Source organism: Pseudomonas sp. SWRI50 (assembly GCF_014269095.1).
Classification (GTDB): domain Bacteria; phylum Pseudomonadota; class Gammaproteobacteria; order Pseudomonadales; family Pseudomonadaceae; genus Aquipseudomonas; species Aquipseudomonas kermanshahensis.
This window is the reverse complement of the sequence record NZ_JABWRW010000011.1, coordinates 53168-110838: the sequence shown is the minus strand read 5'-3', so window position 1 is coordinate 110838 and position 57671 is coordinate 53168. Positions and strand designations below refer to the sequence as shown.

Sequence of the window (57671 nt, the reverse complement as noted above, 5' to 3'; positions counted from 1 at the left end):
GATGCCGCGGCCATCACCAACCTCACACTGTCGGTAGTGGCGCTGAGCATTGTCGTACATGGGTTAAGCGTGCAGCCTCTTCTGTCGCGTTATGAAGCAGGCCGAAAACGCCGTGACGGCTAGCGTGACTCGGGTCAAGCACACAGCGCCGGCAGTTCGCTACGCAACAGTGCCGCAGCGGCGGGCTTTAGGAGGGAGGCATTCAGTGCATCGCGCTCAATCCACTTGCAAGCGACGATCTCATTCTTCGGGACCGGTTTATCCTGATCGTCCAGCTGAAGGGTAAAAATGTAATGGAGGGTGTTACCGACTTGCAGCGTGCACAGCGCCACCAGGCGCTCACGGCAAATCCCTGTTTCCTCTTTCAGCTCTCGGCTGGCGGCGTGCAACGGTGCCTCATTCGTGCCCACACCGCCCCCCGGAAAGCCCCATTTCCCGGCCTTTCTACGCACCAGGAGTATTTTGCCACTGCGAAAGCACAGCACCGTCGCTCTGCTCCTGAGGCTGCTCCTGTCAGACATGTCTACCTCCTGCTTCCCGACACAACGCCCTGCGCTCGCAAGCGGCTAGCGTTATTCACTTGGATGCGAATATCGCGCCACTTTGAAAGCAGGCAACAAGCCTTGAGAAAGCGTGGCCTGGGCGGTAGTTCCGTTCGGCAGTAGAAGATTGTCCAGCGCTGTGGGCCAGCGCTGCACTTAGCGCTGGGTTGTGAGCACGCCGTTACGCGTCAGGGAGCGCTGCGATAATCGAAATTTCGACCAGCACGGCGGGGTCATACAATTTGGCTTGCACTGTCGCACGCGCTGGCGCACACCCGTGCGGCAACCACTGGTCCCACACCTGATTCATGCCCGCGAAGTCGGCATCGATGTCTTTGAGGTAAAGGGTTGCGGACAAAATCCGTGTCTTGTCTGTGCCGGCCTGGTCGAGCAGTCGCTCGATGTTCTGCAAGGTTTCACGGGTTTGCTGCTGCACATCGCCCGCAAAATCGTTGGCAACCTCACCGGACAGGTACACGGTGCCTTGGTGCTTGACCACAAGGCTCATGCGAGCGTCAGTGTGCAGGCGTTCGATCGTCATCTGAAATATCCTTATCTTGTTGTTATATATAAAAAAACGCTGTGAAGCATAGCGTAGGCGATTGCTGCATATGACGGGGACGATAAGTCTCGTCAGCTAGGCCCATTATCCACAATTGACGTTCAAGCTGTAGCCCGCTGGCTGACAGCGCAACAATCAGCCCACCACCGGCTTCAACAACGCCTGCGCCTCGTAGAGCGGTGGCAGGTAGCGCAGCCGTATCTCGTCAACGCTCAACCGCGAGGCGTGGGTGGTGATCGTCAGGGTCGCCTTCAGCAGGCCGCTACGGTCCAGGAGCGGTACCCCCAGCACCCGCATGCCGATTTCGTATTCCTGGTCGACGATGCAGTAGCCCTGCTGGCGCACGCGCTGCAGCTCAGCTTCCAACAGTACCCGCTCAGTCTGGGTATAGGGCGTGAGCGGACGGAGCGGGTTGCGTGAGAAGTAGTCATTGAGCGCGGCCTCTTCCAGTGCCGCCAGCCAGATTCGCCCGCCGGCGGTGCAGTACATCGGCACCCGCGACCCGGGCCTGATCGACAACGAGGCGATGTGGCTGTAGCGGCTGCGCACCAGGTGGATGATTTCATCGCCGTCACGGGTGCCGACCGAGACATGCTCCTGGGTCTGCCGCGCCACCTGCTCGACGATGGGCCGCAGCATGCGCGGCAACTGCGCCGAGTCCACGTAGGCCTGGCCGATACGCAACGTCTTGGGCGTGAGCCAGTACTGGCGGCTGTCGGTGTCGGCAAAGCCTTCGTGTACCAACGTCAACAGGAAGCGGCGCGCGGCACTGGGGGTAAGGCCCGATTGCCTGGCTGCCTGCGGCACGGTCAGGCGTGGCTGATCGACGCTGAACAGCTGCATCAATGCCAGGCCTTTCTGCAAGCCCGCGATCAGGTCGCGGGGGTGGATATCGGGTTTGTCCATGGGGGTTCTCCAGTGATGCGCGAGCCCGGGTAGGAGCAGCCTTGTGCTGCGAAGAGGCCGGTGGCAACACCCTCGATCTTCGCTGTTTTTACTGGCCTCTTCGCAGCACAAGGCTGCTCCTACAGTGAGGGAGCGTGTTTCTGACGGACATTTTTTGGTATTACCCGCCAATAATCGCTACCTGACTGCGATTATCGCACTACCCGCCCGACAAGCGCATTTCCCCGCGCCCTGTACCCGGTCACCCTTGCTGCACAACAACAGCAAGCACGGAGGTCAGCATGATTCGGGGTTCGACAGAACTGGTCGCTATCGTCGGTTCACCCATCGCCCAGGTGAAATCGCCTGAAAACTTCAACACCTGGTTCGCCAGCAACGGCTGCGACCTGGCAATGCTCCCCATCGACCTGCAAGAGACTGCGCTGGAAGCCTTTGTCGGCAGCCTGCGCGGCTGGCAGAACCTACGCGGATGCGTGGTCACCGTGCCTTACAAACAGGCACTGGCCGCACGCCTGGACGGCCTCAGCGCACGCGCCGCCGCACTGGGTTCGGTCAACGTGGTGCGCCGCCACAGTGACGGCCGCCTGCTCGGCGACAATGTCGACGGCGCAGGCTTTCTTGGCGCCGCACGCAAACAGGGCTTTCAACCGGCAGGCAAACGCGCGCTGGTGATTGGTTGTGGTGGGGTGGGCAGTGCAATTGCCTATGCACTGGGCGAAGCGGGGGTGCGCCAGATCATCCTCAGCGACCCCAGCGCTACCCGCGTTGGGGCGCTTTGCGAAGTACTCGGCACGGCCTTCCCCAGTCTCGAAATCGCCACCCACTACCGCTCGCTGGAAGCGTTCGACCTGGTGGTCAACGCGTCGCCGGTCGGCATGGGCAGCACCAATGAGTTGCCGCTGCCGGCGCCGATGCTGACAACCCTGCAACCCTCCACGTTGGTTGCCGACGTGGTCACCTCGCCAGAAATCACCCCGCTGTTGCAGCAGGCACGCGACCGGGGCTGTGCGGTCCAGACTGGCCCGCAGATGGCCTTCGCCCAACTCGGCCACCTCGGCGCCTTCATGGGCGTCACCCCGCTGGAGATCTGAGCCATGGCCACTACCGAACACGCGCAACCGGTGTACGACTTGGTGGTCCTCGGCAGTGGTGCCGGGGGCTTTGCCGCCGCCGCCACAGCTGCCAGCCTTGGCCTGAAAGTACTGGTCGTGGAGAAAGCCGACACTTTCGGCGGCACGTCGGCGATCTCCGGCGGTGCGGCGTGGGTGTATGGCACCGATCAAGCCCGTGCAGCCGGCGCCAAAGACTCCCCCGAAGCCATGCGCACCTACCTGAAAACCGTGATTGGTGCCGGCTACAACGCACCGCTGGTAGACGCCTTCATTGCACGCGGGCATGAAGCGCTGCGCTGGCTGGAGCGCCACACCGAACTGCGCTATGCCCTGCGCCCGCACTCGCCGGATTATTACCCGGATGAGCCCGGCGCCACCCAGTTCGGCCGAGCACTGGAAATGGTCGAGTACGACGGCCGCCGCCTCGGCCCGCGCTTCAAAGACCTGAAAATGCCACCGCCGGGCATGCTGTTGTTCGGCGGGATGATGGTCAACCGCGTGGATATCCAGCATTTTCTTGGCCTGCGCAAATCACCACGCTCCCTGTGGCATTGCCTGAAGCTGATGGCACGCTATGCGTTGGACCGCCTTCGCCACCACCGTGGCACCCGCCTGACCACCGGCAATGCGCTGATTGCACGCCTGGCCACCACGGCATTTGCCCACGGCACGCAACTGTGGCTGCGCAGCGAGGCTAAGGCGCTGATCGTCGAGCACGGCGCGGTGACCGGCGTGGTGGTGCAGCATGAAGGCCGGCGCGTGCAGGTGCGTGCGCGGGGTGGCGTGGTCTGCGCCATGGGCGGCTTCGCAGCCGGTGAACTGGCTGCCGCCTACCGCCCAGGCGTTAATGCACCGCACCTGACCATGTCGCCGCCAACCAATGACGGCGCCGCGCTGCACCTGGGTGAAGCGGTGGATGCTGCCCACGGCGAGGGGCTGGCCGCCAACTTCTTCTGGGCCCCCGTTTCCGAGTTGCGCCATGCCAATGGTGAGCGCGAACGCTTCCCGCACCTGGTCACCGACCGTGCCAAACCGGGGGTGATCGCGATCAACCCGGCCGGGCAGCGCTTCGTCAACGAGTCGAACTCCTACCATCACTTCGTGCAGACCATGTTCGCCAGCAACCTCACCACCTGCTGGCTGATCTGCGACGCCGAGGCCATGAACCGCTACGGCCTGGGCCTGGCACGCCCGAAACCTGTGAACAACGCGGCACTGATCGACGCCGGCTACCTGTACCGCGCCGACACACCCCGCGCCCTGGCCGAGGCCATCGGCGTCGACCCTCAGGCATTGCAGGCGACGCTGGAGCGCTTCAACGCCGACGCCCGCAACGGCATCGACCGCGCATTCGACAAAGGCGGCAACAGCTACAACCGCTACATGGGCGACCCGCATCACACGCCCAACCCCTGCCTCGCGCCCCTGGTCAAGGCGCCGTTCTACGCCATCCAGCTCCACACCGGCGACCTGGGCTCGGCACGCGGCCTGGTGACCGACGCTCATGCCAACGTGCTCAACCGCGCCGGCACGCCGGTTGCCGGCCTTTATGCAACGGGCAACGACATGAACTCATTGATGAACGGCACCTACCCCGGGCCAGGCATCACCCTTGGCCCTGCCCTCACCTTCGGCTGGATCGCCGCCAGCCATATTGCCAACCGCCTGCAGGCGCAGGCCCACCCTATGGAGACAAACGCATGTACTACGAACTGAGAACCTACACCCTCGACCCACTGAAGATGGCCGACTGGCTGGCCCTGTACCAAAGCCACGCGCTGGCGGTGCAGAGCGAGCACCTGGGCAAGCTGGTCGGTTTCTTTACCAGTGAATTCGGCGAGGTCAACCAAGTGGTGCACCTGTGGGCCTACACCAGCCTCGACGACCGCATGCAGCGCCGCGCGGCGATGGCGGCGGACCCGCGCTGGGCGGAGTTCTCGCAGCGCAATCGCGAGCTGGGCGCAGTGTTACGGTTGCAGTCGCGGTTGATGCGGCCAACCGGCTTTTCGCCGCTGCAGTAACTGACTGCCCCTCCAACCTGACCGGAGCCCCTCCATGCAACCCCTGGAATGTGACGTACTTGTCCTCGGCTCCGGCGCCTCTGGCCTGGCTGCCGCAGTAACCGCCGCCCATCACGGCCTTAAGGTGATCGTCGCGGAAAAGGCCAGCCAGTTCGGCGGTACCAGCGCCTGGTCGGGGGGCTGGTTATGGATACCCCGCAACCCGCTGGCGATCGCCGAAGGCATCGTCGAAGCCGACGATGCGCCAGAACGCTACCTGCGCGCACAGACCCACGTCGCCAAACTGGACCCACGCCAGCAGGCGTTTTTGCGCCATGGACCGGAGATGGTGGCGTTCTTCCAGCGACATACCGCCGTGCAGTTCCAGTCCGGGACGAAAATGCCCGACATGCATGAGGGGGATGGCAGTGCGCGTGGCGGGCGATCCCTGTGTGCGCAGCCGTTCGACGGGCGCCTGCTCGGGCACTGGATCCACCGGCTACGGCCACCTCTGGATATCGTCAGCCTGGCCGGCATGGGCATCGCCGGTGGCGCAGACATGGCCGCCTTCTTCAACGCCAGCCGCTCACCCAAGGCGGCCTGGCACGTGGGCAAACGCCTGCTGCGCCATGGGCGCGACTTGCTGCTGCACCGTCGCGGCCTGCAACTGGTCAACGGCAACGCGTTGGTGGCGCGCCTGCTGCGCAGTGCCCTCGACCTGGGCGTGACGCTGTTGCATGACCGGCAGGCCACAGGCTTGCTGAGGGATGGGCGTATCACAGGCGTGCAGTTCAGCGATGGCCAGGTGATCCGTACGCGACGCGGTGTCGTGCTGGCCTGCGGGGGGTTCCCCCATGACCGCCAGCGCATCGCCCAGCTGATACCCCATGCCCCTGAGGGCGATCGCCATTACTCCGCAGCGCCGCCACAGAACAGTGGCGACGGCCTGCGGTTAGGCGAAGAGGTCGGCGCACAGGTCGCCACCACGGCGGCCCACGCCGGGGCCTGGGCGCCGGTCTCACTGGTGCCGCGAAGCGACGGCAGCCTCGGCCACTTCCCGCACCTGATCGACCGCGCCAAGCCGGGATTCATTGCCGTGCGCCGAGACGGTCGACGGTTCGTCAACGAGGCCGACAGCTACCACGCCTTCATGAATGCGCTGTTCAGCTCTACGCCACCCGGTGAGGAGCCCGAGGCCTGGTTGATCTGCGACCACGTCGCGCAACGTCGCTATGGCATCGGCTGGGCCAAGCCGTTCCCCTTCCCTGCCGGCTTCTATGAGCGCCGTGGCTACCTGTTCAGCGGCCCTACCCTGGCGCAACTGGCCGCACGCTGCGGGATCGACGCAACGCACCTGCAGCGCACCGTGGCGCGTTTCAACCACCATGCGGCGCATGGCACGGATCCGGACTTCCAGCGTGGCGCCTCACTCTACAACCGCGCGCAGGGCGACCCGTTGCACGTGCCCAATCCGTCGTTGCGGCCGCTGCTGCACGGCCCCTTTCATGCGGTAAAACTGCTGCCGGGCAGCCTCGGCACTTTCGCCGGCCTGCACACGGATGCTTCGGCTCAGGTAATGGACAGCCTGCAGTGCCCAATACCTGGCCTGTTCGCGGTCGGCAACGACATGCACAGCATCATGGGCGGGCACTACCCCAGCGGCGGTATCACCCTTGGCCCTGGGATGACCTTCGGTTACCTGGCAGGCATGGCACTGTGCAATCAGCCAGAAGATGCCGCGTCACTTTTGTTCGATCATCGAACAGTAGCCCCATCTTTGAATTGACGCTCCCCCCTTCACTGCTCACCATAAATGACCTTGCGCGCCCAGCCTTGCCCTGGGCAAAACCGCGTTTCAGACGCATTGCCGTTCAAAACAATTTCAAGAAACGACTTCACATGACCCCTTCCAAGTTCGACACTGCCAGCCCCCGCCTCGCCCATGGATCCATCGGCGACAAGGTGCGCGGCGCCTTCGCCGTCGGCAAGACCCGCTGGGGCATGCTTGCCCTGGTGTTCTTCGCCACCACCCTGAACTACATCGACCGTGCCGCCCTCGGCATCATGCAGCCCGTTCTCGCTAAGGACATGGGCTGGACGGCGATGGACTACGCCAACATCAACTTTTGGTTCCAAGTCGGCTATGCCATCGGCTTTGTGCTGCAGGGCCGGCTGATCGACAAAGTCGGGGTAAAACACGCCTTCTTCGGCGCCGTACTGCTGTGGAGCCTGGCCACCGGCGCCCATGGCCTGGCGACCTCGGCAGCGGGCTTTATGGTCTGCCGCTTCATTCTGGGCCTGACCGAGGCGGCTAACTACCCGGCGTGTGTAAAGACCACACGCCTGTGGTTCCCCGCCGGCGAGCGCGCCATTGCCACCGGCCTGTTCAACGCCGGCACCAACGTCGGCGCCATGGTCACCCCGGCGCTGCTGCCGCTGATTCTCGCCGCCTGGGGCTGGCAGGCCGCGTTCATCGCCATGGGTAGCCTTGGCCTGGTCTGGGTGGTGTTGTGGGGTTTGAAGTATTTCAACCCTGAGGCGCACCCGCACGTTCGCCAGAGCGAGCTGGACTATATCCAGCAAGACGTGGAGCCCGAAGCCAAACCGGTGCCGTTCAGCCGCATCCTGCGCCAGCGCGGCACCTGGGCCTTTGCCGTGGCCTACTCGATCACGGCGCCGGTGTTCTGGTTTTACCTGTACTGGCTGCCGCCGTTTCTCAACCAGCAGTACGACCTGGGCATCAGCGTCACTCAGATGGGCATCCCGTTGATCCTGATCTGGCTGACCGCAGACTTCGGCAGCATCGGCGGCGGCATTCTGTCGTCCTGGCTGATCGGCCGCGGCATGCGCGCCACCCGTGCCCGGTTGATCTCGATGCTGATCTTTGCCTGCACCATCGTCAGCGTGGTCTTCGCTGCCCACGCCAGTGGCCTGTGGGTCGCGGTGCTTGCCATCGCCGTGGCGGTCGGCGCGCACCAGGCCTGGACCGCGAACATCTGGAGCCTGGTCATGGACTACACGCCCAAGCATCTGGTGAGCACGGTGTTCGGCTTTGGCAGCATGTGCGCGGCCATCGGCGGCATGTTCATGACACAGATCGTCGGCAGCGTGCTGACGGTCACCCACAACAATTATGCGGTGCTGTTCACCATGATTCCGGTGATGTACTTCATTGCCCTGGTGTGGATGTACTTCATGGCGCCGCGTGGGATCGAGGCCGCGTAAAGGCCTTTCAGGTTTCCTCTATGGGGCTCTTCGGAGCCTCTTTTTTTGCCTGCAGACAGGCCATTGGACCTTTGCCCTAACTTGGACCGGCCTTGAGGTTTACTGTCATGCGCTGCTTTGCAGCCCTTGCCTGGCAAGCCAGCTTTCACAGAACAACACATACCGAATAGATTTAGCAGGGACCTGTGGGAGCGGGTTTACCCGCGAACACCGGCGAAGCCGGTGCCATACACCGCGGCGCCTGCATCGCCGGCAAGCCGGCTCCCACAGGAGTGGGGACTCGCTTTCGATCTTTGTTCTCTGCGCCGCACAGCGGCCCTTGAAGCTCAAACCCGCGCCAATACCGCCTTGGCTTTCTCCAGCGCCATCCGCGCACGCTGCTCGCCACTCACGCCCTGCTCCAGCAACTGCCGAGTCGGAATCTCCAGGCTCAACGGTACGGTGGCCGGCAAGCCACGCAACAGGCCGATCAAATCAGCATCGCCATCACCTGGGAAGCGCCGTTCGTTGCGGGCCTGGCGCAGGATCTCGTCCATGTCGTCCGGCACCGGGCCGGCCACGTCGCACAGCTGCGCATAGCGCATGCGCTGCGGTGCCAGGTGGGCCAGGTCGTCGAGTGAGGAAGCGGAGCGGTTGAAATGGAATGCGTCCACCAGAACGCAGCCGTTTGCCCGGTCAGCGTTGGCAACCACACGCATGGCCTGGCGCAGGTCGCGAGCGTCAGTCCAGGGCATGAACTCCAGGTGCGGATGGATACCATAGCCCGCCGCCAGGTCGCACAGTTCGGCAAAGCGCTCCGTGAGGCGTGCCTCGTCCGGGTCGTTACCGGCCACCAGCAGTTCGGTCCCGCCCAGCTCGGCACCCACCGCCAGAATGGCTTCGAAATCGGCAACACAGGTTTCAGGCTTGAGGCGGAGGATTTCCAGGTCGAGTACCTTGATGCCGGTCTCGCGCAGGCGCGCTTGGGTCTGTCGGCGCAGGTCAGCGTCGGCCGCCAGCGGGAAGTGCTGCTCCTCTGCGGTAGCCGGCACCAAACGCAGGCCCACGTGGCTGTAGCCGGCACGGGCAGCGGCCTCCACCATGGCTGGCGGCGAAAGCTCGAGCACCGTCAGCGCGGCAAGGGAAAAGATACGGTCAGTCATGTTCGTTACCTGAAGGCAATTAAAGGTGTGAAGGGGGCTCGCGTCAGGCGATCGTCTCGGGGGCGCAGGCCCGGCCGCTTTCGGCTGCCTGGCGGATCGCCTCGACCAGGGCCAGCGTGCGACCGCCGTCTGCAGCGTCGGTCAAGGGGGCCTCTTCACCGCGGGCGACGCGAATGAAGTGCTGCAATTGCAAGGTCAACGCTTCACCTGCTGGCTTTTCGGCGCCACTTTGCAGCAAGGGTGTGTGCCAGCCGGAGCCTGCTTCGCCGTACTGCCAGTGCTTAAGCTGCGGAATGCTCAGTGCGCCGTGGCTGCCGGCCAGCAGGTAGCAGGGCTGGCCACCCTGACGCGGGTAGATCGGGCTCTCGCCGGACGTCAGCTCCCAGCTCCAAGGGGCAGCTACCGCGTCCGAACCTGTCAGGCTGCCCAGCGCCCCGTTGGCGAACTGCAGCAGCACGGCGGCGCTGTCTTCGTTGGCATACCCACGCACATCGTTGCGGGTGAACGCCTGCACCTGCACGACCTCGCCGCACAGGTAGCGCAGCAGGTCGAGGTCGTGGATCAGGTTGGTCAGCAAAAAACCGGCGCCCGGCTCGCGGCGCCAGGGGGTGTCGAAGTAGCTGTCGGGCTTCTGCAACTGCCACAGCGCAGTGACATTGATCAGCCTGCCCAGCGCACCCTCGGCGATCAGGCCGCGCGCGCTGGCGATTAGCGGGTTGTGCCGACGATGGTGGCCGACCAGCACTGGCACACCACAGCGCTTGGACGCTTCGACCAACGCACGGACTTCGTCCAGGTGCACGCCCACAGGCTTTTCCACTAACACTGGCACGCCGGCTTCAATGCAATCGAGCGCGGTGGCCACGTGCAGGTTGTTGGGGTTGGCGACGATCACGGCCTCAGGTTTGACACTGGCCAGCATCTGCCGGTGATCGGCGTAATAGGCCACCCCGCATTCGGCGGCGAAAGCCTCAGCCTGCGGGCCGGGGTCTGCCACCGCGCACAATTGCGCTTGCGGCAACTGGCGCAGGTGCTGGTAGTGCTGGCGACCCATGATACCGGCGCCAATCAGGGCGATACGAAGCGGTGCATTCAACGGACTGTCCTCTTGTCATTGTTGTCGGGCATAAATTACGGAACAGCGTTCCAGAATTCATACTCGACAATTTAGAACTCGGGTCCGCTTTACAGAAGCGCCGCCTGCACAGACTGTGCGGTTATCGACCACTAATGAACAGGCAGCGCTTCAGGCAAACAGTTCACTGGCCTGGCTGGCCGACGAGAGTTCGCCCACTGCGGCCAACAAGAGCGCCGCCAGTTCAGGTAGGCGCGCTTGGGAAAGCCGGGCACTGGGGCCGGCGATGCTCAGCACCCCGATCACTTCGTCAGTGCGCGGACGCCGCACCACGGCGGCCAACGCCGACGTGCCCACCGCCGAGGTCTGCTCGACCCAGGCATAGCCACGCTCGCGTGCGCGCTGTAGGTAGCTCAACAGTTCATCCGTGGAGCGCGGCGCATTCGGGCCGAACTGTGCCGGGTCGGCGATGCCTTGGCGCAAGACCATCTGCAGCGCCTCGTCGTCGCTCAGGCTGGCCAGCCAGGCATGACCGGAGGCGGTGTAGAACAGCGGGGCATCGCGGCCCATGTCGGGGTCGTAGCGCAAGCCGGAGCGCGCGCCCTGGGACTTGGCGATCCAGGTCTGGCGGCTGCCTTCGATCACGCCCAGGCGCACCAGCTCGCCGCTGTCCTGGGCTAGGCGGTCAAGAATCGGCTGAATGATGTCGGCGCCACTGCTGGACAGGTAGCGAAAGCCCATCGCCACCAGCTTGGCAGACAGCTGATAGCGGCTGTTGTCGCGGTTCTGCCGCACGTAGCCCAGGCGGATCAGCTCGGCCAGCATGCGGTGGGTGGCGCTCTTGGGGATATCCAGGCGCTCGGCCAACGTCTGCAGGGCAAGGCCCTCAGGCTCGCCGGTCAGGCTTTCTACAAGACTGAAGGCACGTTCGATCTGACTACCAGCCATGGCTAAGGTCCCTGAAAAATGGATGAATTCTGGAAGATGATTCCACAGCCACTGCCATCGGCGCAGCAGGCGGGCGTTGAAGTGTCCGGTTATCGACCAGTTATGCACGTCCTCACTTGCATCTGGCACCGTCTCACATGAAGAATATGGAATCACGTTCCAATAATAATACTGGAGACCCTGCGATGCCTACCGACACCTTGCAAGCCGAATACGACGTTCTGGTCATTGGCTCAGGCGCAGCCGGCCTGGCCGCAGCGGTAACGGCAGCCTGGCATGGGCAGCGCGTGATGCTGGTAGAGAAGGCGCCGGTGTTCGGCGGTGCCACAGCCTGGTCCGGCGGCTGGGCCTGGGTTCCACGCAACCCGCTGGCCCGCCGCGCCGGCATCGTTGAAGACATCGAACAGCCCCGCACCTACCTGCGTAACGAATTGGGCACGCATTACGATGCTGAACGGGTTGATGCCTTCCTCGAGGCCTGCCCACACATGGTCGCCTTTTTCGAGAAACACACTGCGCTGCAGTTTGTCGACGGCAACGCCATCCCCGACATGCATGGCGACACACCCGGCGCCGCCACCGGTGGGCACCAAGTGATCGCCGCGCCCTATGATGCCCGCGAGGTCGGCGCGCTGTTGCCCCGCCTGCGCAAGACCCTGCGCGAGACCTCGTTCATGGGCATGCCGATCATGGCCGGCCCTGACCTGGCCGCCTTCCTCAACATGACCCGCTCGCCACGTGCCTTTTTGCATGTGTGCAAGCGCTTTGGCCGCCACCTGTACCACCTCGCCCGCCATGGCCGGGCCATGCATCTGGTGAACGGCGTGGCCCTGGTCGCACGCCTGGCCAAGTCGGCCGAAGACCTTGGTGTACGGCTGCTGGAGTCCGCCCCGGCCAAGCGCCTGCTGATTGAGCACGGCCAGGTGCGCGGCGCCGTGATAGGTACACCGCAGGGTGACCTTACCGTCCGCGCGAAAGCCGTGGTGCTTGCCGCCGGGGGCTTCCCCAACGACAGTGCGCGGCGCCGGCAGCTGTTTGCGCGTGATGCCAGTGGCCATGACAACCTCGCCCTGCCCCCGCAGTCCTGCTCGGGCGATGGCCTGCGCCTTGGCGAGTCGGCAGGCGGTGTGGTGGCTACCGACCTGAAATCTGCAGTGGCCTGGGCACCGGTCTCCAAAGTGCCGCACCGCGACGGCAGCGTCGGCCACTTCCCGCACATCATCGAACGCGGCAAGCCCGGCGTTATTGGCGTGTTGGCCAGCGGTAGGCGCTTCGTCAACGAAGCGCACGGCTACTACGACTATGTGTCAGCCATGCTCGAGGCCGTGCCGCCGGGCGAGGAAGCCTGCTCGTGGCTGATCTGCGACCACCGCTTCCTGCGGCGTTACGGCCTCGGTCACGCCCGACCTGCGCCGTTGCCGGTATGGCCGCACCTGCGCAGTGGCTACCTCAAGCGCGGTGCCAGCATCGAACAGTTGGCCCGCGCCTGCGGCATCGACCCTGTCGGCTTGAGTGCCACCGTCGCGGAGTACAACAGCCACGCGCGCCATGGCCAAGACCCGGCTTTCGGCCGCGGCTCCACGCCGTTCAACCGCAAGCAGGGTGACCCGGCGTACAGCGGGCCGAACCCATGCGTGGCGCCGATCGAACAAGGGCCGTTCTATGCTGTGAAGGTTCAACCCGGTTGCTTTGGCACCTTCGCCGGCTTGCGCACCGATGGCCATGCGCGGGTACTGGATGAGCAAGGCCAGCCGATTGGCGGGCTTTATGCCGCCGGTACAGACATGGCCAGTGTGTTTGGCGGCTGGTACCCCTCAGGCGGCATCAACCTGGGCCCGGCGCTGACGTTCGGTTACGTGGCCGGGCGGCATATTGCCGGGGCGCAGGCACCGGAATAAGGCCACCGTTTGGCGGTCACCGGGTAAAAACTGTACAAAAAAATCATCCTGTATAGCTTTGCGGCGAAAGCTAAACTATACCTGTACAAGAAAACTTTTTTGTACAGGAAAGTGCATGCACAGCTACCTGCAAACCTTCGCCGAACGCTTTGCCAGCCTCGATGCGCACACCCTCGACATGCTCGGTGACCTGTACAGCGAGGACGTGACCTTCCGCGACCCCCTGCACCAGCTCAACGGCTTGCCTGCGCTGAGGGGGTACTTCGCGCAGCTGTACGCGAACGTGCAGGAGGTTCGCTACACCTTCGAGGGTTACGACGAAGTGCAGCCGGGCCACGGGTACCTGCGCTGGACCTTGCATTTTCGCCACCCTCGCTTGGGCAATGGCGCGCTGATCAGCCTGCAAGGCTGCAGCCACCTGCGTTGGCACGAGCGGGTTCACTTTCATCAGGATTACTTTGACGCCGGTGCGCTGCTTTACGAGCACGTCCCGATCATGGGCAGCGCGGTCCGCTGGCTCAAAGGGAGGCTGGCATGAGCCGCTGCTGGGTGACCGGTGCCAGCAGTGGCATCGGCGCGGCGCTGGCCCTGCGCTTGCTGGAGCAGGGGCACCAGGTGGCCTTGGGTGGCCGTCAGGCCGAGCGCCTGGCACCTTTAGCGTCGCGGTTTGCGCAGCAGGCCATGCTGGCCATCGGCGATAACGACGAACCGGGCCAGGTCGCCAAGGTCGCCGAGCAGATCGAGCATGCCTGGGGTGCACTCGACCTGGTGATCCTCAACGCGGGCACCTGCGAATACCTGGAACCAGGGCAATTCGACCCGGCGCTGGTCGAACGGGTGATGCGCACCAACCTGATCGGCACCAGCCACTGCCTTGCCGCTGCCCTGCCCTTGCTGCGCCGTGGCCAGCGCCCGCACCTGGTGGTGGTGGGCAGCTCGGTGAGCTGGCTGGCCCTACCCCGTGCCGGCGCCTATGGCGCGTCCAAGGCGGCCCTGCGTTACCTGGTGGAGTCGCTGCGCATCGACCTGGTCCGCGAGGGCATTGATGTCACCCTCGTCAGCCCTGGCTTCGTCGACACGCCCTTGACCCAGCGCAACGACTTCCCCATGCCACAGCGCTGGAGCGCCGAGCGCGCCGCCGGGCACATCGTCGCGCGCTTGGCCAAACGCCCGCTGGAAATCAACTTCCCCGGCGCTTTCACCTGGGTGTTGCGCCTGCTCGGCGCATTGCCGGTGCGCTGGCGTCTGCAGCTAGGCCAACGCCTGGCACGAAACCCACGGGAATAGCACGCCATGCGCATCGCAATCATCGGCAGCGGTATCGCTGGCCTCACCTGTGCCCACTTGCTCTCACGCCAGCATGCGCTGACGGTGTTCGAGGCGGCTGACTGGGTGGGTGGCCACACCCACACCGTCGACGTGAACTGGGGCGGCCAGCAGTATGCGCTGGACACCGGGTTCATCGTCTTCAACGACTGGACTTACCCGCATTTCATTCGCCTGCTCGAACACCTGGGGGTGGCTTCGCGGCCGACCCAGATGAGCTTTGCGGTGCATGACCCCGCCAGTGGCCTGGAGTACAACGGCCATGACCTAGACACCTTGTTCGCCCAACGGCGCAACCTGTTGTCACCTGGGTTCTGGGGCATGCTGCGCGACATCCTGCGCTTCAATCGCCAAGCCCTGGCCGACCTGGACAACCGGCGCATCGAAGAGGACACCACGCTGGGCAGCTACCTGCGCACACACGGCTATGGGCGGCGCTTCATCAACCACTACATCGTGCCCATGGGCTCGGCGATCTGGTCGATGTCACGCGCCGACATGCTGGGCTTTCCGTTGCAGTTTTTCGTGCGCTTTTGCCGCAACCACGGTTTGCTGTCGGTCAACCAGCGCCCGCAATGGCGGGTGATCGAAGGTGGCTCGCGCAGCTACGTGGCACCGTTGTGCCAGCCTTTTGCCGAGCGTATCCGGCGCAACTGCCCCGTGGCCCGGGTGACCCGTGACCCCGACGGCGTGACTGTGATCAGCGCTGCCGGTACCGAGCGCTTCGACAAGGTGGTGTTCGCCTGCCACAGCGACCAGGCCCTGGCCCTGCTGGCAACGCCCAGTGCAGACGAGCGCGCGGTGCTGGGTACCCTCACCTACGCCAGCAACGATGTGGTGCTGCACACCGACACTCGCCTGCTACCGCGTCGGCGCAAAGCCTGGGCCAGCTGGAACTATCGGCTGGGCGGCGCCGAGCAGGCACCTGCGGCACTCACCTACAACATGAACATCCTGCAGGGCATCGACGCCCCGGTCACCTTCTGCGTGAGCCTCAACCAGACGGCGCAAATCGACCCAGCCCAGGTGCTCGCCCGCTTCAGCTACAGCCACCCGCAGTACAGCCTTGCGGCCTTGGCTGCGCAGGCCCGCCAAGGCGAATTGCAGGGCCGCCAGCACAGCTACTACTGCGGTGCCTACTGGGGCAACGGCTTCCATGAAGACGGCGTGCTCAGCGCGTTGAAAGTGGCAGAATACTTCGGAGAGCGCTTGTGAACAGCAGCCTGTGTCATGGCTGGGTCAGCCATCGGCGGCTGACCCCGCGGCACCATGCATTCCGCTACCGGGTCGGCATGTTCTACCTGGACCTGGACGAGCAAACACACTGGCGCGGCCTGTCGCGCTGGCTCGCGCGCTCGCGGCTGGCGCCCTTGTGCTGGCGGGAAACCGACTACCTGCCCGCACTGACCGCGCGCGGCATACCGTTGGCCCATGCCGCCCGCCAGCTGGTCGGCCAAGCAACCGGGCACGCACCCCAAGGCGCGGTGCACCTGCTCACGCAACTGCGCTGCTGGGGGCTGTCGTTCAACCCGGTGAGCGTCTACTTCTGCCATGACCGCGACGGCCACCTGGTGGCGATACTGCTGGAGGTCCGCAATACCCCCTGGCGGCAACGCCACCACTACGTGCTGCCGGTGCAAGACGGCCAACCCGACGCATTTAGCCTGGCCAAGGCGTTTCATGTATCGCCGTTCATGCCGCTGGACATGGACTACCGCCTGCGCTTCGTGCTCGACGGCCAGCGCGTGCACGTGCACATGGCGAACTGGCGCGAGGGGCACAAGGTATTCGAGGCCCACCTGGCCCTGCGCCGCGAACCGCTGGACCGGCCCGCCTTGCACCGCTACATCCTGAGCTTCCCGTGGATGAGCCTGCGCACAGTGTCTGCCATCTACTGGCAGGCCCTGCGCCTACTGCTCAAGCGCACCCCCGTCTATAACCACACCGCCAGCCAGGGCGACCTGAGCCTTGGCCACGCCTCTAAGGAACCTGATCATGTCCGACCCCACACTGAGCGTTAGCAAGTCGGCCGGCCTGACGCCGGTGCTTGGCAGCCTGGCCCGGATGGCCGTGCTGGCGCAATTGCGGCGCTTGAGCCACGGCTGCCTGCGTTTGATCTGCAATGACCAGCACTGGAACTTCGGTGACGCCGGCAGTGCGCTGTATGCCGAAGTCGAGATCGTCGATGACGCCGCCTGGAGCCTGATCGCCGGCAACGGTTCGATCGGTGCTGGGGAGGCTTATATCCATGGCTACTGGCGCACCCCCGACCTGGCGGCGGTAACCCGCCTGTTCGTGGCCAACCTGGACGTGCTGGACGCCCTCGAAGGCGGCTTGGCGCGCTTCGGCCGCCCGGCCCTGCGCCTGCTGCATCGCCTTAACCGCAACAGCCGGCGCGGTGCGCGGCGCAACATCCTGGCCCACTACGACCTGGGCAATGCGCTGTTCGAGCGGCTGCTCGACCCTACCCTGATGTATTCTGCGGCACAGTTCGACAGCCCCGAGCAGACCTTGGAGCAGGCCCAATTGAACAAGCTGGAGCGCATCTGCCAGAAGCTTGAGCTCAAGCCCCACGAGCACCTGCTGGAAATTGGCAGCGGCTGGGGCAGCCTGGCCATCCATGCCGCTACCCGCTTCGGCTGCCGGGTGACCACCACGACGCTTTCCGAGGCGCAGTACGCGCACACGCTGCAACGTGTGCAGGCGGCAGGCCTGGAGCAACGCATCACGGTGCTGCGGGAAGACTACCGCGACTTGCAAGGGCGCTTCGACAAACTGGTGTCGATCGAAATGATCGAAGCCGTCGGCCATCGTTACCTGCCCCTGTACTTTCGCCAATGCGCCACGCTGCTCAAGGACGACGGCCTGATGCTGTTGCAGGCCATCACCATTCGTGACCAGCGCTACGAAAAGGCCCGGCGTTCGGTGGACTTCATCCAGCGCTACATCTTCCCCGGCGGCGCCCTGCCCTCGCTTAGCGTGTTGCTCGACGTCGCCAGCCGCCAAACGGCGCTGAACCTGGTACACCTGGAGGACTTCGGCACCGACTATGCACGCACCCTGCGCCATTGGCGCGACAACCTGCGCCATGCGCGCAACGCGTTGATGGAGTTGGGCTACGACGAAACCTTCCAGCGCCTGTGGGAGTTCTACCTGTGTTATTGCCAGGGCGGTTTCGAAGAGCGCGCCATTGGCGTGGCACAGCTGCTATGGGCCGCCCCCCAGGCCCGCCGCGCGCCCCTGCCAGGCGCCTGACCAGGCAGGCAAAGGCTGCACACTTCCCGGTAGGAGCAGCCTTGCGCTGCGAAGAGGCTAGTGAACATTGCGAAGATCAACGGTGCTGTCGCCGGCCTCTTCGCAGCACAAGGCTGCTCCTACAAAGGGCGGGTCATGTGATCACTGCGGTACCGGCATCGCCAGGGTGATGCAGAAGGTAGTACCCGCCTGCTCTGTCGATGTGACCGAAACTTCACCTGCATGCGCCTGGGCTATCTGCCTGACAATAAACAGCCCCAGCCCGATGCTGCCGGCCTTTGCAGCCCGTTGCTGGCCGCGTACCAGCGGCTCGAACAGGCGCCCAAGCAGCTCGGAAGGAATGGGTACGCCCCAATTGTGTACGCTGACCGTGGCTGCACGCCCGTAGCTGCGAGATGTCACCTGAATGGGCGCACCGCGCTCGCCATAAGCGACGGCATTGGCGACCAGGTTGCCGACGGCTTGATGAAGGCGGTCTTTGTCGAACAGGGCGCTGCGCTCGCCTAGGTGCAGGTGAATCAAGGGGTAATCGGGGCAGGTCAAGCGCAGTTCTTCCACGCACCGCGCAACGGCCTCTGACAGGTCGCACAACACAGGATGCAGGGCGATGCCTCGCCCTTCCTGCAACAACGTGTAGTCCAGTAGGTCCGCCACCAAGCGCTGAGCCCGCGCCACAGAATCGCTGATGGTGCCCAGCAGCCTGAGCGTATCGTCGCAATGCTGACGACGCGACAACAACTCTGCAGCCATGCTCACTGCCTGCAGCGGCGTCCGCAGGTCATGGCAGACCATGCCCAGCATCTGCTGGGGCGACACGGTCGGCTTGTACAGGGGCGCCGGTACCGGTGGCATAAAGGCGAGGGAAAGCACGGGGGCAAACTCCTATGGCGGAACAGTTCATCGGGACGCAGGACCAGCATGTGCCCTCAACCAGAGCGGGTCTGTTCGCTACCGAACAGACCCGCGATGCCCGCGCCGCACACACTACTTACTAGACCGGCCAGCTCACGGCACCCGACACCTATGGACAACCCTTGGCTTAGCGCACTCAGCTACGTGCAACGCCTGGCCAACCGCGCCCGGCGCTGGCGCGCGCCACGGCACGCGTTCACCTACGAAAGCCTGCTGCGCTCGGAGCTGTACAGCGCCAAGCAACTGGCCGAGCACGGCACCTGGCTCGCCAGCCAGCACCGCTTGAGCCAATTGCCTGCCGACGATTCGCTGCTCGACCGCCTGGCCGATAACGAACGCATGCTCTACGCAAGCTGTACTGCCCTCGCCGCCGCCCTGCCCGATTCACGCCCAACGCTGCCAGCCGCGCAGTGGCTGCTCGACAACTTCTACTTGGTCGAAAGCCATATCCGCATCGCCAAACGCCACCTGCCCAGCGATTACAGCCTGCAACTGCCCCGGCTGGACAATGGCCCCTCGAACGGCTTGCCGCGGGTCTATGACATTGCACTGGAAACCATCTGCCACGGCGACGGCCGGGTGGACGTCGAGAGCCTGAGCCACTTCGTCGAGGCCTATCAGCAAACCGCCACGCTGACCCTGGGCGAGCTCTGGGCGATCCCGATCATGCTGAGGCTGGCGCTGATCGAGAACCTGCGCCGCGTGGCCGCCCGGGTCATGGCCAACGGGGCGGACCGCGACCTGGCCAATGGCTGGGCCGACACCCTCAGCGAAACCGCCGAACGCGATGCCAAAAGCGTGGTGCTGGTGGTGGCCGACATGGCCCGCTCGGAGCCACCGATGACCGCCGCCTTCGTCGCCGAGCTGGCCAGGCGGCTGCAGGGCCACAGCAGCGCGTTGACCCAGCCACTGGCTTGGATCGAGCAACTGCTGGGCGAGTCGGCAATGAGCATTGAGCGCCAGGTGCAGCTCGATGCGCAACAGCAGGCCATCGACCAGGTCTCTATCAGCAACAGCATCGGCAGCCTGCGGCTGCTGTCGACCGTGGACTGGCGGCTGTTCGTCGAACACCTGAGCCATGTCGAGCAAGTACTCGGCCAAGACCCCGCCGCCGTGTACGCAGCCATGGACTTCGCCAGCCGTGATCACTATCGGCACATCGTCGAACGGCTGGCGCGGCACAGCGCCTTCAGTGAAGAACAGGTGGCCCGCACCGCCATCGAACTGGCGCGTGCCGCGAGCGCGACGTCGCACCCACAGGCAGCCCATGTCGGCTATTACCTGGCAGGCGCTGGCCTGGCGTTGCTGGAACAGCACCTGGGGGCGCGGGTGGCGCTTGCCGAGCGCTGGCAGCGCCTGTTGCACCGGGCACCGCTGGCGTTCTACCTGGTGCCGTCGGCACTGCTCTCGTGCCTGCTGGCCTGGGGCTTCGTCGCGGGCATGGCAGCCGAGGGCTGGCCTGCCTGGGCAGTGGCGGCCATGGCCCTTCCCGTGCTGCTGACCACCAGCCGGCTTGCCATCGGCCTGGTCAACTGGCTGGTGACCCTGACCGTGAAGCCTGCGTTTCTGCCACGGCTGGACTACGCCGCGGGGATTCCCGCCGAGGCCCGCACCCTGGTCGTGGTGCCGAGCCTGCTGGGCAACGCGGCCGACGTCGAAGAGCTGGTCGAAGGCCTCGAGGTGCGCTACCTGGCCAACCGTGATGAGCACCTGCATTTCGCGCTGTTGAGCGATTTCATGGACGCCCCCACACAAGCCTGCGCCGAAGACACGGCCCTGCTCGACCTCGCCAGTGACGGTATTGGTGCACTGAACACAAAATACGGTGAGCGCTTCTTCCTGTTGCACCGGCCGCGGCTGTGGAACCCCACCGAGCGATGCTGGATGGGCCACGAGCGCAAGCGCGGCAAGCTCGCAGCGCTCAATGCCCTGCTGCGTGGACACGGGGCCGAGCGCTTCATACGCATCGTCGGCAACCTACGCACGCTCGATCAGGTGCGCTACGTCATCACCCTGGACACCGACACCCAGTTGCCACGCGATGTGGCACAGAAGTTTGTCGGTGCCATGCAGCACCCCTTGAACCGCGCCTGCTTCGATGCCGACAGCGGCCGAATCCAGTCAGGCTACGCGATCCTGCAACCTCGGGTCGGCATCAGCCTGCCCAGCGTGTCGCGCTCCACCTACGCCCGCCTGTTCGGCAGCGATGCCGGGGTCGACCCTTACACCCTGGCGGTGTCGGACGTGTACCAGGACCTGTTCCTCAGTGGCTCCTTCATTGGCAAGGGCATCTACGCCGTGGATGCCTTCGAGCGGGCCCTGGACGGGCGCTTTGCCGACAACCGTGTACTCAGCCACGACCTGATCGAAGGCTGCTACGCCCATGCCGGCCTGCTCAGTGACGTGCAGTTGTTCGAGGCTTATCCGGCGCGTTACAGCGCCGATGTAAAGCGCCGCCACCGCTGGATACGCGGTGACTGGCAACTGCTGCCGTGGCTGGTGCCGTGGCTGCGCACCGGCGTCGAAGGCCAGGCGCAGCGCCCGCTGAGCGCGCTGTCGCGGTGGAAGATCTTCGACAACCTGCGCCGCAGCCTGGAGCCGGCCGCGCTGCTGACGGCATTGCTGTGGGGCTGGCTGGCCAGCGCCACGCCGCTGCTGTGGACCGTCGCGCTGCTGGGCCTGCTGCTGACCCGCCCACTGCTGGACACGCTGCTCGAACTGGTGCGCAAGACCACCGATGTGCCGCTGGCCGAGCACCTGCTTGCCGCCCTGCACACCTCGGGCATCTACTTCGTGCGGGCCGGGTTGTCGCTGGCCTGGTTGCCGTTCGAGACCCGCTACAGCCTGGATGCCATCGCACGCACGCTGTGGCGGCTGACCGTAAGCAAACGCCGGCTGCTGCAGTGGAACCCTTCGCGGGAGGATGAACGCAACAGTGCCGATACCCTGCAGGCGGTGTATCGCGAGCAATGGGTACAGCCCGCCCTGGTGCTTGGACTGACGGGCGCATTGGCGATGCAACCCAGTGTCTTGGTGCTGGCCTCGCCCATTCTCGCCCTATGGCTGCTCGGCCCGGCCCTGGCTTGGTGGCTGAGCCGCACTCGGGGGCGCAGCGTGTTCGTACCGCAACCCCAGGACGTGCGTTTTCTGCACCGGCTGGCCAGGCGTAATTGGGCCTTTTTCGACCGCCATGTAGGGCCCGCCGACAACTGGCTGCCCCCCGACAACCTGCAGGAGCCACCCTTCCCCAGCATCGCTCACCGCACGTCGCCGACCAACATCGGCATGGCCCTGCTCTCGCACCTGGCGGCCCATGATTTTGGCTACCTGACGGCCGGCCGCCTGTTCCAGCGCCTGATCCAGATGCTCGACAGCCTGGACCACCTGGAGCGCTACAAGGGGCACTTCTACAACTGGTACGACACCCAGACCCGCGCACCCTTGCACCCGCTGTATATTTCTGCGGTGGACAGCGGCAACCTGGCGGCCCTGCTACTGACGCTCAAGCCCGGGCTGCTGGCGATGGCCGATACCCCCGTGCTCGACCGCCGCCTGAGCCAGGGCCTGCTGGACACGCTCGATATCCTGCACGAAACGTTCGCCACCGCAGGCCGTGCTGGCGAACCGCTGGAAGCGCTGGGCAAACAGCTGCGCCAAGCCCATGAGCAACCGGCCCCGTTGCCTGCCTCGTTGATGCAACAGCTCGCCGAGCAAGTACAAGGGTTGATCCAGCAATGCGCCCCGCCCACTACTGAGGCCGACGATTGCCTGTTCTGGCTGGAGGCCCTGCATCAGCAATGCCTGGACCTGGCTGGCGAACTTCACGCCTTGCAACTGCCACCCGGCAATGCGCCGGCGCTGCAGGCAGCGTTGAGCTGGCGCCAGCTTGCGCAGCTAGAGCCGGACGACTGGCCCGCCGACGAACGCCTGGCCGTGGCCACTGTCCGCACGCAGGCCTGCCAGCGCATCGAGCAAGCGCACAGCCTGGCGCAGCGGATCGCCGCCATGGCCAGCATGGACTTCAGCTTCCTTTATGACAGCCAGCGTGACCTGTTCGCCATCGGCTACAACGCCGATGAGCATCGCCTGGACACCGCGTTCTACGACTTGCTGGCCTCGGAAATGCGCCTGACCAACTTCGTGGTCATCGCCCAGGGCCAAGTCCCCCAGGCCAGTTGGTTCGCCTTGGGCCGGCTACTCACCAGCAATGCCGGCGTGCCGGTGCTGTTGTCGTGGTCGGGGTCGATGTTCGAATACCTGATGCCGCTGCTGGTGATGCCGAGCTACGAAGGCACCTTGCTCGACCAGACCTGCCGCGCCGCGGTCGAACGGCAGATCGACCACGGCAACCTGCTGGGCATCCCCTGGGGCGTTTCTGAGTCGGCCTACAACGCCCTGGACGCTCACCTGAACTACCAATATCGGGCGTTTGGCGTACCCGGCCTGGGCCTCAAACGCGGCCTGGGCGAAGAACGCGTGGTCGCCCCTTACGCCAGTGCGCTGGCCCTGTTGGTAGCGCCGGGCGCCGCCTGCCGTAACTTGCAGCGCCTTAGCACACTGGGGCTGGCTGGCCGCTTCGGGCTGTACGAAGCCATTGACTACAGCGAGGCACGGCTCCCCCCGGGGCAGAGCGCCGTGGTGATCCGCTCGTTCATGGCTCACCACCAGGGCATGAGCCTGCTGGCCCTGACTTCCTTGTTGCTGGGCAAACCCATGCAACGGCGCTTCACCTCCGACCCGCAATGCCAGGCCAGCCTGCTGCTGTTACAGGAACGCGTGCCGAAAACCGCCGCGCCCTACCTGCATACCCTGCAGGCACCGGCCGTGGACGCGGCAGGCCACGCAGGCGAAACCCGGCTACGGGTGTTCAGCGAACCGAATCGCCGCCACCCCGCCGTGCAACTGCTTTCCAATGGCCGCTATCACGTCATGGTCAACCATGTCGGCAGTGGCTATAGCCAGCGCAATGGCTTGGCCGTGACCCGTTGGCGCGAAGACGCCACCCGCGATGACCTGGGCAGTTTCTGTTACCTGCGGGACGTCGCCAGCGGTGCATTCTGGTCAACCACTTACCAGCCCACGCGGCACCGCGGCAGTAATCAGGAGGCTATTTTCAGCGATGGCCGCGCCGAGTTCCGCATCCGTGAAAACGACTTCGACTGCCATACCGAAATAGCCGTGTCCCCCGAAGACGACATCGAACTGCGGCGCCTGCACCTGACCAACCACAGTGACCAGCCGCGCACCCTGGAGCTGACCAGCTACGCCGAAGTGGTACTGGCACCGGCGCTCAGCGATGCCCTGCACCCGGCATTCAGCAAGCTGTTCGTGCAGACCGAACTGGTCCGCCCACTGCAGGCCATCATCTGCACCCGGCGGCCGCGCTCGCAGCAGGACGCGGTGCCGTGGATGTGCCATGTGCTGGCCGTGCATGGTGCCGACATCGATGCGGTGTCTTACGAAACCGACCGTGCGCGTTTCATCGGCCGTGGCCGCACACTGGTGGCCCCGGCGGCACTGGACCGCCACACCGAGGCCTTGTCCGACAGTGCCGGGGCAGTGCTCGACCCCATCGTGGCAATTCGCTGCCGCATCAGCCTGGCGCCTGGCCAGAAGGCCACGGTCGACCTGGTCACCGGCGTGACCGACAGCCGCGACGCCTGCCTGCAGCAGATTGCCAGGTACCGCGACCGGCACTTGGCCGACCGGGTGTTCGACCTGGCCTGGCCCCATAGCCAGGTGCAGTTGCGACAGCTGAATGGGTCGCTCAACGATGCCCGGCTGTTCGAGCAGATGGCCGCGTCGGTGCTCTACCCCAACGCGGCGCTGCGGGCCAGCGGCGCCCTGCTGGCCCGCAACCGGCGCAGCCAGTCGGGCCTGTGGGGCCAGGGGCTGTCGGGGGACCTGCCGATCGTGCTGGTGCAGATTGCTGACCCGGCCAACCTGCACCTGGTCAAGCAAATGGTGCTCGCCCATGCCTATTGGCGGCAGAAGGGCCTGGCATTGGACCTGGTGATCTGGAACGAAGACCAGGCCGGTTATCGCCAGCAATTGCAGGAGCAGATCATGGGCATCGTCACCTCCGGCAGCGAGGCTGCGCTGCTCGATCGCCACGGGGGGATCTTCGTGCGCCCGGCGCAGCAACTGTCGGCAGAGGACCGCACCCTTACCCTGTCGGTGGCGCGGCTGGTGCTCAGCGACAGCCACGGCACGCTGGCCGAGCAGTTGCATCACCGCCGCACACCGCCCACCCCCGCCGCCTTCGAGGCGACCCTGACCTACCCCCCGAGCAAACTCGATAATCGCTCGCTGGCAGACGCACCGGCGCGGATGTTGGGCAACCGCTACGGCGGTTACAGCGCCGATGGCCGTGAGTACCTCATCGCCCACGCTGATGGCCTGCCACCCCCGGCGCCGTGGGTCAATGTCCTGGCCAACCCACAATTTGGCAGCGTGTTGTCAGAGGCCGGCAGTGCCTATACCTGGTACGAGAACGCCCACGAATACCGCCTGACGCCTTGGCACAATGACCCGGTTTGCGACCCCAGCGGCGAAGCCCTTTACCTGCGTGACGAAGACAGCGGGCAGTGTTGGTCGCCCACCCCAATGCCTTGCCCAGGCCCTGGCCGTTATCGCACCCGGCATGGCTTTGGCTACAGCGTTTTCGAATACGCCGACGACGGCCTGGACAGTGAGCTGTGGGTGTATGTCGCACTGGATGCGCCGATCAAGTTCAGTCGGCTCAAGCTGCATAACCGCTCGACGCAGGCGCGGCGGTTGACGGTGACCTGCTTTGTCGAGTGGGTGCTGGGCGACCTGCGCAGCAAGTCGGCCATGCACGTAGTGACTGAAATCGACCCGGCCAGCGGCGCCGTGTTTGCCCGTAACCGCTATGCCGAAGCATTTGCCCGGCATGTGGGCTTTGTCGATTGCGACCTGCCCTTGTATGGCATTACCTGTGACCGCAGCGAGTTCCTCGGGCGCAATGGCGACTACCAGGCCCCGGCAGGCCTGCGCCAGGCGCGGCTGTCCGGGCGCACCGGCGCCGGGCTGGACCCGTGCACGGCCGTGCAGGTCAGCGTCCTGCTGCAAGCGGGCGAAAGCCGCGAGGTGGTGTTGCGCCTGGGTGCCGGGCCAAACGCCGAGGCCGCCAGCCACTGCGTGCAGCAATACCGAGGGCTGCGCGCGGCCCTGGACGCTCTGGCAAAGGTCCAGGCCTACTGGCGCGACACCTTGGGCAGCGTGCAAATCGAAACCCCCGAGCCGTCCCTGGATGTGCTGGCCAACGGTTGGCTGCTGTACCAGGTGATTGCCTGCCGCTTCTGGGCGCGCAGCGGCTTTTACCAGTCCGGCGGCGCCATCGGCTTTCGCGACCAGCTGCAAGACAGCATGGCCATGCTCCACGCCACCCCAGCCCTGGCCCGCCAGCACCTGCTGACGTGCGCCGCGCACCAGTATGCCGAAGGCGATGTGCAGCACTGGTGGCACCCACCGCTGCAGCGCGGGGTGCGTACCCGCTGCTCCGACGACTTGCTGTGGCTGCCGCTGGCAACCAGCCGCTATGTGGCACTGACAGGCGACCACGCAGTGCTGGACGAGCCGGTCGGGTACCTGCAGGGGCGTGCGCTGAATGCCGGCGAAGAGTCCTATTACGACCTGCCCACCCAGGCGAACCTGGTCGAGAGCCTGTACCAGCATTGCCAGCGTGCCCTCGGGCATGCTCTGCAATACGGGGTTCACGGCCTGCCGTTGATGGGCAGCGGGGACTGGAACGACGGCATGAACCGCGTCGGTGAACAAGGCCTGGGCGAAAGCGTGTGGCTGGGGTTCTTCGGCCACGAGGTGTTGCGGGCGTTCGCCAGCATCGCCCTGGGCCACGGCGACAGCGCCTTCGCCCTGCAGTGCAGCCGCCAGGCCGCCACCCTTGCCGAGCACCTGGAGCAGCATGCCTGGGACGGTGGCTGGTACCGCCGCGCCTGGTTCGACGACGGCCAGGTGCTCGGTTCGGCCAGCAACCAGGAGTGCCGCATCGACTCGCTGGCGCAGAGCTGGGCAGTGCTGTCCGGGGTTGCCCCACCTGAACGGGCGCGGGCCGCCATGGCCGCGCTGGACAAACACCTGGTGCGCCACGACATCGGCATCGTCAAGCTGCTCGAGCCACCCTTCGACCACGGCGACCTCGACCCCGGCTACATCAAGGGCTACCTGCCCGGCGTACGCGAAAATGGCGGGCAGTACACCCACGCGGCCATTTGGGCGAGCATGGCCTATGCCAGCCTGGGCGATGCTGCCAAGGCCTGGGAACTGCTGCGCTTGATCAACCCGGTGCGCCAAGGCAGCAACGGATTGATCGACACCTACAAGGTCGAGCCCTATGTGATGGCCGCCGATGTCTACGCCGTGCCCCCCCACGCAGGCCGCGGGGGCTGGAGCTGGTACACCGGCTCCGCTGGCTGGATGTACCGGCTGATCGTAGAGAGCCTGCTGGGCCTGCAACGCTGCGGGGACACCCTGCGGATTCAGCCGCTGCTGCCAGCGGACTGGCCCGGCTACACCCTGCACTACCGATTCGGCAGTACCCCGTACCGCATTGAAGTACGCAACGGCGCTAATGCCGAACTGACCTTGACCCTCGACGGCCAGCGGCTGACCCAGGCGGTGCTGCCGCTGAAGGATGATGGCGTACTGCATCAGGTGATCGCCGAGTACCAGCCGTCACCCTTGCCCATCAACTGAGGCAGCACGTGCTCGCAGGGGCTAACCTTATGCTGACAGACGCTGCCCTCGACGGTCCCGAGCATGCAATCTACGTTCAATCCCCGCCAAAATCACCTGTTGGCCGCTCTGTCTGCGCAGACGTTCGGCCGGCTGGAGCCGCAACTGGAACGGGCCAACCTGCCGCTTGGCAAGGCGCTCTACGAGTCCGGCGACACCCTGCGCCACGTCTACTTCCCCACCGATGCCATCGTTTCGCTGTTGTACGTGATGGAGAACGGCGCCTCGGCAGAAATCTCGGTGGTGGGCAATGAAGGGCTGGTTGGCATCGCCGTGTTCATGGGCGGCGAAAGCACCCCAAGCCGGGCGATCGTGCAAAGCGCCGGGCACGCCTATCGCCTGCCAGTTCAGCGTCTGAAGGACGAGTTCAACCGCCATGGCGAGCTGATGATGCTGATGCTGCGCTACACCCAGGCCTTGATCACCCAGATGGCGCAAACGGCGGTGTGCAACCGGCACCACTCCATCGACCAGCAACTGTGCCGCTGGCTGCTGCTGTCGCTGGACCGCCTGCCGGGCGACCGGCTGTGCATGACCCAGGAACTGATCGCCAACATGCTGGGCGTGCGCCGCGAAGGGGTGACCGATGCCGCTGGCAAACTGCAGCGGCTGGGCGTGATCGAATACAACCGGGGGCATATCAGGGTGCTCGACAGGGCACACCTGGAGCAGCTCAGTTGCGAGTGTTACGCGGTGGTCAGGAAAGAGACCGAACGCCTACTTCCCTACCTGCCGCCTGTACGTCCTGCCATTTAGCCAAGCGTTACGGCCTGATTTTCTGCTTCGGCTGATAGCTGTACCGCTCTGCCGCAGAGGCTCTGGACGGGTCGGGATGGCCGGAACCTCTTTGGCTTTCCGTCGGCGTCTGTACCTCGGTATCGTCTTCATCTTTCCCGGTTGGCCAGTCTTCGCCGTGCCCTGGTTCGACAGCGGGGGCATCAGCCTCTGTGAAGCGCTTGCCAGTGGTCATACACACCTCTCAATGCTCAGAAGATCTGAGCTACAGCCAGTGTGCGCCTTCCCGGTGGCCAGCAGTTTTATATCGGACCAAAGACCGCCAAGGCATTTGCCGCGCGCCTGTTGCAGGGGTGCCCAAGCCGTATATATGATAAGCATTATCGTTTGCAACAATAACCCCTGCTGCGGCCGCACTCCATGCTCCCTTCCCCTGATCCCCTTCTGTGCGATGTGGCCCTGCTCTATCGCCAGCAACACAGCTGGCTGACGCGCTGGCTAAGGCTGCGGCTGAACTGCTCGCAAAGCGCAGCGGACCTGGCGCAAGACACCTTCCTGCGCCTGTTGAACAAACAACACGTGCCACAGTTGCATGCACCCCGCACCTTCCTGGCCAAGGTGGCGCAGAGCGTCTTGTGCAACCATTTTCGCCGGCAAAAACTCGAACGTGCCTACCTCGAAGCGCTGGCGACTCTGCCCGAACAGGTCGCGCCCAGCCTGGAAACCCAGGCCATCCTGCTGGAAACCCTGATCGCCCTCGACGCCGCCCTCGACGGCCTGGAGCGCCCAGTGCGCGAAGCGTTCCTGCTGTCGCAGGTGGATGGCTTGGGGCACGCGGACATTGCCGAGCGGCTGGCCGTGTCGATTACCACGGTGAAGCGCTACATCGTCAAGGCAGGCGCCCTGTGCATCATGCTCGATCACAGCCTGGACCTGCCATGAACGGCCAGGGCTCAGCGTCGATCCCGGGTGAGGTGGCCGAGCAGGCCATGCACTGGCACCTTGAACTGCAGGAGCCGACCGTCAGCGCTGCCACGCTGGCCGCCTGGATGAGCTGGCGCCAGGCGCACCCGCTGCACGAGCACGCCTGGCAACGGACCCAGGTGTTCGCCCAACGCATGCAGGACATGCGCAGCCCAGGCCAACGCCCCTTGGCCCACGCGGCGCTGCGCCAGCAGCCGTCGCGGCGCACGGCGCTCAAGCAACTGTCGCTGCTGATGGCCGCAGGTGCCGGCGCCTGGTACCTGAAAGACGCCGCGCTGGTACAAGACTGGCGCGCGGACTACCACAGCCGCATCGGCGAGCAACGGCGCTTGACGCTGGCAGATGGCACCCAGGTACAGCTGAACACCGACAGCGCCCTTGATGTGGCATTCGATCACCAGGCCCGCCGCTTGCGGTTGCTGCGTGGCGAGATGCTGATCAGCCGCTCGCCACGCGCCGATAGCCGGCCGCTGTGGGTGGACACCGTGCATGGCCGCCTCGCATCGACACTGGCGCAGTTCAATGTGAGGCTGCACGCCGAGCTCACCCAGGTCAGCGTGTATCAGGGCAGCTTGTCGGTGCAACCTGCCCTGCAGCCCCATCCACTCCTTCTGCTGAGTGCCGGGGAGCAGGCCAGCTTCAGCCGCCAGGGCGTGCTCGACCGTCAGCCCGTGCCTCCCGTTGCCCCTGCCTGGAGCCAAGGCATGCTGGTTGCCCAAGGCCAACGCTTGGCGGCCTTTCTCGACGACGTCAGCCGCTATCGCCGTGGGCACCTGGCCTGCGACCCCGCCTTGGCGGACCTTCGTGTGTCAGGCACGTTCCCGCTGGATAACACCGAAAAGATCATCGCCGCAGTCGCGGACACCTTGCAGCTCGACGTGCAGCACTTCACCCGCTACTGGGTGACGTTGAAGCCGCGAATGGCCTGACGCAAAAAAAAAGTTGCGCAGAGGTGGTCCGATTTCGCGTCTCACGAGACTTAACCCTCAGCACTTCAAATCAATGGGGGAACACTCGTGAATCGCACCGCACGCAAACGCCAGGGCTGGCAGTTATCGGTTACGCAAAAACTCGCCGGCGCAGTGGTCCAGGGTATCGCTTGCATGAGTGCAAGCGTCCCGCTGCTGCTGACGCCCGGCTGGGCCACCGCTGCCGAGCAGGCGCAGGCCGATTTCGATATCGCTGCCGGCCCACTGGCGCCCGCATTGGCCCGCTTTGGCCAGACCGCGCACATTCTGCTGTCTTACCCCACGGCATTGACCGAGGGCCGCAGCACCAGCGGGCTGCAGGGCCGTTTCGATGTCGACCAGGGCCTGGCGATGCTGCTCGCTGGCACCGGGCTTGAAGCCAGCCGCGGCGTCAACGGCAACTATTCGCTGCAAGCCACTGCCACGGGGGCCTTGGAGCTGAGCGCGGTGTCCATCTCTGGCAAGGCGCCGGGTTCGACCACCGAAGGCAGCGGGCTCTACACCACCTATTCGTCGAGCAGTTCCACGCGCCTCAACCTTACCCCTCGCGAGACCCCGCAATCGCTGACCGTGATGACCCGCCAGCGCCTGGATGACCAGCGCCTGACCAACCTCACCGACGCGCTGGAAGCCGCGCCAGGCATCACCGTGGTTCGCGATGGCCTGGGCTCGGAGAGCGATTCGTACTGGTCGCGCGGGTTTGCCATCCAGAACTACGAGGTCGACGGCGTGCCGACCAGTACCCGCCTGGACAACTACTCGCAAAGCATGGCGATGTACGACCGCATCGAAATCGTGCGCGGCGCCACCGGCCTGATCAGCGGCATGGGCAACCCCTCGGCGACGATCAACCTGATCCGCAAGCGCCCCACCGCCGACGCCCAGGCCAGCATCACCGGCGAAGCGGGTAACTGGGACCGCTATGGCACCGGTTTCGATGTGTCCGGGCCGCTGACCGAAACCGGCAACGTGCGGGGGCGCTTCGTCGCCGACTACAAAACCGAAAAAGCCTGGATTGACCGCTACAACCAGCAATCGCAGCTGATGTATGGCATCACCGAATTCGACCTCAGCGAAGACACCCTGCTGACCGTGGGCTTCAGCTACCTGCGCAGCGACATCGATTCACCGCTGCGCTCCGGCTTGCCCACGCGCTTCACGACCGGTGATCGCACCAACCTCAAGCGCTCGCTCAATGCCGCGCCAAGCTGGTCGTACAACGATCACGAGCAAACCAGTTTCTTCACCTCCATCGAGCAGCAACTGGGCAACGGCTGGAGCGGCAAGGTCGAGCTCACCCATGCCGAGAACAAATTCGACGAGCTGTTCAACTTTGCCATGGGTGAGCTGAGCCCGGAGGGCAGCGGCTTGACCCAGTTGCCCGTGCGTTTTTCCGGCACCCCACGCCAAGACAACCTCGACCTGTACGTTACCGGCCCGTTCAGCCTGTTCGGGCGTGACCATGAGTTGATTACCGGCATGACCCTGTCCCAATACCGGGAAAACACCCCAAGCTGGGGCGGCTGGCGCTATGACTACGCCGGCTCGCCAGCGGGTGTGATCGACAACCTGTTCACCTGGGACGGCAAGTCTGCCAAGCCGGACTTCGTCGAAAGCGGCAAGTCATCGATGGACGAAGACCAGTACGCGGCGTACCTGACCTCGCGCTTCAGCGTGACCGACGACCTCAGCCTGATTCTTGGCAGCCGCCTGATCAACTGGAAGCGCGACACCTCGGACAGGCCGTATGGCGGCGACGAAACCGAAGTGAACCGTGAGGAAAACGGCGTATTCATCCCTTATGCCGGCGTGGTCTACGACCTCGACGACACCTGGTCGCTGTACGCCAGCTACACCAAAATCTTCAATCCGCAGGGCTCGTGGGTCACCGACGAGAGCAACAAGCCGCTCGACCCGATGGAAGGTGTCGGCTACGAGATCGGCATCAAGGGCACCCACCTCGATGGCAAGCTCAACTCGAGCCTCGCGGTGTTCAAGCTGGAGCAGGACAACCTGGCCATCTGGCAACACGACAACGTCTACAGCGCTGAACAGGACACCACCTCCAAGGGCATCGAACTGGAGCTGAACGGCGAGCTGGCCGAAGGCTGGCAAGCATCGGCCGGCTATGCCTATTCGGTGACCACTGACGCCGACGACCAGCGCATCAACACCAACCTGCCGCGCAACAGCTTCAAGACCTTCACCAGCTACCGGCTGCACGGGCCACTGGACAAGATCACGGTCGGCGGTGGGGTGAACTGGCAGAGCAAGGTCGGCGCCGACCTGCACACTTTCAGTCAGGGCAGCTACGCGGTCACCAACCTGATGGCGCGCTACGACATCAACCAGCACGTGAGTGCATCGGTGAACCTGAACAACGTGTTCGACCGTGAGTACTACAGCCAATCCGGCCTGTACGGCGTTTATGGCACGCCACGCAATGTAATGACGAGCTTCAAGTACAGCTTCTGATTCGGGCCACAGACACGTCAAATCCCCGCTCAACCCCAAGCCCGGTAGGAGCAGCCTTGTGCTGCGAAGAGGCCCGCGACAACACAATCAATCTCTGTTGTTGTCACGGGCCTCTTCGCAGCACAAGGCTGCTCCTACAGGGGGGCGTCCCCGGCAAGTGCGCCTATGTGTGCAAGGAGAATTGGGCGTTGGGTAACGGCATCGCTAAAAATCAGGGCAGCTGCTTCTCCATCGGCTGATAGACCAGCCCGGCAAACTCGCCCACGTCGCCTGCCAGAACGAACCCATAGCGTTCGTAGGCGGCCACCGAAGACAACGACGCCCTGACCGTCACCACCGCCTCCCTCGCTTGCGCCAGTGCCGCGTTCATCAGGCGCGTACCAATGCCCCGCCGTTGCCAGCCCGGTGCGACGAACAGCATGGCCACGTGGCGGCCTTCCTTGAATTCGATCAACCCGGTGAGGGCGCCGTCCGCGACGCACACCAGCGTCAGGTTATCGCCCTCCATACGCTCGGCAAACGCCTGTGCCGCCGCCACCTTGGCGAAGGTGTCCACACCCTGCGCCGACAGCGAAGGCGCAACGGCCTGCATGAATGCGTCCAGGCACAGAGTGCTGGCGGAGGGCAGGTCGTCGTAGGTCAGTTGGCGTATGTGCATGGTCGTCATCCGTGGCGAGTCAAAGCAGGATAATGCCCCGCCGCAAGCAACCCGAGCAATCAAGGGCCTGGCCGCGATCCGTTCGGCTCATGCGAGTGGCTTCGATAGTAGGACAACGAAACCCCCGTCTGGCGTTTGAAATACCGGCACAAATACGACGCGTCGGCGAAGTTGAGCGTGTCCGCGATTTGCCCAATCGCCAGGGTACTGTATGAAAGCAGTGCCTTGATTTCCAAGGTCACCTGGCGGTCAATCAGGCCTTTGGGGGTGTCATTGAAAAAAGCCTTGCTCAGCTGCGACAGATAAAACGGCGTTATTGCCAACGCATCGGCATAAAACTTCACCTCTCGGTGGCGCATGGAGTGTTTGCCTATCAACTCCCAGAACCGCCAACTGAGTGTTTCCTGGCGGCTGAATTGCCGGCCCGCCTGGTACTGCGCCGGAAGTTGCTCGGCGATCTTCAGAAACAGGTTTTGCAGGTGGTTTCTGAGCATGATGTGCTGGTACGTGGGGCAGCGCTGCGCAATGTCCCGCATGTGCGCCAACCAGCCCGCCAGCAGCGGCCTGTCGGCGTTGGCCGGCACGCAGTGTGGGTGGTCATGCAAAAAAACGAACAAGGGGTTCGGCAGTTGGTAAGCCACCTCCGCGGCAAAGCCTTTGGGCATCAGGCAAAAAAATACCCTGAAACTGCGTGAGCGACGTTTGAGCAACGCGATCGTGTCCTCGGCCAACACCATCACATCACCACGCCTGACCGCCTTGTCCTTGAAGTTGAATGCGAAGGCGGCACTGCCGGACAAGCACACCAGCAGCGTTATGTAGGCATGGCCGAAAGACAGCGGCACGCCTACCCCTTCAGCGAGTGTGGTGTCCCCCAACCGGGGCGGATCGCCAGGTGTAACCAGTTTCGGAATGTGCTGCATGGTGGCTCAACGCTGCCCGCTTAAACTGCGCAGAGCTTATCACCGCTCGCTGATGTAGTTTCGAAAAGTACCGAAACTGCCGAGGTACTGACGTGTACCCATCAAGCGCCGCGCATTACCCTGTGACGCCCGAGCAACCCAGGATGAGTACAGGACATGCGACTTGAAACACAACGGCTGCGGCTGCGACCTTGGCAAGAAACAGATGCCGCTGACTTATACGAATACGCCAAGGACGACCGCGTTGGCCCTGTCGCGGGGTGGCCACCGCACACCAGCGTAGCGCACAGTGCCGAGATCATCCGCACCGTGTTCAATCACCCGGAGGTGTATGCCGTCGAACTGAAGGAAAACGGCCGTGCAGTGGGGTGTGTGGGCATTCTGATAGGCGGCAACAGCCACTTCGAGATCAGCGAGCAGGAAGGCGAAATCGCTTACTGGATCGGCGTGCCGTACTGGGGCAAAGGCCTGATTCCCGAAGCCGTGCGTGAAGTGATGCGGCACGGGTTTGAAACCCTGAAACTCAAGGCGCTCTGGTGTGGCTATTTCGCTGACAACACCCAGTCTTTTGTTGCCCAATCGAAGTGCGGGTTCCGTCATCACCACACCGAAGAAAACAAGTACAACGCGTTCCTTCAGGATTATCGGACCGAACACATCAGCTGCATCACTTACGCGCAGTGGCTCACGCCGGCTGACCACCCGTGACGGGCGCAATGACAGCCAGGTGTGATGTGCGGTGATCGCTTAGCCAACCACTTTCAACCACGGCCAGCGCTCCCGGTAGCTGGCCGCTTTTTGCTCGAACAACGCAGGTTGCAGGTTCAATGGGTTGGGCCTTAGCAGGTCGTGCTGCAGTTGAGTTGATTGCCCTGCCCTTGGGTCATGCGCGCCCCGTGTAGGAGCAGCCTTGCGCTGCGAAGAGGCCGGTGATAACACAGCAAATCTTCAGTGCCATCACCGGCCTCTTCGCAGCGCAAGGCTGCTCCTACACCGGGCGCGCGTGGCTGGGGTACGCAGTCCGCTTTTCAAGCACGCAGCTGATACCAGGTGGTCTTGAGCTGTGAGTACTTGTCGAACGAATGCAGCGACAGGTCGCGACCAAACCCCGACTGTTTGCCACCCCCAAACGGCACCGTGACATCCAGCGCATCCACCGTGTTGACCGAAACGGTGCCAGCCTTCAGCGCCCGCGCAACGCGATGCACCTGGTTGAAGTCGTCGCTCCACACCGACGCCGCCAGGCCGTAGACACTGTCGTTGGCCAGGCGCACGGCCTGCTCCTCGCTGTCGAACGCAGTGACCGCCAGCACTGGGCCGAACACTTCCTCCCGGGCCAGGCTCATGCTGCCATCGACGCCGGCAAAAATGCTCGGTTCGATGTAGTTGTCCGAGCCGTCAATGGTGAAGCGCCGGCCACCGCACACTAGCTGGGCGCCCTGCGCGTGCGCACGGTCGATGGCGGCCTTGATGCGACCGGTCTGCTCGGCATCGACGATGGCACCCGCGCGGCTTGCCGGGTCGAGTGGGTTGCCGGGCATCCACTGGCGGGCTTTGGCTTGCAGGCGCTCGATGAACGCATCGTGGATCGAGCGCTGCACATACAGGCGCGAGTTCGCCGAACACACTTCACCCTGGTTGAAGAAAATGCCGAACGCTGCTTTTTCCGCCGCCAAGTCCAGGTCCTGGCAGGTGTCGAACACCAGGTTCGGGCTCTTGCCGCCACACTCCAGCCAGACCTGCTTGAGGTTTGACTGCGCCGAGTACTGCATGAAGTACTTACCCACCTGAGTGGAGCCGGTGAACACCAGGCAGTCGACGTCCGGGTGCAGCCCCAGCGCCCGGCCCGCGTCTTCGCCCAGGCCTGGCACGACGTTCAGCACGCCCTCCGGCAAACCGGCCTCCAGCGCCAGTTGCCCCAGGCGCAGCGCCGAGAACGGCGATTGCTCGGCGGGTTTTAGCACCACGCTGTTGCCGGCAGCCAGTGCCGGCGCAAGCTTCCAGGCCGCCATGTCGAGCGGGAAGTTCCACGGCACCACGGCGGCGACCACGCCCAGCGCTTCGCGGGTGATGGTGGCGAGCGCGTTGGGCGCGGTGGGCGCTACCTGGTCGTACAGTTTGTCCAATGCCTCGCCGTACCAGGCAAAGACATGCGCCGAGCCGGGGACGTCGATGGTGTAGGCATCCATGACCGGCTTGCCCATGTTCAGCGAGTCCAGCAGCGCGAGCTCTTCACGGTTGGCCATGATCAGCTCGGCCAGGCGCAGCAGCACCTTCTTGCGCTCGACCGGGGCCATGCGCGACCACGGGCCTTGCTCGAAGGCACGGCGTGCGGTGGCCACCGCCAGGTCGACTTCAGCCTGACCACAGGCGGCGACCTGCGCCAGTACCTGCTGGGTGGCCGGGTTGATGGCGGCGAACGTGGCGCCGCTGTTAGCGCTCACCTGCTGGCTGCCGATCAGGGCCTTGTCGGGCAAACGCAGGCTTGCAGCGCGCGTTTGCCAGTATTCGAGACGCTCCATTTTCACTCCCTATGACTGTCTTGGATTCTGGGGCTGCGCTGCAGCCCATTCGCGGCGCAAGGCCGCTCCTACAGACGATCGCCTGCACGTGTAGGAGCGGCCTTGCGTCGCGAATGGGGCGCAAAGCGCCCCCACTGGCTCAGAGCCTGCCCACTAACCGGGCAGTGCGGTCTACAGCGATACGTGTCTTGTCGACCAGTTCGTCCAGCTCGCCACGGTTGGCCACCAGTGCCGGCGCCATGATCATCCGGCCCAAGGTCGAGCGAATGATCACACCTTCTTCGAAGCCGAAGGTGCGGCACTGCCAAGCCAGGTCGTTCTCGTTGGCAAAGCGCTTGCGGGTCGGCTTGTGTTCAGCGAACTGCAGCGCCGCCACCAGGCCCGCACCCTGCACCTGGCCAATCAAGGGGTGATCGGCAAACACTTCACGCAGGATGCGCTGCAGGTACGGCCCGGTGTCATCCTTCACCTGGCGCACGATGCCTTCATCGCGCAGCGCCTTGAGGTTGGCGATGGCCACGGCCGCCGCCACCGGGTGGCCCGAATAGGTCAGGCCGTGGGCAAACACGCCGCCGCGTTCCACCAGGGCTTCGGCGATGCGCTTGCTCAGCACCAGGCCGCCCATGGGCACATAGCCGCTGGTCAGGCCCTTGGCGATCGACAGGGTGTCCGGCTCGAAGCCGAAATACTCATGGGCAAACCATTCGCCGGTGCGGCCAAAACCGCCGATCACCTCGTCAGCACACAGCAGCACGTCGTATTGGCGGCAGATCCGCTGGATCTCGGGCCAGTAGCTTTCCGGTGGGAAGATCATGCCCCCGGCCCCCTGGAAAGGTTCGGCGACAAAACCGGCGACGTTTTCCGCACCCAGTTCGAGGATCTTTTCCTCCAGTTGCAGCGCGCAGCGGCGGCCGAACTCGGCCGGGGTCAGCTCGCCACCTTCGGCGTACCAGTACGGCTCGTCGATGTGCGCCACATCCGGGATCAGCCCGCCCATCTCGTGCATGAACTTCATGCCGCCCAGCGCCGTGGCCGCCAGGGTCGAGCCGTGGTAGCCATTCCAGCGGCCAATCATGATCTTCTTGGTCGGCTGGCCAACCACCTGCCAGTAACGGCGCACGGTACGGATCAGCACCTCGTTGGCCTCGGACCCGGAGTTGGTGTAGATCGCGTGGCTGTAGTGGCCAGGCAACAGGCTGAACAGCAACTCGGACAGCTCGATCACCGCCGGGTGGGTGGTGTGGAAGAACATGTTGTAGTAGGCCAACTGGTCCATCTGCGCGGCGGCGGCGGCGGTCAGGTCCTTGCGACCGTAACCCAGCTGAGTGCACCACAGCCCCGACATGCCATCCAGGTAACGCTTGCCCTCGCTGTCCCACAGGTGCAGCCGCTCCCCCCCAACCATGACCCGCGGGCCTTCGGCATTGAGCGCCTTCTGATCGAGAAAGGCATGGATGTGGTGCGCGGCGTCGGCGGCCTGGTAGTCACGGGTCTGGCGTTTGGGAACGAAAGGCGCATTCATGGGTGGTTTTCCTTGTTGTCAGTGGGTGTCGCAGGGCTGCGGCGCTTAGCGCAGCTTGCCCATGTAGCTTTCCAGCGGGTCCTTGCCCAGCACGCCCTGGGCATTGGCCAGCGCGTCGATGAACAAGGAAAACAGTTCGGATTGCGTGCCGATGTCGAGCTTGGCATAGACGTTTTTGCGGTGGGACTTGATGGTGTCTTCCGACACCCCCAGGCGCTCGGCCAAGGACTTGGTCGAGTGGCCACGCAGGATGAGTTGGGCGATGCGGCACTCGCGCTCGGTCAGCAACGAGCTGCCAAAGTTGTTGAGCGCGGCATGGATACGCTGCTCCAGCACGTTCTCGAAACGCCCCCCGCGGCTCCCCAGCCCGGCGAAGTGCTTGTTGAGCACCGCCAGCACCCAAGGCGTGACACGGCCGAACAGCTCGCGGCTTGGCCCGTCCAGTTTGTCGGTGAAGGCCAGCGACACTGCCAGGCTCTGGCCGGGGGCAACCTGGAGGATGTAATTGAGCTCATCCTCCAGGTGCGAATGGCGGTAGAACGACTGGTAGTACTCACTCACTTCGAAGTGGTCAGGGGCCACGTCGAACAGGCCATAGCAGCCAGACTCGACGCGCTCCACGCAGGCACCGTAGAACGGGTCGAGCAGGTAGAACCCGGAAAGGTAGCGGCTGACATTGCCTTCTGGCAGCCAGGGCGCCTTGTCATCTTGCTCGAACAGCGCGCTCGGCATGCCGTCATGGGGGTAGAGGTAGACCGTGGTGGCCTGGATCGGCCGGATGAACCCGAGCGCACCGAACAAGGTGGCGGCAAAGCCCGGTTGGCCGATCATGTCGGTCACCTTGGCCATGTGCTCGAACCACTGCTCTGAAGCCAATTGGTCACTGTTCACTGGAATTCTGCCGGTAGCGGGAAACGGTATCGCCGTTGGGGCGGCGCGTTGTCTGCAAATACTCCCACGGCCAGGCAGAGACCGAAATCACCCTTTGGGGTGAGCGTTTTCAGGCGACGACCGGCTCACCCCAAAGGGTGATTTCGAGTGTGCCTGGGGTGTGGGAGCATCGTCCGGCCCCACCCCTGAGGGCCGCGCACCGCACGCTGGCCCAGCCTCCTTTCATGACCCCGCAACGGTATCGAGCCCACTCGCCTACCGCGGCGTCCTGCATCCGATTTCAGGAGTTAGCAATGCATACAACAACAACTACAGCCCAACCCGCCCATGCCGCGTCGCCCTCCAGCCCGTCGGGCCGCTTTAGAAAATCCATGGGGCTGAGTGCCCTGGTGCTGTTCGGCCTTGCCTACATGGTGCCACTGGCGGTATTCACCACCTATGGCCTGGTTACCCAGATGACCAAGGGGCACCTGCCCACCGCCTACCTGCTGACCCTCGCCGCCATGCTGCTGACTGCCTACAGCTATGGCCGCATGGTGCAAGCGCACCCCTACTCCGGCTCCGTGTACACCTACACCCGCAAAGCCTTCGGCACCCACATCGGCTTCATGACTGGCTGGACGCTGCTGCTCGACTACATCTTCTTGCCGTTGCTCAGCTACCTGCTGATCGGCATCTACATGTCGGAGTACTTCCCGGCCATCCACGCCTGGGTGTGGGTCGCAGGCTCCATCGCCCTGGTGACCTTCCTCAACCTGATCGGTATCGAATCGATTACCCGGGTGAACTGGATTCTGGTGGTCGTCCAGCTGGTGTTCATCATCGTCTTCGTCGGCTTGTCGATCAGCAACCTGGCCGGCCAGTCGGCACCTGTGTCATTGCTTGCGCCCTTCCACCATGAGGGCTTCAGCGTGCCGCTGATCATGACCGGCGCCGCCGTGCTGTGCCTGTCGTTTCTTGGCTTCGATGCGGTCTCGACCATGGCCGAGGAAACCAGCAACCCAACGTTTCGCATCCCACTGGCGATCATGGCCGTGTCGCTGATCGGCGGGCTGCTGTTTCTGGTGGTGTCGTACTGCGCACAGATGGTCTTCCCGGAGTGGGGTAGTTTCGCCGACCCCGACTCGGCCTCGGTGGACGTGATGCGTCGGGTGGGCGGTGAACTGTTGGTGACGGCGTTTACCGCCACCTATGTCGCCGGCTGCTTCGCTTCGGCCATGGTCTCCCAGGCAAGCGTGTCGCGGGTGCTGTTCGCCATGGGGCGCGATGGGGCGTTGCCGGCCGTGTTTGGCCAGCTGGTGACGAAAAAGCGTGTACCGGCGGCGGCGATCATGCTGGTCAGCCTGCTGTCGCTGATCGCCCTGTTCATCACCCTCGACACCGTCGCCAACATGATCAGCTTCGGCGCGTTGTTCGCGTTTTCCGCCGTGAACCTGGCCGTGGTCAAGCACTACCTGGTCGACCAGAAGCTGCGGGGCACGCGCAACTGCCTGCTGTACGGCGTGATTCCTGGGCTGGGGTTTCTCAGTACGCTGTGGCTGTGGAGCAGCTTGTCGAGCCTGTCGTTCACCATCGGGCTGTGCTGGATGGGCGTGGGGTTCGCCTGCCTGCTTGGGCTGACCCGGGCGTTTCGGGTGAAACTGCCCGAGCTGCAGATGGCCGAGTAAGGCTCAGAGCGTCATGAGCATTTCGTGCCAGGCCATGCCACCGTGCTCGGAGGGCGATGGCTGCACGTAGGTGTAGCCCAGCTTTTGGTACAGCGCGACATGCTGCTCTTTGCACATCAGGTGGATGGTCTGCTTGCCCTGGGCCTTCATGCGCTGGATGAACTCACTCATCAGCCGCGTTGCATAGCCTTTGCCCTGGTGTGCGGTGTCGACCACCACCGACATGATCACCACGTTCGGTGCCGCCGGGTCATGGCCGACCAGCTCCTTGAAGGCCTCATCAGACATGACCACGTCATGCGCACAGCCACTGTTGATGAAGCCGACGGTTTCGCCCTCGGCTTCAAGTAGCAGAAAACCTTCCGGGTACTGGGCAATGCGGGTGCGGATTTTTTCCAGGGTGGCCGCTTCATCCCCTTCGTAGGCACCGATTTCGATCGCGTAGCAGCGTTCAGCGTCGGCGGGCACGGGGTTGCGGAACTGAGGGGCGCTCATGCGCTGACTCCTTGGGGTAATGACGACAGGCTGCATGATAAATCACCGCCGATTATTTTCAGCATGACAGGATCGTTTCCTGGACTGAGCGATCTGATTACCATGCCACCCTCGCCACCTCGACACGGAAACGCCCAATGACTGCTACCGCCACGTGCCTCACCGAGCCCGGCCGCTGCGCACGCCTGAAAGCGTCCAGCAGCCGCGACCACGACAGTGTCGACGCACTGGTCATGGCCGCACGCCCCTTCGAGGACCGTGAGCGCTATGCCCGCTTCCTGCAGGTGCAACACCGTTTCCATGGCAGCCTGACGGCGTTGTACCGCGACGAGCAGCTGAATCGACGCCTTCCGGGGTTGGTGCATTTATCGCGGTTCGAAGCGGTGGAGGCAGATCTGCAAGCCTTGGGGTTGCCGCTGCCTGCTGCGCCGCAACGGGTCATTGCCAGCCCCGCCGAGGCGTTGGGTTGGCTGTATTGCAGCGAAGGGTCGAACCTGGGGGCGGCGTTCCTGTTCAAACAGACCCAGCGCTTGGGCCTGGATGGCAACCTGGGCGCCCGGCACCTGGCGCCCCACCCCGATGGCCGCGGCCTGCACTGGCGTGAGTTTGTCGCCAAGCTTGATGGGTTGGCACTGGAGGCTGATGAGGAAGCGGAGGTGGTGACCGGGGTGATTGCCGCGTTTGACAGTTATCGGGGGCATTTGCGGGCTGTGTTTGTGGCGGGTGGTGGTTGATAGTGCGTTGGGGCTGACAGGTGGTTGGCTGGGGATTTTGGGCGCGTTTGAGATCGAGCGCCGCCCGCGCGGCGCATCGCGAGCAACGCTCGCTCCTACGTTTGTTTTTGGCCAATAACGCCTGAGACAGGCGCGCGCGACCTCCTTGTTTGTTCGGCGCGATATCGCGCCATGCGCCAAGGCGGTCGCGCGCCCATGCCCCAGGAATAATTGGCCCGAAACAGACGTAGGAGCGAGCGTTGCTCGCGAAGCGCCGCGCGGGCGGCGCTCGATCTCATAGGCGCCAAATCAATCACCCCTATCACCTCTAGAACTTTTCCCTATTTAAAGGTCTATCTGCACAGGTAAATAGAACCAGAGGTTGGCTTCGCTCATGAAAATGCATGTCGCACGGTTGATGCTTCTCAGCCTGTTCACGTTCGCGGCGGTGGGCTCGGCATCAGCATCACAGATAAAGACCTCGAACGCGGTCTCCCCGGCCGCAACCGTTCAGGCGCTACAGCAACCGGCAGAAAACCCTTGGCCGACCGTGGCCAGCCTGGCGGGTGAACACACGGCGCCGTTGCTCGCCCATGATGACCGCGACTGGCACGATGATCGTTGGCACGATCGCAGAGGCGACTGGCGCCGCGAACAATGGCGCCGCGAGCAAGCCCGCCGCGAAGCCGAGCGCCGACGCGATTGGGAACGCCGTCGTGATTGGGAGCGCCGCCATGAACGGGCCATGCATCACCGCTATCAGGACGATCACCGCTACTATCGCCGTTGATGCGCGGCCCCGGTAGGAGCAGCCTTGTGCTGCGAAGAGGCCGGTACCAGCCACGAATTACTGTGGTCTGTACCGGCCTCTTCGCAGCACAAGGCTGCTCCACAAGACGCAAGACCGTGCATGACCAGCGCGTGCGACAGTCCCCAGGCAAAGATTGAACTACTCGCACTCCCAAGCGCTCTTACTCAGTGAGTGGTTTATTTCCTTGGGCTTGACGCTACTGGAGAACACACTATGCGCCACCTATTCCTCGCCCCCGCGCTGCTGCTCCTGCTGCCTGCCGGTGCTGCCCTGGCCCGCGTCGATGCGGGCGACGTGGCCACCTCGGCCGGTGTTTCCGCTTCGCTGTATTCGACCTTCAAGGACGACAAACGGATCATCCCGGCCCGTGACGAGCTGTCTGCCTTCGTCGCCAGCGGCGGTGCTATCCGCGGTGCCTACGTGGAATCGGCGCTGGAACAGGCACGTAAGGACCATCCCGGCCTGCAGGCCAATGACGAAGAACTGGCCCGGGCCATTCTCTCCCAGGACGATCCTGTAGCAAATCATTGAAACCTTGCACTCAGCACACCCACGCCTGCTTCTCTTCGCAGATTTAGCAGGCGTGGGTGTGCTGCGGGCACACGCAGGCTGAAGGGGTGATACGCTTCCAACGACAATAACAATTGCCGCCGAGTGAGCCCAATGAACATCCTCTACGACGAGCGGGTCGATGGAGCGCTGCCTGACGTGGACCTGCCCGCCCTGCTCAAGGCCCTGCGCGATGCGCAGCCGGACCTGACGATTCTTCATCGCGCAGAAGACCTCAAACCCTACGAGTGTGACGGCCTCTGCGCCTACCGGACGGTGCCACTGCTGGTGGTGCTGCCTGAACGCCTGGAACAGGTTCAGACCTTATTGCAGCTCTGCCACCAACGCGGCGTACCGGTGGTGGCGCGCGGTGCCGGCACCGGGCTGTCCGGGGGTGCCCTGCCACTGGCCAAAGGCATCCTGCTGGTAATGGCGCGCTTCAACCGCATTCTGGAGATAAACCCCGAGGGGCGCTTCGCGCGTGTTCAGCCCGGGGTACGCAACCTGTCCATCTCCCAGGCTGCCGCGCCCTATGGCCTGTACTACGCCCCCGACCCGTCTTCGCAAATCGCCTGCTCCATCGGCGGCAACGTGGCCGAAAATGCCGGGGGCGTGCATTGCCTCAAGTACGGTTTGACCGTGCACAACCTGCTCAAGGTGGAGATTCTCACGGTCGAGGGTGAACGCCTGACTCTGGGCAGCGACGCCCTCGACAGCCCCGGTTTCGACCTGCTGGCACTGTTCACCGGCTCCGAAGGCATGCTCGGCATCGTCACCGAAGTGACCGTCAAGTTGCTGCCCAAGCCCCAGGTGGCGCGGGTGTTGCTCGCCAGCTTCGACTGCGTCGAGGACGCCGGCAGGGCAGTGGCCGAGATCATCGGCGCCGGGATCATCCCCGGCGGGCTGGAGATGATGGACAACCTGGCGATTCGCGCTGCCGAGGACTTCATCCACGCAGGCTACCCCGTGGATGCGGCGGCGATCCTGCTGTGCGAACTCGATGGTGTCGAAGCCGATGTGCATGACGACTGCGAGCGTGTCGCGGCCGTGCTGACCCAGGCCGGCGCACGCGAGGTGCGGCTGGCCTGCGACGAGGCCGAACGCGCGCGTTTCTGGGCCGGGCGCAAGAACGCCTTCCCCGCAGTAGGGCGCATTTCACCTGACTACTATTGCATGGATGGCACCATCCCACGCCGCGAACTGCCCCGCGTACTCAAGGGCATCAGCGCACTGTCCGAACAGTACGGCCTGCGCGTGGCCAATGTGTTCCATGCCGGCGACGGCAACATGCACCCGCTGATCCTGTTCGATGCCAACCTGCCCGGCGAACTGGAACGCGCCGAGGCCATTGGCGGCAAGATACTCGAACTGTGCGTGGCGGTAGGCGGCAGCATCACCGGCGAGCACGGCGTCGGGCGGGAGAAGATCAACCAGATGTGCGCGCAGTTCAACAGCGACGAAATCACCCTGTTCCACGCCGTCAAGGCCGCCTTCGACCCGCAAGGGTTACTCAACCCTGGCAAGAACATCCCCACCCTGCACCGCTGCGCCGAATTCGGCGCGATGCATGTGCACCACGGGCAGTTGCCCTTCCCCAACCTGGAGCGTTTCTGATGGGCAAGGACCGCGACATCAGTCAGGCCCTGCTGGAGCAGGTCAACCAGGCACTGATCCTGGGCACACCGCTGCGAATCCAGGGCGGCAACAGCAAGGCCATGCTCGGCTGCCCGGTCGCCGGGGAAGTCATCGATACCCGCGGCCATCGCGGTATCGTCAGCTACGACCCCACCGAACTGGTGCTAACCGCACGCGCCGGCACGCCGCTGCAGGAAGTCGAGGCAGCGCTGCACGAGGCGGGCCAGATGCTGCCTTGCGAGCCCCCGCACCTCGGCCCCGAAGCGACCCTCGGCGGTGTCGTTGCGGCGGGGTTGTCCGGGCCACGGCGGCCATGGGCCGGGGCGGTGCGCGATCATGTGCTCGGTACCCGGGTGATCACTGGCCACGGCAAGCTACTGCGCTTCGGGGGTGAAGTGATGAAGAACGTCGCCGGGTATGACGTCTCGCGGCTGATGGCAGGCAGTTTCGGTTGCCTTGGCCTGCTGACCGAGGTGTCGCTGAAAGTACTGCCGCGCCCGCGCCAATGCCTGAGCCTATGCCTGCCGATGGACCGTCACCAGGCGCTGGCGGCGCTTACCACCTGGGGCCAGCAGCCGCTGCCGATCAGCGCTGCCTGCCATGACGGCGAGGCGCTGTACCTGCGCCTGGAAGGGGGTGAAGGCTCGGTGCAGTCGGCACGCCAACGCCTGGGAGGTGACGTGCTCGACAGCTGCTTCTGGACCGACCTGCGCGAACAGCGCCTGGCTTTTTTCGACGACCCGGCGCCACTGTGGCGGCTGTCCGTGCCCAACGCCACTGGGGAGCTGAATCTACCCGGGCGCCAACTGATCGACTGGGGCGGCGCGCAGCGCTGGCTGAAGTCGAGCGCGCCAGTGGAGTCGATTCGCGCAGCGGTTGCCAACGTCGGCGGCCATGCCACGTGCTACGCACCTGGCGAACAGAGCAGCGCACCATTGCCCGCCGCCCTGCTGCGCTACCACAAAGCCCTCAAGCAGCAACTCGACCCCCAGGGCATCTTCAACCCGGGCCGCCTGTACCCAGACCTATGAGGGCACACCATGCAAACCAACCTGAGTGAAGCCGCGAAACGCCTGCCCCGCGCCGAAGAGGCCGAACGCATTCTGCGTAGCTGCGTGCACTGTGGTTTCTGCACGGCCACCTGCCCCACCTATCAGTTGCTCGGCGACGAGCTGGATGGCCCTCGCGGGCGCATCTACCTGATCAAACAAGTGCTCGAAGGCGCACCGATCACCGCCAGCACGCAACTCCACCTGGACCGCTGCCTGACCTGCCGCAACTGCGAAACCACCTGCCCTTCAGGCGTGAAATACCACGATTTGCTGGACATCGGCCGCGCCGTGGTCGAACAGCAAGTGCCACGCCCGCTCGGCCAGCGCCTGCTGCACGGGGGCCTGCGGGCGGTGGTGCCGCGCCCTGCGCTGTTCAAGGCCCTGTGCCGCACTGGGCAAGCCTTGCGCCCGGTGCTGCCGGCGGCCCTGACAAGCAAGCTGCCCGCCCGGGTGACCGCACCCGGCGTACGGCCGGCGCCACGGCATTCCCGCCGGGTGCTGATGCTCGAAGGCTGCGTGCAACCGGCGCTGTCGCCCAATACCAATGCCGCTGCCGCGCGCGTGCTGGACCGGTTGGGGATCAGCGTCGAACCGATTCGCGAAGCCGGTTGCTGTGGTGCGGTCGATTACCACCTCAATGCCCAGGCCCAAGGCCTGGACCGCGCCCGGCGCAACATCGACGCCTGGTGGCCGGCCATCGAAGCGGGGGCTGAAGCCATCGTGCAAACGGCCAGCGGCTGCGGCGCGTTCGTGCGCGACTACGGCCACTTGCTGGAGGCGGACCCGCGGTATGCCGCCAAGGCGGCGCGGGTCAGTGCCTTGTCTCGCGACCTGGTGGAAGTGCTGTGCGAAGCGCCGGTCGAGCAGCTTGGGCTGTGCGCCGAGCAGCGTGTGGCCTTTCATTGTCCGTGCACCTTGCAGCACGCGCTCAAGCTTGGCGGTGCGGTAGAAGGCCTGCTGACTCGCCTCGGTTTTACCCTGACCGCGGTGCCGGATGGCCATTTGTGCTGTGGGTCGGCGGGGACCTATTCGCTGACCCAGCCTGAGCTGTCGCGGCAGTTGCGGGACAATCGATTGAAGGCCTTGGAGAGCGGCAGGCCGCAGGTCATTGTTACTGCCAACATCGGTTGCCAGACCCACCTTGGTGGGGCCGGGCGCACGCCGGTGCGGCATTGGGTTGAGATTGTCGATGCGGGTTTGGGGGCGGGATAGGTATGACGTTAGATGTGCAGCGCCTGGGAGATCGAGCGCCGCCCGCGCGGCGCTTCGCAGCACAAGGCTGCTCCCACATCTGTTTCGGGCCAGTGAGGCCTGTGATATTTGCGCGCGACCGCCTTGTTGGTCCAACTCGATATTGAGGTGGGCGGTAAGGGGCCGCGCGCCCATGGAACAGGAATAACTGGCCCGAAACAGATGTGGGAGCAGCCTTGTGCTGCGAAGCGCCGCGCGGGCGGCGCTCGATCTCATAAGCGCAGAAAATCCCAAGGCTGAAACACTTTCAGAAATCCCCCACAACTACGTCAGAAATGCCCTACTTGTCGCGCCTGACAGCTGAAAACATGATCCCCTCTGGACGACCCAGAGGAGGCCCCGCATGCACCAGTCCGCTCGCCCCACCGCCGAACTGCGCCACACCCTGCGTGAACTGCTGGCCCACAAGGTCAGCAACCCTGATGACGACCCGCACCTGTCGGGTGTACTGTTCTTCTGTGCCACCGACGAGCGCACCCGCCAGTTGATCGAGCGCATCGAGCTGCTGGCCAGCGAAGCCTTCTTCGACGCCAGTGGCCGCGCCATCACCCACCGGATGCGAGCGGCTGCGGTTGACGGGGTGCGTATCAAGCAAAAGCACAAGGCACCGGCCGATGAAACTGTGATACGCATCGCCCTGCCCGACAAAGGCTATATCACGGTCAGCACGGCACGCTTGTAGGCGCAACACGGTGCATTGGCACTGTACGTTGAAGTGCGATCCGCTATCCTCAGCACTCCCCTGCACCGGATCGTTTCATGGAACTGCACATCCGCCTGGAAGGCCGTAAAGGCCTGGCCGACCAGCTCTACCAGCAACTGCGCGCGGGCATCGAGAGTGGCCACCTGGCGGCCGGCAGCCAATTGCCGCCCACCCGGCTGCTGGCCGAACAACTGGGCGTGTCGCGCAAGACCGTGGCCGAGGCGTACTCCAGGCTTACCTATGACAACCTGCTCAGTGGCGTGGTCGGTCGCGGTACGTTCATCACTCCGCGCCACCCCCTGCGTTCGAGCGAGGCAACGGCCGTCCCCTTGGCGGCTGCGGCATCCCTCGAACGCTGGCAGCAACGCGCGACGGTGCTGGGCAGGCCGCAACTGCAAGCACCGTCGCGCTATGACTTCGTTGGCGGCGCTTCGAGCAAGACGCAGTTCCCGTTCGACCAGTGGCGCAGCTGCCTGAACTACGCCCTGCGCCGCAGCCAGCGGCACCCCGAGCGGCAGTTCTCTGCCCAGGGGCTGCCTGAGCTGCGCGAAGCCATCGCCCACCACATCGCCTATGCCCGCGGCGTACATTGCAACGCAGCGGATGTGTTGGTATGCAATGGTGCGCAACAGGCGCTGGACCTGATCGCCCGGGTACTGATCGAACCGGGCTGCCCGGTGGCCATGGAAGACCCAGGTTACCCGCCGGCACGTCAACTGTTTCTGGCCTTGCGCGCACGCCTGCAATCGGTACCGGTGGATGATGAAGGGATGTGCGTCGAGCAGATCGCCGACGGCACGCGGCTGATCTACGTGACCCCGTCACACCAGTTCCCCCTCGGCATGCCGATGAGCGAGCCGCGCAGGCGGGCGTTACTGGCACGCGCCGCCGAGCTTGGCGCGTTGATCATCGAGGACGACTACGACTGCGAATTCCGCTACCTGGGGCCACCCGCCGACGCCTTGCAGCGCCTCGACCGGCATGGCCTGGTAGCCTACGTCGGGACCTTCTCCAAGACCCTGCTGCAGGAGCTGCGCCTGGGCTACGCCGTGTTGCCGCCCGCCGTGCTGAAAGCCGCCTGCGTGGCCAAGCACCTGAGCGACTGGCACAGCCCGACCCTGCTGCAATGGGCACTGGCGCGCTTCATCAGCGAGGGCCATCTGAACAAGCACATCCGCCGCTGCCACGATGTCTACAGTGCCCGCCGCGAGCGCATTCTCGCCCGCCTGGGCGGCGACCTGGCGCCTTGGTTCAGCCCCGTGCCGGCCAGCGCCGGTTTCCACTTGAGCGCGCTGGCCAAGCCGGGGGTGGATGTCGAACTGCTGGCAAACCTCGCACGCAAGGTGGAGGTCGGCCTTTACTCGCTGGCGCCCTTCTTCAGTGACGTACCTGTGCGCGCTGGGCTGGTAATGGGCTTCGGCGCTATCGAACTGCTCGACATCGACCCTGCCCTCGACCGCGTTCGCGATACCCTGCAGCGCCTTAGCTAACCGACGCGGCCTGGCCGTTCGGCGCCGAACGGGCAATGGCTGCCGCATAGCCGCGTGGCGCGAAACAGGCCGTCACCAGCAACATCGCCACCACCGTCACGGTCAACAGCACCCACGACGCCTGGAAGTCGCCACTGACGTCGCGCAACCCGCCCGTGATGTACGGCACGATCCCGGTAATGATGAAGCCGATCCCTTGGACAAAGGCCGCCAGGCTCCCCGCTTCAGCGGGTGTTTTCAGGTGCTCCAGCGTCAGTGTCAGGCTCTGGCTGAAGCACGCCCCCAGGCCAAAGCCGATCATCGCCACCCACACGCCCATGCTCAGCGTGGGCGCCAGTAACAGCCCAAGGAAGCCGGCCAGCTGGATCGAAAGCGCCAGCCATAACCCAGGCCGACGGTCGACCCAGCGGCGCAGCAACAACGGCAGGCCTAGCGCGCCGGCAACCTGGAAGATTGTCATCAGCCCCACCAGGTCACCACCGCCCTGGGCGGTTCCGCCGTGCTCCAGGTGATAGGCCGGCAGCCAGGCGACCATGCTGGTATAGCCACCATTGATCAGGCCGAAATACACCGCCAGCAACCAGGCACGGCGGGTGCCGAACCAATGCCCGCCCGTGGCACCCGCCAGCGTCGGCGTAGCCTGCCGTGGGCGCAGCAGCGTCCAGGCCAGCAGCGCCACAAGCGCCGGGATCGCCCACAGGCCCAGCCCGGCCTGCCAATGGCCAAAGTACCCACTGATATGCGGGCCAAGCACCGCCGCCAGGCCGCCACCACTCATCAAGGCCGCGGAATACATGCCCATGGCCCCAGCCAGGCGGGTCGGGAACCAACGGTTGACCAACCCCGGCATCATGCCCTGGACCACCGCCACGCCGAGGCCGGCGACCACCGCGCTGGCAATCAATGCCCAGGCGCTGTCCAGTTGCAAGCGCCACAGGCACGCCAGCGCAATGGCCGACAAGCCGGCGAGCATGCCGCCATGTTCGCTGACCCAGCGCCGCAACCAAGGTTGCAACAACGGCACCAGTCCCATGCACAGCACGGGCAGCGCGGTCAGCAGTGCGGCCTGCTGGTAGCCCAGGCCGGTACTGGCGCGCATGGGTTCGAGCAGCGGCCCGATGCTGGTGAGGATCGGGCGCAAGTTCAGCGCCAGCAGCACCACCAGCAACAGATTCAAGGCAGTTCTCATTGCGTGTTGGCCTGCTTCCACTCAAGGTACAGGCCGGCTTCGCCACTGGGTTTCAGCGGCCGCAACGGCAGGCTCTGCTGTTGCGGTGGGCGCGCCATCTGCGCATACACCGCAGCCGTGGATAAGCCGAAAGGCTCGCCTTCATCGTTGTCATAAGCAAACCAGGCACGCTCGATGCCGCACAGGTGCATGGCCGCCAGGCACATCGGGCACGGGTGACCGCTGGCGTAGACCTCGGCACCGTCCAGACGAGCCTGGCCCAAGGCATGCGCGGCCTTGCGGATGGCCTGCATCTCGGCGTGGGCGGTCGGGTCCTGGGTGCTGTGGATCTCGTTGACCGCGCGCGCCACCACCTGCCCCTGGTAGACCAGCACTGCACCAAAGGGCCGGCCACCGGCCTGAATGTTGGTGCGGGCCAGTTCGAGGGCTTCGCGCATATAGCGTTCTTCGGACATGAATCGGTACTCCTTCTGCAAGACCTGGCCATTATCCCGGCTTGCCGGCCTTGGCAGAAATGAAGAGATTGGATGCCCCTCAGTGGGCACCTGAATGGCCCGATTGGCCTCCGGGCAAAGTGTGCGATTGGCTATCGGGCTGATCGCTGCACAGCGCTAAGGTAGCGCCATGACCACCCAACACCTTCTGGAGAACACCATGAATACACGTATCGAATGGGCCAAGCACGCACCGGAAGCCTACAAAGCCATGGTCGGCCTGGAACAGGCCCTGGCCAAGTGCGGCCTGGAGAATTCACTGCTCGAATTGGTGCGCCTGCGCGCTTCGCAGATCAACGGCTGCGCCTACTGCGTCAACATGCATGCCAATGACGCACGCCAGGCCGGCGAAACCGAAGCACGCCTGCAAACGCTGAGCGTGTGGCAGGAAACCGCCTACTTCACGCCGCGTGAACGTGCCGCACTGGCATGGGTAGAGTGCCTGACCCGGCTGCCGGAGCGCGGTGCGCCACAACCGGAATACGAAGCGCTGCAAGCACATTTCGAGCCGCAGGAAGTGGTCAACCTGACGCTGGCCATCGCCACCATCAATGCCTGGAACCGCTTCGGCGTCGGCTTTGCGATGGTGCCGGCCTGAACAGGGAGTGAAAGGTCCCACAGGATGAAGTGAGGTCGCCTACTGCGCCATGTCTGCGGCGTTACTAGCATCGGGCATTCGATCAATAACCGAGTACTCCCCGATGAGCGTAACCCTCCACCCTACGCGCAGCCTGACCCTGCTGTGCGCGGCACTGTTCGCCAGTACTCACCTGCAGGCCACGCCGTTGACCCGCGACAACGGCGCTGCGGTTGGTGAAAACCAGCATTCGCAGACTGCCGGTGCCAGCGGGCCGACGCTGTTGCAAGATGTGCATTTGATTCAGAAGCTGCAGCGATTCGACCGCGAGCGCATCCCAGAGCGTGTCGTACACGCCCGCGGTACCGGTGCCCACGGTGAATTCACCGCCTCTGAAGATCTGCGGTCATTGACGCAAGCCCCGCTGTTCACCCCAGGTGAAAAAACTCCAGTATTCGTGCGCTTCTCTTCCGTGGTACATGGCCTGCATTCACCGGAAACCCTGCGCGACCCACGCGGGTTCGCCACACGCTTCTACACCAGTACTGGCAACTGGGACCTGGTAGGTAACAATTTCCCGACCTTCTTCATTCGCGACGCGATCAAGTTCCCGGACATGGTCCACGCCTTCAAGCCCGACCCACGCAGTAACCTCGGTAACGATGCACGGCGTTTCGATCTGTTCTCGCACATGCCCGAGGCCACCCGCACCCTCACCCTGCTCTACTCCAACGAAGGTACGCCCAAGAGCTATCGACACATGGATGGCAACAGCGTGCACGCCTACAAATTCGTCAACGCCAAGGGTGACACGACCTACGTGAAGTTCCGCTGGAAGAGCCTGCAAGGGCAGGAAAACCTCGACCCCAAGGCCGTCGAGAAAATCCAGGGCAAAAATTTCAACCACATGACCCAAGACCTGGTCGCCGCCATTGGTCGTGGTGAGTTCCCCAAGTGGGACCTCTATATTCAGACATTGAAGCCCGAGCAGTTGACCGATTTCGACTTTGACCCACTGGACCCCACCAAAGTCTGGCCCGGCGTGCCCGAGCATCGGGTCGGCCAGATGGTGCTCAACCGCAACGTTGGCAATTTCTTCCAGGAAACCGAACAAGTCGCCCTCGCCCCCTCTAACCTGATCCCAGGCATCGAGCCATCCGAAGATCGATTGCTGCAAGGCCGACTGTTCTCCTACGCCGATACCCAGCTGTACAGGGTTGGGGCCAACGCCAATAGCCTGCCGATCAATCAGCCGAGAGTCGCCGTCAGCAATGGCAACCAGGACGGTGCGTTAAACCCTGGCCGCTCCAGCGGCATGGTCAACTACCAGCCAAGCCGGCTGCAGCCGCGCGGCACCAGTGATTCGGCCCGCGCAAGCCAACTGGCCCTGAGCGGCACAACCCAACAGCAGGGCATTACCCGCGAACAGAACTTCAAGCAGGCGGGTGAACTGTTCCGCGCTTACTCGAAAAGCGAACAGCGCGATCTGATCAATAGCTTTGGCCAATCACTGGCCGCGGCGGATGATCAGAGCAAGCACATCATCCTGTCCTTCCTGTACAAGGCCGATGCCGAGTACGGCACCGGGGTCGCCAAGGTGGCGAACGGCGATTTGAAGCGCGTCAAGGCACTGGCGGCACAGCTGCAGGATTGACAGGCTGCTCAGGCCTTGTCGTCGACCTGTCGGCTACAGGGCTGCTTGCCAAACGCACCCTGTAGCTGCCGGGGCTGTGCCCGGTCCACTTCTTGAACGCCCGGTGGAATGCACTGGGCTCCTGGAATCCGGCCTGCTCGGCAACCTCGGCGATGCTCAGCACACCTTCGCGCAGGTGCTCGAAGGCCATCGCCCGGCGCACCTCGTCTTTTATCTGCTGGTACGAACGGCCCTCCCGTTCCAGCTGACGGCGGAAGGTACTGGCGCTGACCCCCTGCACCTGCGCCAACGCGGCCAACGTTGGCCATTGCCCGTAGCGGCGTGCGCGCAGGTGGCGATAGACCTCGGCCACCAGGCCGTTCTGGTTGCGAAAGCGAATAACCAGGCCTTGGGGGGCGCTGCGCAAAAAGGTCTTCAAGGCCGGCAGGTCCTGCACTACCGGCAGGCGCAAGTAGGCACTGTCGAACTCCACTTCGGTACGCCCACTGCCCAGGCGCAGGTCAGGCCCCCACAGCAGCAGGTCATCGTCCTGCGCGGGGCGCGATACCGCAAGCTCGGTGCGGTCGATGGCAATGCGCCGCCCTGCCAGCCAGCACAGCAAGCCGATCATCAGCACCAGGTAGGTTTCTTCGGCATACACACGGGTCAAGGGGTCGGCAATGCTCGACTGCACGCTGATCACCGCCCTGCCGCCGCGTAGCGTGAGGCTACCGCGCAGGTCACGCAGGAACAGGCCAAAACCGCCCATGCACTGACGCAAAGCCTTTTCCAGGTTCGGCTCCTGAATCAGGCCACGGCAGATCAGGGCAAAGCTGCCCAGCGGCATGCCGTGGCTGTCGAGGCAGAAAAACTCGTCGTCCAACAGTTCGATCAGGGCCAGCCACAGCTGGGCGAATGCCTTGGCCGGCACGCGCGCCTGGGGCTGTTCGAGCAGTTGCGGATCGATACCGACCGCACGCAGGTGTGCATCGCGCACGTCCGGGCGTTCGCGCAGGGCATGAAGCATGGCTTCGAGGAAGTACACGGCGACCGTATCGCTATCGCGCATGGCGGATTTCGCTGTCTATGCTGAGTGGCAAAAAGTGCCAGGTTGATTGAACAGATCCGGCATAGGCTCTGGCAGAGCCTTTGCCTAGACTCGGATGAACGAAGGGATCGCCCGCCATTCTCGCAGAGCCAGGCCCGGTCCCGCCATGCCTTCGCAATCGGAGCCCCTATGAGCAGCGCAGAAATTTACGTCGTCAGTGCCGTCCGTTCAGCCATTGGTGGCTTTGGCGGTTCCCTCAAGGACCTGCCGCTGGCCGACCTCGCCACCGCCGTAACCCGTGCCGCCATCGAACGCGCGGGCGTGGACGCCGGGCAAATCGGCCATGTGGTGATGGGCAGCGTGATCCCCACCGAGCCCCGTGATGCCTACCTGGCGCGGGTTGCAGCGATGAACGCTGGCATCCCCAAGGAAACCCCGGCGTTCAACGTCAACCGCCTGTGCGGCTCGGGCCTGCAGGCCATTGTCTCGGCGGCACAGTGCCTGCTGCTGGGCGACACCGATGTGGCCCTGGCGGCGGGCGCCGAGTCCATGAGCCGCGGCCCGTACCTGCTGCCACAAGCCCGCTGGGGTGCACGCATGGGCGACCTGCAAGGTATCGACTACACGGTCGGCGTGCTGCAAGACCCCTTCGAACACTTCCACATGGGGATCACGGCCGAAAACGTCTCGGCCAAGCACGGTATCACCCGTGAAATGCAGGACGAGCTGGCCCTGACCAGCCAGCGCCGCGCCGCCCGCGCCATTGCCGAAGGCCGCTTCACCAGCCAGATCGTCCCGCTGGAACTGAAAACCCGCAAAGGCAGCGTACAGTTCAGCGTCGACGAGCACGTGCGTGGTGATGTCACCGCCGAGCAACTGGCCGGCATGAAGACCGTGTTCAAGAAAGACGGCACCGTCACCGCCGGCAATGCCAGTGGTATCAACGACGGCGCGGCCGGCCTGGTGCTGGCCAATGGTGACGCCGTGCGCCGCCTGGGCCTGAAACCGCTGGCGCGCCTGGTGGGCTACGCCCATGCCGGCGTCGAGCCAGAGTTGATGGGCCTGGGGCCGATCCCGGCAACCCGCAAGGTGCTGGAAAAAACCGGCCTGAGCATCCAGGACCTGGACGTAATCGAGTCCAACGAAGCCTTCGCCGCCCAGGCCTGCGCCGTGGCCCGCGAGCTTGGCTTCGACCCGGAAAAGGTCAACCCGAACGGTTCGGGTATTTCCCTCGGTCACCCGGTCGGCGCTACCGGCGCGATCATCGCCACCAAGGCCATCCATGAACTGCACCGCATTCAGGGCCGTTACGCCCTGGCCACCATGTGCATTGGCGGCGGCCAAGGCATCGCCGTAGTCTTCGAGCGCGTCTGAGGAAACTGACACATGAACATCGAACAGATTGCCGTGATCGGCGCGGGCACCATGGGCAACGGCATTGCCCAGGTGTGCGCCGTGGCGGGCTATCACGTGCTGCTGGTGGACGTTTCCGATGCCGTGCTGGAGCGTGGCGTAGCCACCTTGCGCAAGAACCTCGAGCGCCAGGTCAGCAAAGGCACGCTCGACGCCGAAAAGGCCGAGGCAGCGAAAGCCCGCATCCGCACCGGCACCGACTACGCGCAACTCAGTGGCGCGCAGTTGGTGATCGAGGCAGCCACCGAAAACCTGCAGCTCAAGCAGCGCATCCTTCAGCAAGTGGCTGCCAGCGTGGCCGCCGACTGCCTGATCGCCACCAACACCTCGTCGCTGTCGGTCACGCAATTGGCCGCGAGCATCGAGCACCCCGAGCGGTTCATCGGTGTGCACTTCTTCAACCCGGTGCCGATGATGGCCCTGGTCGAGATCATCCGTGGCCTGCAGACCAGCGACAGCACCTATGCCCAGGCCCTGCTGGTGACTGAGAAGGTTGGCAAGACCCCGATCAGCGCCGGCAATCGCCCAGGTTTTGTGGTCAACCGCATTCTGGTGCCGATGATCAACGAAGCGATCTTCGTGCGCCAGGAAGGCCTGGCCAGTGCCGAGGACATCGACACCGGCATGCGCCTGGGCTGCAACCAGCCGATCGGCCCACTGGCACTGGCCGACCTGATCGGCCTGGATACCCTGCTGGCAATCATGGAGGCCTTCCATGAGGGCTTCAGTGACAGCAAGTACCGCCCAGCGCCGTTGCTCAAGGAAATGGTCGCGGCCGGTTGGCTGGGGCGCAAGAGCGGCCGCGGTTTCTTCACCTATTGAGGAGCAAGTGCCATGCCCCCGGTCAACGCTGCAATGCGCTGTGCCAATTTTGAAGAGCGACGTGACCGGGCCATGGCGCTGTTTGCCGAAAAGGGCTTCGGCCAGGTCAGCATGCGTGAACTGGCGGCCCACGTCGGGCTGACCGCGGGCTCGCTGTATCACCACTTCCCCAGCAAGCAGGACCTGCTGTACGACTTGATCGAAGAGTTGTACGAGGAGCTGCAGGCGACCCTGGACCTTGGGCGCAGGGCCATGGCACGGGGTGGTTCGGCGTTGTCGTGCCTGATTGCGGCGCATTGGCAGTTGCATGCCGAGCGGCCATTGCAGTTTCGCCTGGCCGAGCGGGATTTTTGCTGCTTGAGCGAAGCGCAACAGGCGCGCCTGATGCTACTGCGCAGGCGTTACGAAACCGGGGTGCTGCACCTGATTGCACCGCGGGCAAGCCTCAAAGGCGAAGCACTGGCGGCGACCGCGCATGTGCTGGCGACGTTGCTCAACCAGTTGCCAGGCCTGCTGCAGGCGCGGCGCCTGCCGGAAGGCGAAGGGCTAGGGTTGATGGAAAGCCTGTTGCTAGGAGGCATTGAGCGAACCCTGCGCTAACGTTCACGCTGTTGTAGGAGCAGCCTTGTGCTGCGAAGAGGCCGGCATGGGCACCCGCTTTTCTGTGGCTGCAATGGCCTCTTCGCAGCACAAGGCTGCTCCTACATCCGGGTAGCCTCAGCGCAACAGGGCCTGGATCTGCTCGTGCAGGGTATCCAGGTCGAACGGCTTGG

49 protein-coding genes (2 of these 49 running past the window's edge) are annotated in these 57671 nt (G+C 64.4%); 32 read left to right on the top strand and 17 right to left on the bottom strand.

Annotated features, from left to right (window positions below):
- Positions 1-123, top strand: partial view of a cation:proton antiporter gene (locus HU750_RS14095; protein ID WP_186680593.1) — the end only. Its footprint begins 1224 nt before the window's first position; only the last 123 of its 1347 coding nucleotides appear in the window; its start codon lies off the left edge, out of view; its stop codon occupies positions 121-123.
- A gap of 11 nt (positions 124-134) precedes the next feature.
- On the opposite strand, the gene HU750_RS14090 is transcribed toward HU750_RS14095, so the two are convergent.
- The 3 genes from HU750_RS14090 to HU750_RS14080 all read right to left on the bottom strand — a co-directional run bounded on the left by HU750_RS14090 (position 135) and on the right by HU750_RS14080 (position 2010).
- Entirely contained in the window at positions 135-521 is a 387-nt protein-coding gene (locus HU750_RS14090) for an NUDIX domain-containing protein (protein WP_186680590.1), read from the bottom strand.
- Between the two features lie 202 nt (positions 522-723).
- On the bottom strand, positions 724-1083 hold the full coding sequence (locus HU750_RS14085) for a RidA family protein (protein ID WP_186680587.1): 360 nt from the start codon (positions 1081-1083) through the stop codon (positions 724-726).
- 156 nt (positions 1084-1239) lie between these two features.
- Positions 1240-2010 carry an IclR family transcriptional regulator domain-containing protein gene (locus HU750_RS14080; RefSeq protein WP_186680582.1) on the bottom strand — a complete coding sequence of 257 codons (771 nt, stop codon included), beginning with the start codon at positions 2008-2010 and terminating at the stop codon, positions 1240-1242.
- A gap of 281 nt (positions 2011-2291) precedes the next feature.
- Here HU750_RS14080 and HU750_RS14075 point away from each other — a divergent pair, with 281 nt between their 5' ends.
- From HU750_RS14075 to HU750_RS14055, 5 genes are all read left to right on the top strand, one after another.
- A complete protein-coding gene (locus HU750_RS14075; RefSeq protein ID WP_186680578.1) occupies positions 2292-3101 on the top strand; it encodes a shikimate dehydrogenase family protein in 810 nt (269 codons plus the stop codon).
- Between the two features lie 3 nt (positions 3102-3104).
- A complete protein-coding gene (locus HU750_RS14070; protein ID WP_186680574.1) occupies positions 3105-4838 on the top strand; it encodes an FAD-dependent oxidoreductase in 1734 nt (577 codons plus the stop codon).
- Complete coding sequence (locus HU750_RS14065; protein WP_085273160.1) at positions 4823-5143, top strand: NIPSNAP family protein; 321 nt, start codon at positions 4823-4825, stop codon at positions 5141-5143. Before HU750_RS14070 ends, HU750_RS14065 begins: the two co-directional genes overlap by 16 nt.
- A 34-nt stretch (positions 5144-5177) precedes the next feature.
- Complete coding sequence (locus HU750_RS14060; RefSeq protein ID WP_186680570.1) at positions 5178-6908, top strand: FAD-dependent oxidoreductase; 1731 nt, start codon at positions 5178-5180, stop codon at positions 6906-6908.
- A 113-nt stretch (positions 6909-7021) separates the two neighbouring features.
- On the top strand, positions 7022-8347 hold the full coding sequence (locus tag HU750_RS14055; protein WP_186680567.1) for an MFS transporter: 1326 nt from the start codon (positions 7022-7024) through the stop codon (positions 8345-8347).
- Positions 8348-8673: 326 nt separating this feature from the next.
- Here HU750_RS14055 and HU750_RS14050 read toward each other — a convergent pair whose 3' ends face one another.
- From HU750_RS14050 to HU750_RS14040, 3 genes are all read right to left on the bottom strand, one after another.
- The gene (locus HU750_RS14050) at positions 8674-9489 is read right to left on the bottom strand and encodes a sugar phosphate isomerase/epimerase family protein (protein ID WP_186680564.1); all 816 of its coding nucleotides are present in this window, start codon (positions 9487-9489) and stop codon (positions 8674-8676) included.
- 43 nt (positions 9490-9532) lie between these two features.
- Positions 9533-10585: a Gfo/Idh/MocA family protein gene (locus HU750_RS14045; protein WP_186680561.1), complete on the bottom strand. Its 1053-nt coding sequence runs from the start codon at positions 10583-10585 to the stop codon at positions 9533-9535.
- Between the two features lie 150 nt (positions 10586-10735).
- On the bottom strand, positions 10736-11512 hold the full coding sequence (locus tag HU750_RS14040; protein ID WP_186680558.1) for an IclR family transcriptional regulator: 777 nt from the start codon (positions 11510-11512) through the stop codon (positions 10736-10738).
- 185 nt (positions 11513-11697) lie between these two features.
- Here HU750_RS14040 and HU750_RS14035 point away from each other — a divergent pair, with 185 nt between their 5' ends.
- The 6 genes from HU750_RS14035 to HU750_RS14010 all read left to right on the top strand — a co-directional run bounded on the left by HU750_RS14035 (position 11698) and on the right by HU750_RS14010 (position 17991).
- Positions 11698-13410, top strand: a complete 1713-nt coding sequence (locus HU750_RS14035) for an FAD-dependent oxidoreductase (protein ID WP_186680556.1) — start codon at positions 11698-11700, stop codon at positions 13408-13410.
- A 115-nt stretch (positions 13411-13525) separates the two neighbouring features.
- Positions 13526-13948 (top strand): nuclear transport factor 2 family protein, encoded by a 423-nt coding sequence (locus HU750_RS14030; RefSeq protein WP_085273153.1) that lies wholly within the window; start codon positions 13526-13528, stop codon positions 13946-13948.
- Positions 13945-14697: an SDR family NAD(P)-dependent oxidoreductase gene (locus HU750_RS14025; RefSeq protein WP_186680554.1), complete on the top strand. Its 753-nt coding sequence runs from the start codon at positions 13945-13947 to the stop codon at positions 14695-14697. Before HU750_RS14030 ends, HU750_RS14025 begins: the two co-directional genes overlap by 4 nt.
- 6 nt (positions 14698-14703) lie before the next feature.
- Complete coding sequence (locus HU750_RS14020; RefSeq protein ID WP_099454548.1) at positions 14704-15951, top strand: NAD(P)/FAD-dependent oxidoreductase; 1248 nt, start codon at positions 14704-14706, stop codon at positions 15949-15951.
- Entirely contained in the window at positions 15948-16757 is an 810-nt protein-coding gene (locus tag HU750_RS14015; protein ID WP_186680552.1) for a DUF1365 family protein, read from the top strand. Before HU750_RS14020 ends, HU750_RS14015 begins: the two co-directional genes overlap by 4 nt.
- Complete coding sequence (locus tag HU750_RS14010) at positions 16732-17991, top strand: SAM-dependent methyltransferase (RefSeq protein WP_186680550.1); 1260 nt, start codon at positions 16732-16734, stop codon at positions 17989-17991. The genes HU750_RS14015 and HU750_RS14010 overlap by 26 nt, the downstream gene beginning before the upstream one ends.
- 141 nt (positions 17992-18132) lie before the next feature.
- On the opposite strand, the gene HU750_RS14005 is transcribed toward HU750_RS14010, so the two are convergent.
- Positions 18133-18861: a sensor histidine kinase gene (locus tag HU750_RS14005; protein ID WP_339549045.1), complete on the bottom strand. Its 729-nt coding sequence runs from the start codon at positions 18859-18861 to the stop codon at positions 18133-18135.
- A 153-nt stretch (positions 18862-19014) separates the two neighbouring features.
- Here HU750_RS14005 and HU750_RS14000 point away from each other — a divergent pair, with 153 nt between their 5' ends.
- The 5 genes from HU750_RS14000 to HU750_RS13980 all read left to right on the top strand — a co-directional run bounded on the left by HU750_RS14000 (position 19015) and on the right by HU750_RS13980 (position 32840).
- Positions 19015-27639 (top strand): GH36-type glycosyl hydrolase domain-containing protein, encoded by an 8625-nt coding sequence (locus HU750_RS14000; RefSeq protein ID WP_186680548.1) that lies wholly within the window; start codon positions 19015-19017, stop codon positions 27637-27639.
- A gap of 63 nt (positions 27640-27702) precedes the next feature.
- A complete protein-coding gene (locus HU750_RS13995; protein ID WP_186680546.1) occupies positions 27703-28434 on the top strand; it encodes a Crp/Fnr family transcriptional regulator in 732 nt (243 codons plus the stop codon).
- 399 nt (positions 28435-28833) lie between these two features.
- Positions 28834-29355, top strand: coding sequence for a sigma-70 family RNA polymerase sigma factor (locus tag HU750_RS13990; protein WP_099454554.1), 522 nt, complete (start codon positions 28834-28836; stop codon positions 29353-29355).
- Positions 29352-30326, top strand: coding sequence for a FecR domain-containing protein (locus HU750_RS13985; protein ID WP_186680544.1), 975 nt, complete (start codon positions 29352-29354; stop codon positions 30324-30326). The genes HU750_RS13990 and HU750_RS13985 overlap by 4 nt, the downstream gene beginning before the upstream one ends.
- Positions 30327-30500: 174 nt before the next feature.
- Positions 30501-32840 (top strand): TonB-dependent siderophore receptor, encoded by a 2340-nt coding sequence (locus HU750_RS13980; RefSeq protein ID WP_186680701.1) that lies wholly within the window; start codon positions 30501-30503, stop codon positions 32838-32840.
- A gap of 211 nt (positions 32841-33051) precedes the next feature.
- On the opposite strand, the gene HU750_RS13975 is transcribed toward HU750_RS13980, so the two are convergent.
- Together HU750_RS13975 and HU750_RS13970 are read right to left on the bottom strand one after the other, a co-directional pair.
- Positions 33052-33498: a GNAT family N-acetyltransferase gene (locus HU750_RS13975; RefSeq protein ID WP_186680541.1), complete on the bottom strand. Its 447-nt coding sequence runs from the start codon at positions 33496-33498 to the stop codon at positions 33052-33054.
- A 59-nt stretch (positions 33499-33557) separates the two neighbouring features.
- On the bottom strand, positions 33558-34421 hold the full coding sequence (locus HU750_RS13970; RefSeq protein ID WP_186680538.1) for a helix-turn-helix transcriptional regulator: 864 nt from the start codon (positions 34419-34421) through the stop codon (positions 33558-33560).
- Positions 34422-34577: 156 nt separating this feature from the next.
- Between HU750_RS13970 and HU750_RS13965 the strand changes: the two genes are divergently transcribed.
- The gene (locus HU750_RS13965; RefSeq protein ID WP_186680535.1) at positions 34578-35129 is read left to right on the top strand and encodes a GNAT family N-acetyltransferase; all 552 of its coding nucleotides are present in this window, start codon (positions 34578-34580) and stop codon (positions 35127-35129) included.
- Positions 35130-35449: 320 nt separating this feature from the next.
- Here the strand turns inward: HU750_RS13965 and HU750_RS13960 are convergent, their stop codons facing one another.
- From HU750_RS13960 to HU750_RS13950, 3 genes are all read right to left on the bottom strand, one after another.
- A complete protein-coding gene (locus HU750_RS13960; RefSeq protein ID WP_186680533.1) occupies positions 35450-36943 on the bottom strand; it encodes an aldehyde dehydrogenase in 1494 nt (497 codons plus the stop codon).
- 139 nt (positions 36944-37082) lie between these two features.
- Positions 37083-38465 (bottom strand): aspartate aminotransferase family protein, encoded by a 1383-nt coding sequence (locus tag HU750_RS13955; RefSeq protein WP_186680531.1) that lies wholly within the window; start codon positions 38463-38465, stop codon positions 37083-37085.
- Between the two features lie 45 nt (positions 38466-38510).
- Positions 38511-39314 carry a helix-turn-helix transcriptional regulator gene (locus HU750_RS13950; RefSeq protein ID WP_186680698.1) on the bottom strand — a complete coding sequence of 268 codons (804 nt, stop codon included), beginning with the start codon at positions 39312-39314 and terminating at the stop codon, positions 38511-38513.
- 335 nt (positions 39315-39649) lie between these two features.
- Here HU750_RS13950 and HU750_RS13945 point away from each other — a divergent pair, with 335 nt between their 5' ends.
- Positions 39650-41023, top strand: coding sequence for an APC family permease (locus HU750_RS13945; RefSeq protein WP_186680529.1), 1374 nt, complete (start codon positions 39650-39652; stop codon positions 41021-41023).
- 3 nt (positions 41024-41026) lie between these two features.
- Here the strand turns inward: HU750_RS13945 and HU750_RS13940 are convergent, their stop codons facing one another.
- Entirely contained in the window at positions 41027-41518 is a 492-nt protein-coding gene (locus HU750_RS13940) for a GNAT family N-acetyltransferase (protein ID WP_186680527.1), read from the bottom strand.
- A 137-nt stretch (positions 41519-41655) separates the two neighbouring features.
- On the opposite strand from HU750_RS13940, the gene HU750_RS13935 reads away from it, so the two are divergent.
- From HU750_RS13935 to pdxR, 8 genes are all read left to right on the top strand, one after another.
- A complete protein-coding gene (locus HU750_RS13935) occupies positions 41656-42252 on the top strand; it encodes a biliverdin-producing heme oxygenase (RefSeq protein ID WP_186680525.1) in 597 nt (198 codons plus the stop codon).
- 373 nt (positions 42253-42625) lie between these two features.
- A complete protein-coding gene (locus HU750_RS13930) occupies positions 42626-43021 on the top strand; it encodes a hypothetical protein (protein WP_186680523.1) in 396 nt (131 codons plus the stop codon).
- Positions 43022-43255: 234 nt separating this feature from the next.
- A complete protein-coding gene (locus HU750_RS13925; RefSeq protein WP_099429773.1) occupies positions 43256-43573 on the top strand; it encodes a DUF2388 domain-containing protein in 318 nt (105 codons plus the stop codon).
- Positions 43574-43705: 132 nt separating this feature from the next.
- The gene (gene glcD, locus HU750_RS13920) at positions 43706-45205 is read left to right on the top strand and encodes a glycolate oxidase subunit GlcD (RefSeq protein ID WP_186680521.1); all 1500 of its coding nucleotides are present in this window, start codon (positions 43706-43708) and stop codon (positions 45203-45205) included.
- Positions 45205-46257, top strand: coding sequence for a glycolate oxidase subunit GlcE (gene glcE, locus HU750_RS13915; protein WP_186680519.1), 1053 nt, complete (start codon positions 45205-45207; stop codon positions 46255-46257). The genes glcD and glcE overlap by 1 nt, the downstream gene beginning before the upstream one ends.
- A 9-nt stretch (positions 46258-46266) precedes the next feature.
- The gene (glcF, locus tag HU750_RS13910) at positions 46267-47490 is read left to right on the top strand and encodes a glycolate oxidase subunit GlcF (protein WP_186680516.1); all 1224 of its coding nucleotides are present in this window, start codon (positions 46267-46269) and stop codon (positions 47488-47490) included.
- Between the two features lie 382 nt (positions 47491-47872).
- Positions 47873-48211, top strand: coding sequence for a hypothetical protein (locus tag HU750_RS13905; RefSeq protein WP_027593708.1), 339 nt, complete (start codon positions 47873-47875; stop codon positions 48209-48211).
- A gap of 77 nt (positions 48212-48288) precedes the next feature.
- Positions 48289-49722 (top strand): MocR-like pyridoxine biosynthesis transcription factor PdxR, encoded by a 1434-nt coding sequence (gene pdxR, locus HU750_RS13900; RefSeq protein WP_186680514.1) that lies wholly within the window; start codon positions 48289-48291, stop codon positions 49720-49722.
- Here pdxR and HU750_RS13895 read toward each other — a convergent pair.
- Complete coding sequence (locus HU750_RS13895) at positions 49715-50911, bottom strand: cyanate transporter (RefSeq protein WP_186680512.1); 1197 nt, start codon at positions 50909-50911, stop codon at positions 49715-49717. The two genes, pdxR and HU750_RS13895, sit on opposite strands and share 8 nt — an antisense overlap.
- The gene (locus HU750_RS13890) at positions 50908-51366 is read right to left on the bottom strand and encodes a nucleoside deaminase (protein ID WP_027593711.1); all 459 of its coding nucleotides are present in this window, start codon (positions 51364-51366) and stop codon (positions 50908-50910) included. Before HU750_RS13890 ends, HU750_RS13895 begins: the two co-directional genes overlap by 4 nt.
- Before the next feature lie 199 nt (positions 51367-51565).
- Here HU750_RS13890 and HU750_RS13885 point away from each other — a divergent pair, with 199 nt between their 5' ends.
- Together HU750_RS13885 and HU750_RS13880 are read left to right on the top strand one after the other, a co-directional pair.
- A complete protein-coding gene (locus HU750_RS13885) occupies positions 51566-52003 on the top strand; it encodes a carboxymuconolactone decarboxylase family protein (RefSeq protein WP_186680510.1) in 438 nt (145 codons plus the stop codon).
- Between the two features lie 103 nt (positions 52004-52106).
- The gene (locus HU750_RS13880) at positions 52107-53636 is read left to right on the top strand and encodes a catalase (RefSeq protein ID WP_186680508.1); all 1530 of its coding nucleotides are present in this window, start codon (positions 52107-52109) and stop codon (positions 53634-53636) included.
- Here HU750_RS13880 and HU750_RS13875 read toward each other — a convergent pair.
- Entirely contained in the window at positions 53605-54684 is a 1080-nt protein-coding gene (locus HU750_RS13875) for an AraC family transcriptional regulator (RefSeq protein ID WP_186680506.1), read from the bottom strand. The two genes, HU750_RS13880 and HU750_RS13875, sit on opposite strands and share 32 nt — an antisense overlap.
- Positions 54685-54852: 168 nt before the next feature.
- Here HU750_RS13875 and HU750_RS13870 point away from each other — a divergent pair, with 168 nt between their 5' ends.
- From HU750_RS13870 to HU750_RS13860, 3 genes are read left to right on the top strand one after another with little or no spacing between them, the layout of a single operon-like run.
- Positions 54853-56037, top strand: a complete 1185-nt coding sequence (locus HU750_RS13870) for an acetyl-CoA C-acyltransferase family protein (RefSeq protein ID WP_027593714.1) — start codon at positions 54853-54855, stop codon at positions 56035-56037.
- Between the two features lie 12 nt (positions 56038-56049).
- The gene (locus HU750_RS13865) at positions 56050-56898 is read left to right on the top strand and encodes a 3-hydroxybutyryl-CoA dehydrogenase (protein ID WP_186680504.1); all 849 of its coding nucleotides are present in this window, start codon (positions 56050-56052) and stop codon (positions 56896-56898) included.
- Positions 56899-56910: 12 nt separating this feature from the next.
- The gene (locus HU750_RS13860) at positions 56911-57498 is read left to right on the top strand and encodes a TetR/AcrR family transcriptional regulator (protein ID WP_099453692.1); all 588 of its coding nucleotides are present in this window, start codon (positions 56911-56913) and stop codon (positions 57496-57498) included.
- A 117-nt stretch (positions 57499-57615) separates the two neighbouring features.
- Here the strand turns inward: HU750_RS13860 and HU750_RS13855 are convergent, their stop codons facing one another.
- A protein-coding gene (locus HU750_RS13855; RefSeq protein ID WP_099429781.1) for a response regulator crosses the window boundary here: on the bottom strand, positions 57616-57671 show its 3' portion. The gene runs 322 nt beyond the window's last position; the window shows 56 of its 378 coding nt (coding positions 323-378); its start codon lies beyond the right edge, outside the window; its stop codon occupies positions 57616-57618.

Bases quoted from the DNA above. Each gene is read 5' to 3' on its own strand.
- HU750_RS14090 (WP_186680590.1), bottom strand. From the start codon at position 521: ATGTCTGACAGGAGCAGCCTCAGGAGCAGAGCGACGGTGCTGTGCTTT.
- HU750_RS14085 (WP_186680587.1), bottom strand. From the start codon at position 1,083: ATGACGATCGAACGCCTGCACACTGACGCTCGCATGAGCCTTGTGGTC.
- HU750_RS14080 (WP_186680582.1), bottom strand. From the start codon at position 2,010: ATGGACAAACCCGATATCCACCCCCGCGACCTGATCGCGGGCTTGCAG.
- HU750_RS14075 (WP_186680578.1), top strand. From the start codon at position 2,292: ATGATTCGGGGTTCGACAGAACTGGTCGCTATCGTCGGTTCACCCATC.
- HU750_RS14070 (WP_186680574.1), top strand. From the start codon at position 3,105: ATGGCCACTACCGAACACGCGCAACCGGTGTACGACTTGGTGGTCCTC.
- HU750_RS14065 (WP_085273160.1), top strand. From the start codon at position 4,823: ATGTACTACGAACTGAGAACCTACACCCTCGACCCACTGAAGATGGCC.
- HU750_RS14060 (WP_186680570.1), top strand. From the start codon at position 5,178: ATGCAACCCCTGGAATGTGACGTACTTGTCCTCGGCTCCGGCGCCTCT.
- HU750_RS14055 (WP_186680567.1), top strand. From the start codon at position 7,022: ATGACCCCTTCCAAGTTCGACACTGCCAGCCCCCGCCTCGCCCATGGA.
- HU750_RS14050 (WP_186680564.1), bottom strand. From the start codon at position 9,489: ATGACTGACCGTATCTTTTCCCTTGCCGCGCTGACGGTGCTCGAGCTT.
- HU750_RS14040 (WP_186680558.1), bottom strand. From the start codon at position 11,512: ATGGCTGGTAGTCAGATCGAACGTGCCTTCAGTCTTGTAGAAAGCCTG.
- HU750_RS14035 (WP_186680556.1), top strand. From the start codon at position 11,698: ATGCCTACCGACACCTTGCAAGCCGAATACGACGTTCTGGTCATTGGC.
- HU750_RS14030 (WP_085273153.1), top strand. From the start codon at position 13,526: ATGCACAGCTACCTGCAAACCTTCGCCGAACGCTTTGCCAGCCTCGAT.
- HU750_RS14025 (WP_186680554.1), top strand. From the start codon at position 13,945: ATGAGCCGCTGCTGGGTGACCGGTGCCAGCAGTGGCATCGGCGCGGCG.
- HU750_RS14020 (WP_099454548.1), top strand. From the start codon at position 14,704: ATGCGCATCGCAATCATCGGCAGCGGTATCGCTGGCCTCACCTGTGCC.
- HU750_RS14010 (WP_186680550.1), top strand. From the start codon at position 16,732: ATGTCCGACCCCACACTGAGCGTTAGCAAGTCGGCCGGCCTGACGCCG.
- HU750_RS14000 (WP_186680548.1), top strand. From the start codon at position 19,015: ATGGACAACCCTTGGCTTAGCGCACTCAGCTACGTGCAACGCCTGGCC.
- HU750_RS13995 (WP_186680546.1), top strand. From the start codon at position 27,703: ATGCAATCTACGTTCAATCCCCGCCAAAATCACCTGTTGGCCGCTCTG.
- HU750_RS13990 (WP_099454554.1), top strand. From the start codon at position 28,834: ATGCTCCCTTCCCCTGATCCCCTTCTGTGCGATGTGGCCCTGCTCTAT.
- HU750_RS13985 (WP_186680544.1), top strand. From the start codon at position 29,352: ATGAACGGCCAGGGCTCAGCGTCGATCCCGGGTGAGGTGGCCGAGCAG.
- HU750_RS13980 (WP_186680701.1), top strand. From the start codon at position 30,501: ATGAGTGCAAGCGTCCCGCTGCTGCTGACGCCCGGCTGGGCCACCGCT.
- HU750_RS13975 (WP_186680541.1), bottom strand. From the start codon at position 33,498: ATGCACATACGCCAACTGACCTACGACGACCTGCCCTCCGCCAGCACT.
- HU750_RS13970 (WP_186680538.1), bottom strand. From the start codon at position 34,421: ATGCAGCACATTCCGAAACTGGTTACACCTGGCGATCCGCCCCGGTTG.
- HU750_RS13965 (WP_186680535.1), top strand. From the start codon at position 34,578: ATGCGACTTGAAACACAACGGCTGCGGCTGCGACCTTGGCAAGAAACA.
- HU750_RS13960 (WP_186680533.1), bottom strand. From the start codon at position 36,943: ATGGAGCGTCTCGAATACTGGCAAACGCGCGCTGCAAGCCTGCGTTTG.
- HU750_RS13955 (WP_186680531.1), bottom strand. From the start codon at position 38,465: ATGAATGCGCCTTTCGTTCCCAAACGCCAGACCCGTGACTACCAGGCC.
- HU750_RS13950 (WP_186680698.1), bottom strand. From the start codon at position 39,314: ATGGCCAAGGTGACCGACATGATCGGCCAACCGGGCTTTGCCGCCACC.
- HU750_RS13945 (WP_186680529.1), top strand. From the start codon at position 39,650: ATGCATACAACAACAACTACAGCCCAACCCGCCCATGCCGCGTCGCCC.
- HU750_RS13940 (WP_186680527.1), bottom strand. From the start codon at position 41,518: ATGAGCGCCCCTCAGTTCCGCAACCCCGTGCCCGCCGACGCTGAACGC.
- HU750_RS13935 (WP_186680525.1), top strand. From the start codon at position 41,656: ATGACTGCTACCGCCACGTGCCTCACCGAGCCCGGCCGCTGCGCACGC.
- HU750_RS13930 (WP_186680523.1), top strand. From the start codon at position 42,626: ATGAAAATGCATGTCGCACGGTTGATGCTTCTCAGCCTGTTCACGTTC.
- HU750_RS13925 (WP_099429773.1), top strand. From the start codon at position 43,256: ATGCGCCACCTATTCCTCGCCCCCGCGCTGCTGCTCCTGCTGCCTGCC.
- glcD (WP_186680521.1), top strand. From the start codon at position 43,706: ATGAACATCCTCTACGACGAGCGGGTCGATGGAGCGCTGCCTGACGTG.
- glcE (WP_186680519.1), top strand. From the start codon at position 45,205: ATGGGCAAGGACCGCGACATCAGTCAGGCCCTGCTGGAGCAGGTCAAC.
- glcF (WP_186680516.1), top strand. From the start codon at position 46,267: ATGCAAACCAACCTGAGTGAAGCCGCGAAACGCCTGCCCCGCGCCGAA.
- HU750_RS13905 (WP_027593708.1), top strand. From the start codon at position 47,873: ATGCACCAGTCCGCTCGCCCCACCGCCGAACTGCGCCACACCCTGCGT.
- pdxR (WP_186680514.1), top strand. From the start codon at position 48,289: ATGGAACTGCACATCCGCCTGGAAGGCCGTAAAGGCCTGGCCGACCAG.
- HU750_RS13895 (WP_186680512.1), bottom strand. From the start codon at position 50,911: ATGAGAACTGCCTTGAATCTGTTGCTGGTGGTGCTGCTGGCGCTGAAC.
- HU750_RS13890 (WP_027593711.1), bottom strand. From the start codon at position 51,366: ATGTCCGAAGAACGCTATATGCGCGAAGCCCTCGAACTGGCCCGCACC.
- HU750_RS13885 (WP_186680510.1), top strand. From the start codon at position 51,566: ATGAATACACGTATCGAATGGGCCAAGCACGCACCGGAAGCCTACAAA.
- HU750_RS13880 (WP_186680508.1), top strand. From the start codon at position 52,107: ATGAGCGTAACCCTCCACCCTACGCGCAGCCTGACCCTGCTGTGCGCG.
- HU750_RS13875 (WP_186680506.1), bottom strand. From the start codon at position 54,684: ATGCGCGATAGCGATACGGTCGCCGTGTACTTCCTCGAAGCCATGCTT.
- HU750_RS13870 (WP_027593714.1), top strand. From the start codon at position 54,853: ATGAGCAGCGCAGAAATTTACGTCGTCAGTGCCGTCCGTTCAGCCATT.
- HU750_RS13865 (WP_186680504.1), top strand. From the start codon at position 56,050: ATGAACATCGAACAGATTGCCGTGATCGGCGCGGGCACCATGGGCAAC.
- HU750_RS13860 (WP_099453692.1), top strand. From the start codon at position 56,911: ATGCCCCCGGTCAACGCTGCAATGCGCTGTGCCAATTTTGAAGAGCGA.